The following is a 48,607-nucleotide window of genomic DNA, read 5'->3' as shown; positions in this document are numbered from 1 at the left end:
CGGCCCGCAGCGCGCGGCGCCGCCCGCGCGGCGCGGCCCGCGCCGCGCGCGTCAGGCGGAGCGCCGCACCACCAGCTCGGGCACGAGCAGGGTCTCGTCCCGCGGCTCCCCCTCGACGAGGGCCCGCACGGTGTCGAGCACCCGCTCCCCCATCGCCCGGAAGTCCTGCCGCACGGTGGTGAGCGGCGGCGTGAAGTGCGCGGCCTCGGGGACGTCGTCGAACCCGACGACCGCGATGTCGTCCGGGACCCGGAGCCCTTCCTCCGCGAACGCGTGCAGGACCCCGAGCGCCATCTGGTCGTTCCCGGCGAAGACCGCGTCGACCGTGTGGACGTCGATCGTCCGCGCGGCCGCGAACCCGCTCGCCGGCGTCCAGTCCCCGTCGAGCACGACCGGCTCGAGGCCCGCGTCGCGCATGATCCGCTCGTAGGTGGCCCGACGGACCTCGGACTCCTGCGAGACGCCGGGGCCGGCGATGTGCACGATCCGCCGGTGCCCGTGGTCGAACAGGTGCGTCATCACGAGCGTCGTCCCGGCGGACTGGTCGATCGCGACCGCTGCCACCGAGGGTGCCGTGGGCACGCGGGCGGCATCGCGCTGCACGGCGTTCGCGACCACGACGGGCACCGTGACGGGCACGGTCAGCGACGCGAGGGCGTCGAGCACCCGGTTGTCGGCGGCCACCAGGACGATCGCCGCGACGTCCTGGGCGAGCAGCGTCGTCAGCGCGCCGGACAGGTCGGTCGGGCGCGGGTCGTCGGGCAGGGTCGACAGCAGCACGTGGTACCCGGCGGAGCGGGCGGCGCGTTCGAACCCGATCGCGGTGCTCGACGGCCCGTACAGCGCGTCGCCCGCGGTGATGATGCCGAGCGCACGGCTGCGTCCGCCGGCGAGCGCCCGGGCGGCGGCGCGGGGGCGGTACCCGAGCTCGGCGACGGCGTCGGCGACCTGCGTCCGGTACTGCTCGCGGACCGTCGGATCGCCGTTGATGACCCGTGAGACGGTCTGGTGCGAGACCCCGGCGCGCTCGGCGACGTCGAAGATCGTGGGCGCCTTGCGGGGTCTGCCGCCGGCGCCCCCGAGCGCGGTCGTGGTCGTCACGTCGCCAACCGTACCGCGCGGTACGACCGAGGCGACAAGATCGCGAAACGGTCACGATGAGTTGACACCCCGTCACGGAACCCCCCATTATGTGAGCGCTCACATGAGCGGATCCCGCGGGGCACAGCAGCCCCGGCACCGAGCGCGTCGACGACGACGCGCAGGAACAGAGGTACTTCGATGATGAAGCGCAAGATCGTCGCGGGCGTCGCCGCCCTCGGCATCGCCATCGCCCTGGCCGGCTGTTCGGCCGGCGGCCGCGCGTCCACGGACGGCGGCGGCAGCAGCAGCGACAACAAGGGCGCCCTCGTCGGCGTCGCAATGCCGACCAAGGTGTCGGAGCGCTGGATCAAGGACGGCAACGCCGTCAAGAGCGACCTCGAGAAGGCCGGCTACAAGGTCGACCTCGAGTACGCGGACAACAAGATCCCGCAGCAGGTCCAGCAGGTCAGCAACATGATCACCAAGGGCGCGAAGGTCCTCATCCTCGCGTCCATCGACGGCGGTTCGCTCTCCGACCAGCTCGACGCGGCGAAGAAGGCCGGCATCAAGGTCATCTCCTACGACCGCCTGCTCACCGGCAACAAGAACGTCGACTACTACGTCTCGTTCGACAACGAGAAGGTCGGCGTCGACCAGGCCACCAGCCTGCTCACCGGCCTCGGCGTGCTCGACGCGGACGGCAAGAAGACCGGCAAGAAGGGGCCGTTCAACATCGAGGTGTTCGCCGGTTCGCCCGACGACAACAACGCCACGTTCTTCTTCAACGGCGCGATGAAGACCCTCAAGCCGTACCTCGACGACGGCACGCTGAAGATCGGCTCCGGCCAGGACGGCTTCACCCAGGCCGCCACGCTGCAGTGGGACCCGGCGACCGCCAAGGCCCGCATGCAGAACCTCGTCGCGAAGTCGTACTCCGGCGGGACGACGCTGAACGGCGTGCTCTCCCCGTACGACGGCATGTCGATCGGCATCATCTCCGCGCTCCAGGGCGCGGGCTACGGCACCAGCAGCCGACCGCTCCCGACCATCACCGGTCAGGACGCCGAGGCCGCGAGCGTCAAGTCGATCATCGCGGGCCAGCAGTACTCCACCATCTACAAGGACACCCGCCAGCTGGCCGAGAAGTCCGCGTCGATGGCCGAGGACCTGCTCTCCGGCAAGACCCCGAAGGTCAACGACACCAAGACCTACGACAACAAGGTGAAGGTCGTCCCGACCTTCCTCTTCCAGCCGACGGTCGTCACCAAGGAGAACTACCAGAAGGTGCTCATCGACTCCGGCTACTACACCGAAGCCGACCTGAAGTAGTCGCAACCCCTCTCCGGACTGGAGGCGCGGTGCCGGCCCGCACCGCGCCTCCCGTCCTTCTCCTTCCGCGCGCCGACGCGCGGACGACCCAGAAGGCGGTCCACATGACCGACACCATCCTCGAGATGCGTGACATCACCAAGACGTTCCCCGGCGTCAAGGCCCTGCAGGGGGTCTCGATCGAGGTCGAGCGCGGCCAGGTCCACGCGATCTGCGGCGAGAACGGCGCCGGCAAGTCCACCCTGATGAAGGTGCTCTCCGGGGTCTACCCGCACGGGACGTTCGACGGGCAGATCCTGCTCGACGGTGCGCCCGTGGAGTTCGGCGACATCAACGACTCCGAAGCGTCGGGCGTCGTGATCATCCACCAGGAGCTCGCCCTCAGCCCGTTCCTGTCGATCGCCGAGAACATCTTCCTCGGCAACGAGCGGTCCAAGGGCGGCTTCATCGACTGGAACAAGACGAACCTGGCGGCCGCGGAGCTGCTGCAGCGCGTGGGCCTCAAGGACAACCCGGTCACCAAGATCGTCGACATCGGCGTCGGCAAGCAGCAGCTCGTCGAGATCGCGAAGGCGCTGTCGAAGAAGGTGAAGCTCCTCATCCTCGACGAGCCGACCGCGGCGCTGAACGACGACGACTCCGCGCACCTGCTCGACCTCATCCGGTCGCTGCAGGCCGAGGGCATGACGGCGATCATCATCAGCCACAAGCTCAACGAGATCAAGGCGATCGCGGACAAGGTCACGATCATCCGCGACGGGCAGACCATCGAGACGCTCGACATGCACGCCGACGACGTGTCGGAGGACCGGATCATCCGTGGCATGGTCGGCCGCGACCTGTCGAACCGGTACCCCGAGCACGAGTCGCGGGTCGGTGAGGAGCTCCTCCGCATCGAGGACTGGACCGTCCACCACCCGCTCGACGCCAGTCGCGAGATCATCCACCAGGCCAACCTCACCGTCCGCGCGGGCGAGATCGTCGGCATCGCCGGACTCATGGGCGCCGGGCGCACCGAGCTCGCGATGAGCGTCTTCGGGCAGTCGTACGGCACCGGCATCAGCGGCACCGTGTACAAGCGCGGCACCCCGGTGAAGACGCACACGGTGTCGCAGGCGATCGACAACGGCATCGCCTACGTCACCGAGGACCGGAAGCGCTACGGCCTCAACCTGATCGACGACATCAAGCGGAACATCTCCGGCTCGGCGCTCGGCAAGCTCGCCGAGTGGGGGTTCGTCAACGCGTCGCAGGAGACCACCGTCGCCACGCAGTTCCTCCAGAACCTCAACATCAAGGCGCCGAACGTCGACGTCGTCACGGGCAAGCTCTCCGGCGGGAACCAGCAGAAGGTCGTCCTGTCGAAGTGGATGTACGCCGACCCGGACGTGCTCATCCTCGACGAGCCCACGCGCGGCATCGACGTCGGCGCGAAGTACGAGATCTACACGATCATCAACAGCCTCGCGGACCAGGGGAAGGGGATCATCGTGATCTCCTCCGAACTCCCGGAACTCCTCGGCATCTGCGATCGCATCTACACACTCTCCGAGGGCACGATCACCGCCGACGTGCCCCGCTCCGAGGCCACACCCGAGGTCCTCATGCAGTACATGACCCAGGAACGGGAGACCCCTGTCAATGAACGCGCTTAAGTCCGCCGCCGGCTACCTCACCGGGCAGCTCCGACAGATCGGCCTGTTCATCGCGCTGATCGTCATCGTCATCTTCTTCCAGGTGACGACGAACGGCATCACCCTCGCCCCGATCAACGTCTCGAACCTGATCGTCCAGAACAGCTACATCCTCATCCTCGCCATCGGCATGGTGATGGTCATCATCGCCGGGCACATCGACCTCTCCGTCGGGTCGGTCGTCGCCTTCACGGGTGCGATGGCGGGCGTGATGATCACGCAGTGGGGGCTGCCCTGGCCGGTGGCCGTGGTCCTCTGCCTCGTGATCGGCGCGCTCGTCGGTGCCTGGCAGGGCTTCTGGATCGCCTACTTCGGGATCCCGGCGTTCATCGTGACCCTGGCGGGCATGCTCGCCTTCCGCGGTGCCGCCCAGATCGCCCTGCAGAACCAGCAGATCTCGCCGTTCCCGAACGGCTTCCGGTCGCTCGGTTCCGGCTTCCTGCCGACCTTCGGGACCTCGGGCTACGAGCCGCTCACGATGATCCTCGGCTTCGCCGCCGCGGCCGTCATGGTGGTCGTCGCGTTCCGTGGTCGCGCCACCCGCCGGAAGTACCAGCTCGAGAGCGAGCCCTTCCCGTGGTTCATCGTCAAGCTGGCGTTCGGCGTGGTGCTGGTCATCTACGTGGCCCTGCTGCTCGCGAGCTACAACGGCACGCCGATCGTCCTCGTGATCCTCGGACTGCTCGTCGTCGTGTACTCCGTGGTCATGCGGAGCGCGGTGTTCGGCCGCCACATCTACGCCATCGGCGGCAACGCCCTCGCCGCGCAGCTGTCCGGCGTGAAGACGAAGCGGGTCACGTTCCTGCTCTTCGTCAACATGGGTGTCATCTCGGCCCTGGCCGGCGTGGTGTTCACGGGCCAGCTCAACCTCGCGTCGCCGAGTGCGGGCAACGGGTTCGAGCTCGACGCCATCGCCGCGGTGTTCATCGGTGGCGCGGCCGTGACCGGCGGCATCGGCACCGTGCCGGGAGCGATCGTCGGTGGTCTCATCATCGGCATCCTGAACAACGGCATGTCGATCCTCGGTGTCGGGACGGAGTTCCAGTCGCTCATCAAGGGCCTGGTGCTGCTCGCCGCGGTCGCGTTCGACGTGTTCAACAAGCGCCGGGCGGCGTCCGCGCGCAAGTAGCGGTCGCGCGGCCGGCCCGGCTGGCCGGCCCGGCCGGCCGGCCCGAGACTCGGGCTGAGCGACACTTCTCGTGTTCCCACACGCGAGATCTGTCGCCCAGCCCGAGTCTCGTTGCGGTTCAGCGGGTGACGACGGCCCAGCCGGCAGCCGGGAGGCGCAGGGTCCCGTCCTCGACGTCGCCTCCGCCCGCCTCCACCCGCGTCGCATCGGCCGCGGGCACCTCGACGGGGTCGTCCGCCAGGTTCAGGGCGGTCACCACGGCGGCGTCAGCGGTCGCCGTCCGCAGGACGACCGCCGTGTTCGAGAGGTGCACCACGTCGGTGTGGGCCCGGTGCAGCCACGGGTTGCGACGCCGCAGCGCGATGAGTGCCTCGTGCGCGTGCGTGATCGGCGCCGCCTCGGGCGGGACCTCCGGGAAGGCCGGGCGGACGGCGTCGTCACCGCCCTCGCGGTCCTCCTTCACCCCGGTCCAGCCGTACTCGTCACCTGCGTAGACGACGGGTGTGCCGGCAACCGTGAACAGCACCGCTGCGGCGTGCTCGGCGAACCGCTCCCCCACGGCGCTCGCGATCCGGGTGACGTCGTGGTTGCCGACGAAGGTGGTGGGAACGAACGTCTCCAGCAGGGCGTCGTGCCGCTCGATGGCGTGCCCGAGCTCGAAGCAGTTGCCGTCGGCGATGCCGTGCCAGATGCCCTGCCACAGTTCGTACTGCGTCAGCGAGTCCATGGTCGACTCCCGTGCGATCGTGGCCGCGTCGCCGTGGATCACCTCGCCGCTGAACCACGCCTCCGGGAAGCGCTCCCGGACCCGCGGCAGCACCCGTGCCCAGAACGCCGGCGGCACGGCGTAGGCGGCGTCGAGACGCCAGCCGTCGATCCCACGACGGAGCCAGTGCGTCATCACCTCGACGACCAGGTCCTCGGTGGCGCGGCTGCCGTGGTCGAGCGCGACGAGGATGTCGTGGCCCTCGAAGTTCCCGGTGCGTACGGGGTCCCCGGGCTGCCACCCGACCCAGTCCACCGCGAAGAGGTCGGCCGTCGGCGCGTCCGGCCCGTCGGCGCCGAGTGCACGGAACGCCGGGTGCTCGCGACCGACGTGGTTGAACACCCCGTCGAGCAGGACCCGCACGCCCCGATCGTGCGCAGCGGTCACGAGTCGGTCGAAGTCGTCGTCGTCGCCGAGCCGGGGGTCGATCCGGAAGTGGTCGACGGTGTCGTACCCGTGGGTGGAGCTGGCGAACACCGGCCCGAGCAGCAGGCCGTTCAGGCCGAGGTCGACGACGTGGTCCAGCCACCCGGCGATCCGTCCCAGTCGGTGGTCGACGGAGCGGTCCGGCACGGCGGTCCCGGGGCGCACGTCCGCGCCGACGAAGCCGAGCGGGTACACGTGCCACCACATCGCGTGCTCGACCCAGGCGGGTTCGGGGGCTCGGTCGGGTGCACTGTCGGCGGGGTTCACCGACCCGATGCTGCCAGCGGCGCCTGGGCCGCGTACGGAAGCGGACAGGGAGAGCAGGATGGAGGGGTGGGACGAGCGATCAGGACAGCTGCCGACGCCGACGCGTCGGAGTCGGCGCACGCGGAACGCACCTGCGCCTCGTGCGGGCGCCGGATGCCGTCGTCAGCGGCGCCCGAGGCGAAGTGGTGCTCCGCCGCGTGCCGGAAGCACGGGGTGGACGCCACCGACCGCGCGCTCGAACAACGGATCGACGAGCTCCTCGCCGCTCGGGCCCGGACGTCGAGCATCTGCCCGTCCGAGGTCGCCCGGTCGATCGACCCGGACGACTGGCGCGACCTGATGGAGCCGGCCCGGCGGGCAGCCCGACGCATGATGGCCCGCGGCGAGGTCGAGATCACGCAGCACGGCAGCGTCGTCGACCCCTCGACGGCCAAGGGCCCGATCCGGATCCGGCGGCCGCGGTGAGCTGGCAGCGGTTCTGGGACCGCGGCGGTTGGTGGCGCGCCGTCCTCGTCGTCGTCGTCTACCTCGCCGTCTACGAGGGACTGGGTTGGGTGAACGCGCACACGCTCGCTCGCGGGACGGGCTCGCGCGAGTTGCTCGCGACGCCCGGTCCGGTCGTCATCGGGGTCGCGTTGCCGATCCTGGTGATGGGACTGCTCACCTGGGTGTTCGTCCGCTCGCTCGGCTGGGGCCGCGAGGTCTTCGGGCGGCAACCGGTCCCCGGGCGACGGTGGATGTGGATCGCGGTCGCGCTGCTGATCATCCCGATCGTGGTCCGGGTCGTCGCCACGAACTGGTCGGCGTACTCGGTCGAGGTCGTCCTCGCGGTGCTGTTCCTCGGGCTCTGCGTCGGGTTCACGGAAGAGCTCATCGCCCGTGGGGTCGCCGTCACCCTCCTCCGCCGCGGTCACCACACCGAACGCACGGTCGCGCTGCTGTCCGCGGTGCTCTTCGGCCTGATGCACGCCGTGAACGGGATCGGTGGGGCAGCGCCGCTCGCCGTCGCGCTGACGGTCTTCTACACCTTCGGCGTCGGCATCATGCTCTACCTGTCGATGCGCGTCACGGGCAGCATCGTCCCGGCCATGCTCCTCCACGCCGCCACCGACCCGACGACGATCCTCGCGACCGGCGGCGTCGACGCGACCTCCGCGACGTCGGGCGACGCGGGGCTCATCGGCTTCGCCGGGATCTTCAGCTTCCTCTACCCGGTCCTCGGCCTCGTGGCCCTGTTCTTCGTCACAGGACGCGTCTCCCGGCCCGGGGAACACCAGTAAGGCGACGAGTGTTGGGCACGTCGATGACACTCGACGACACCACTCCGCAGTCCACCGACCACCACGCCCTCGTCGTGGGCGCCAGCGGCATCACCGGCTCGGCGCTCGTCGACCACCTGCTCGCCGACGGGTGGCGGGTCACCGCGCTCTCCCGCCGCCCGATCGCCCGGGACGGCGTGCGGACCGTCGCCGCCGACCTGCGCGACCCGTCCTCGCTCGGCGTCGCACTCGCCGGGGAGCAGCCGACGCACGTCTTCTTCACCGCGTGGCAGCGCCAGGAGACCGAGGCCGAGAACATCCGCGTGAACGGCGCCATGGTCCGTGACCTGCTCGCCGCCCTGTCCCACGCTCCGCTCGAGCACGTCGCGCTCGTGACCGGGCTGAAGCACTACCTCGGCCCGTTCGAGGCGTACGCCGCGGGCGAGATGCCGGACACGCCCTTCCACGAGGAGGAGCCCCGGCTCGACACCCCGAACTTCTACTACGCGCAGGAGGACGAGCTGTTCGCCGCCGCCGAGCGCCAGGGCTTCACCTGGTCCGTGCACCGCTCCCACACCGTGATCGGCCACGCGGTCGGCAACGCGATGAACATGGGGCTGACGATCGCGGTGCAGGCGACGTTGGCCAAGGAGCTCGGCCTCGACTTCGTCTTCCCTGGGAGCGAGGCGCAGTGGAACGGCCTGACGGACATGACCGACGCCGGCCTCCTCGCCGAGCACATGGTCTGGGCGGCGACGTCGCCCGAAGGTGCGGACGAGGCGTTCAACATCGTCGACGGCGACGTGTTCCGCTGGCGCTGGATGTGGCCGCGGCTCGCAGCGGACCTCGGCGTCGATCCCGCCCGCGTCGTCGGCTACACGGACCGGATCAGGCCCCTCGAGGAGCAGATGGTGCCCCACGAACCGGAGTGGGCCGGGATCGCGGAGCGGCACAGCCTGGTCGAGGCGGACATCGCGCGGCTCGCATCGTGGTGGCACACCGACGCCGACCTCGGCCGGGCGATGGAGGTGGTCACCGACATGAGCAAGAGCCGCGAGGCCGGGTTCACCGGGTACCGGCGGACCGAGCGGGCGTTCACCGACCTGTTCGCCCGGTACCGCGCCGACCGCCTCATCCCCTGAGGCGGCCGGCGCAGGTCGGTGGCCGGCTACAGCGCGAGCAGCAGCACCACGAGCGTCGCGACCGCGAGCACCAGCAGGACGACCGCGCCCTGGAGGTCACGGTCGTGCGCACGCAGGTGTGCGATCACGGCACCGGCGAAGTAGACCACGGCACCGATAGCGGCCGCGATGGCGAGCGGCGTCCACCAGAGCCCGACGACCAGGCCGACGGTCGCGGCGACCTCGAGCAGTCCGAGGACGGTCATCTGACCAGGCGTGACGTGCACGGCCTCCATCGAGGCGACGATGCGTGGGTTCCGGATGAGCTTCATCACTCCGGAACCGAGCATGGCGAGGGCGAGGACGAGCGAGAGGACGATGGCGGCGATGTGCACGGGAGGCTCCTGGTGATGACGAAACGGACAACAGTCCCCGTTTCAAACCGGGGACCACTCCCCGTATTCCCGAGCGGCCGAACTACGCTGGCGACATGACCGACGACCCGCGCCCGCTGCGACGCGACGTCGCGCGCAACCGTCAGTCCCTCGTCGACGCGGCCCGGTCCGCGTTCACCGACCACGGCCTCCAGGCTCCACTCGAACCGATCGCGGTCGCAGCCGGACTCGGCAACGCGACGCTGTACCGGCACTTCCCGACCCGCGCCTCCTTGTGGGAGGCGGTGCTCACCGAACCGATGCAGGAGGTGCTCGACCTCGTCGAGCGGTGCCTCGAGTTGTCGGCGACGGACCCGTGGGCGGGATTCGCGACGTTCGTCCGGGAGACCGCGTCGATCGAGGCCAGGCGCACCGGGTTCAGCGAGCTCATGACGACCGACTACCGCGAAGCACCGGGGCTGCTGGCGCTCCGCGTCGCCGTGCAGGACGGGATCGACGGGCTGTTCGCCGCGGGGCAGGCGGCCGGCGTCGTCCGGTCCGACGCGGCACTGGCCGACGTCGCGGTCCTGCAGTTGTCGATCGCCGAGACGATCCGCACCTTCGGCCGGGTGGCGCCGACGGCGTACGGACGGTGGGTGGACCTGGTGCTCGACGGGTTCCGGGCACCCGGGGTGCCGCGGACCCCGCTGTCCGGTCCGCCGCTGCGCGGGGACCAGGTCCGTCGGGCCATGGCCGAGCGGCACCGGCCGTCACGTCAGAAGGCGTAGCGGATCCGGCACGCCGCCGGCACGGCCGTCTCAGCGGAGGGCGTCCACCGTGGCCACGAGTCGTTCGAGAGCCGTCAGCAGTCGGCGCGCCTGTTCTTGCGTGACGCGGGAGGCCGAGTACTGGAAGTGCGTCTTCTCGTCCGTGAGTCGCTTGAAGTGCGCTCCTGGCCGACGGTCGGGCGAGCACGCGCTGTCGAGCAACTGCCGCGCCGCGGCGTGGTCGTCGCCGACGTGGTGGTGCCCGAGCACCGCGCCACAGATCGCGTCCGACGCCGCGATGCCGCCGAGCACGGCGTTCGCCCCCGAAGCCTTCCAGTCGGCGTGGTCCGACGAATCCGCCAGGAGGCGGGCGACCTCGAGGTACGCGAGCGCCTCGTCACGGCGCATGCCCACCGCGCGGCTGTCGACGGCGCGGACGCGTCCGACCATCAGAGCAGGGACCGGACGTCCGGTCCGAAGACGGTCCGCGCTTCGTCCCGCCAGGACCCGACGAGCGGGTCCCCTTCCGCCACGAACCGACGGAGATCGGCACGCGTGACGTCGAAGACCTGGCACTCGTTACCCGTCCACCGGCGGACGAGATCGCCGAGTCGCACGACCACCTCGGTGTCCACACCGTCCGCGAACACCACCAGCAGGTCGACGTCGGAGGACTCGGTCGCCGTCCCCCGCGCCAGCGAGCCGAAGATCGACACCGAGAGCACACCGGCGTCGGCATCCTCGACGAACGCCGCGATGCGTCGCTCGAGCTCGTCCCCAGCTCTGAGGCTCAGCTCGACGGCGGGCCAGAGCAGGTGTTCTCGGTTGACGCGGTAGGACGAGTGCTGGAGCCCCCGCTCGACCTGGACGAGCCCGACCTGCTCCAACTTGTCGAGTGCTCGCTTGATCCCGGTGTGCTGCGCGGCACCGGCGACGCGAGACACCTGGCGCCCGGTCATGCCGGCGTCGGTGCGCGAGAGCACTCGCAGGGCGTTCGCCTGCGTCGGCCCGACCAGTGTGGCGAGCGGTTGCGTGAGCTGCATCGTCTCCTCCTGCGACGAGTGTACACAGAACCGGTACACATGTACCGATCCTGTGCACACCGGGGAGGTCAGAAGGCGTAGCGGATCCGGCACGCCGGCAGGTGCTCGGCGACCAGTTCGCGGAAGCGCTCGACGAGCTGCCCCTTCATGCCCGACCGGTACCGGACGTTGACGGCGCCGTTCTGCGACACCTTCTGCTCCTGCAGGTCCGGACGCCACAGCAGTTCCTCGGCCTTGGGGTGCCACCCGAGGTTGACCTCGTGCAGCGGCTGGTTGTGCGTGAGGAAGATCACCTCGGCCGCGAGCTGCTCCTTCGCCGCCGGCGACAGCACGTCGTCGACCTGCCGGAGGAGCTCGGCCCAGTCGGACTCCCACGTCGGCGTCAGGATGACCGGCGAGAAGTTGAGGTGGACCTCGTACCCGGCGTCGACGAAGTCGTTGACCGCGGCGATCCGCTCGGCGACCGGCGTCGTCCGGATGTCGGTGACCTTGGCGGTCTCGTGCGGCATGAGCGAGAACCGGATGCGGGTGCGCCCCATCGGGTCCCAGTCGAGCAGGTCGCGGTTGACGTACTTCGTCGCGAACGATGCCTTCGCGGTGGGGCTCATCCGGAACAGGTCGCAGAGGTCCCGCACGTTCTCACTGATCATCGCGTCCACCGAGCAGTCGCTGTTCTCGCCGATGTCGTACACCCAGGCGTCCGGGTCGCACTGGTTCGGTTCGGTCTTCGGGCCCTGCTTCGCGATGTTCCGGGCGACGTGCTTGGTGATCTGGTCGATGTTCGCGAACACGGTGACCGGGTTGCTGTAGCCCTTCCGGCGTGGCACGTAGCAGTAGGCACACGCCATCGCGCAGCCGTTCGCGGTGGACGGGGCGATGAAGTCGGCGGAGCGCCCGTTCGGCCGGGTCACGAGCGACTTCTTCACGCCGAGCACGAGCGCCTCGGTCTTGATGCGGACCCAGCGCTGCACGTTGCGTTCGTCGCCGTGGACCTCGGGGATGTTCCAGTGCGACGCGACGGGCACGATCTCTGCGTCGGGCCAGCGCTCGACGATCTCCTGTCCGCGCGGCAGTTCGAGCGCAGCGGCTTCCGCGTAGATGCGGCGGACGTCGAGCATCGGGCGCACGCGGATCTCGGTCATCACCACCTGTCTACCGGACACCACCGACGGTGCAGACTCGACTCATGCCCGCCGAACCCGACGACCACTTCTTCGTCGTCGACGGCCGGCGTTGGCGACGCACCGATCCCGCGCTCCCCGAGGACGTCGCGGCGGCGCTCCGGTCGCACCTCGGCCGTGGCAGGAACGCCGTCAAGCAGGCGAAGCGGGCTGGCGACGACGAGGCCCTGGCCGCCGCGAGACACCGGAACGGCTTGGCGAAGCACGGGCTGGGCGAACGCGGCCCGGAGTGGTGGGAGCGCCCGGAGGCAGACCGGATCGCCGACGCCCGCCGTGCCGTGGCCGAGCTCGACGCGCTGGACGCGACGGACGCGATGGACTGAGCCGTCCCAAGACGCCCGCGATGGAAAGCGAATCCGGGCGTACCCGGGCGGAACTTCCGACCGGGTACGCCCGGAAACGGCAAGTACGTCCGGAAGGGTGCCGCCCGCTAGGGCCGGTACTCCTCCGGCGGCTTCGTCGGGGGGATCGGCGCGGCGCCCGGACCGACGGCCCCGCTGGACCCGAGCCCGTCCGACGCCCTCGCGAGCACCTGCAGGGTCAGGACGACGACCCGCCCCACCGACTTCAGCGCATCCAGCATGGTGTCCCCCTCGACGCCGTGTTCTTCCCATCACGCCTGCGATGGGAAGCGGGATCGGGCGTACCTTGCCGAACGTTCCGACCAGGTACGCCCGATTCCACCAAGTACGCCCGATCCTACCCGGGACCCCGCCCGCCCCGGCAGCCCGGCCCCGGGCTACGCCTCGGTGTGGCCGAGCGCCGGCTCGAGCAGCAGGCACGCCGTCCGGGACGCCGCCGCGTGCAGCTCGAACACGACGAGCTCGTTCCGCCCCGCGCGGAGCACCGGCCCGGGGATCGCGAGCGTCGTCTGCGGCCCGCGCGACCAGTACCGCCCGAGGCAGAACCCGTTCACCCAGGCGACCCCCTTCCGGAACCCGTCGAGCGAGAGGTACCGGTCGTCGGCCACCGCGAGGTCGAACGACCCCGCCGCGAACACCGGGCCGCCCAGGGCCTCACCGGTCGACGGCTCGAGTGCGTCGAGGACCGCGAGCGCTCCGGGGGCGATGGGGTCGAGCTCGAGCGGCGACGCCGACCACCGGGCGACGGGGACGCCGCCGATCGCGACCCCGCCGATCAGCCCCTTCGGCTCGCCGATCCGGGGGCCGTAGTCGACGCGACCCTGGTCCTCGACGAGGAGCTCGAGCGTGCCGACGACGGGCGGGAGTGCGATGGCGCGGTCGTGGTGCTCGCGCTCGAGCACGCCGACGACCACACCGTCGGCGGTGACGATCGCGCGGTCCCGGACCTCCTCGCCGACCGTGAGCACGCCGCCGTTGGGCAGGTCGACCTCGGTCCGGTACAGCACGAAGCCGGAGGCGGCTCCGAGTGCGTCGAAGGTGGGCGGGGCGTCGTGGGTGGACCACTCGGTGAGTGCGGGCAGCAGGGAACGGAGGGACGCGACGCGGTCGAGACGGACGGCGACGTCCGTGGCGGGGTCGACCCGCGCCTCCAGGCCGACACCGACGGAACCGACAGCGCCGACGGCGCCGACACCGAGGCGCCCCGACCCACCCGGCTCCATCGACGCCGGCAGCGGCGGGACGGGCGCGTAGCGCTCGATCACCGCACGGAACGCGTGGAACTTCGCCGTCGGCCGCCCCGCCTCGTCGAGCGGCGCGTCGTAGTCGTACGACGTCGCGATCGGCCGGTACACGCCCTTGTCGTTCGCCCCGTTCGTGAAGCCGAAGTTCGTGCCGCCGTGGAACATGTAGATGTTGACCGAGCCGCCCGCGGCCAACAGGTCGTCCAGGTCCGAAGCCGAATCGGCGGCCGAGGTGGTGTGGTGGTGTTCGCCCCAGCTGTCGAACCAGCCGTCCCAGAACTCCGAGCACATCAGCGGACCGGTGGGCTGCGCCTCGCGCAGTCGTGCCAGCCGTGACGTCGACCGGGACCCGAACGACCCGGTCTTGTGCAGCGACGGCAGCGAGCCGTCCTCGAGCATGGTGCCCATCGGCTGGTCGACGCTCGTGAACGGGACGGTGAGGCCGATCGCGCGGTGCATCGCCTCGAGCTTCTGCAGGTACACGGGGTCGGAGCCGTACGCGCCGTACTCGTTCTCGACCTGCACGAGCACGATCGGTCCGCCCTGGTCGATCTGCCTCGGGACGAGGACGGGCGCGAGGTGCTCCAGGTACCCCTGCACGGCGGCGAGGAACCCGGGCTCGTCCCGCCGGACCCCCACGGTCCCGTCGGCGAAGAGCCAGTACGGCAGACCGCCGTTGGTCCACTCGGCGCAGATGTAGGGGCCGGGGCGGACGATGGCGTGCATGCCCTCGGCCGCGACGAGGTCGAGGAAGCGGCCGAGGTCCAGACCGTCCTCGAGGCTGAACGAAGCAGGCGACGGTGCGTGCGCGTTCCAGGCGACGTACGTCTCGATGGTGTTGAGCCCCATCAGCTTCGCCTTGCGGATCCGGTCCGCCCAGAGGTCGGGGTGCACCCGGAAGTAGTGGATCGCGCCGGACAGGATCCGGTGCGGCTCGCCGTCGAGCAGGAAGTCGGTGTCGCCGATGGCGAAGCGCATGGGATGACCCTCTCAGGAGACGGGGCCGTGCGGAAGGATCCGCACGGCCCCGGTTCTACAGGTGTGTGACTACTTGGACGAGACGGTGAAGCCCTGGTCCTTGCCGTACTTGGCGAGGGCCTTCTGCCAGGCCGCGAGACCGGACTCGAGCGACGTGCCGTTCTCGTACGACTGGCCGACGGTGTCGGCGTAGACGCTGTTCGCGTACACCTGGTACGGCAGGTACGTGAAGTCGTTGTCCGAGGACTTCGACGCGTCGACGAGCACCTTGTTGATCTGCTGGCCGCCGAAGTAGTCCGGCTTCTCGTCGAGGAACGCCGACGAGTCGAGGTCAGCGGTGGTGGACGGGAACCCGCCGGACGCCATGAAGACCTTGGTGGAGGCCTTCGACGAGTTGAGCCACTTGAGGAAGCCCGCGGCGAGTGCCGGGTTCTTCGTCTGCTTCATGACCGCCTCGGCGCTGCCACCGTTGTTCGCGGTCTGCGCGGTGCCGCCGTCGTAGGTCGGCATCGGGGCGACGCGCCAGTCACCGGACGCGTCGGCGACGCTGGCCTCGAGGTTGCCGGGCATCCACGCGCCGGTGATGAGCGTGGCGATCTGGCCGTTGCCGAGCTGCTTGTACCAGTCGTCGCTCCACCCGACGGTCTTCGACAGCAGGCCCTGCTCGACGAGCTGGTCCCAGGTGCTCGTCCACTTCTTCGTGCCCGCGTCGGCGAGGTCGATCGTGACCTTGTCGCCCTTGGTGGTGAACGGGGTGCCACCGGCCTGGGCGATCATGCTCGTGGTGAACCCGGCGTCGCCGGAGTCCGCGGTGATGTACGCGTCCGGGTCGGCGGCGTGCAGCTTCTTCGCCGCGGCGACGTACTCGTCCCAGGTCTTCGGGATCGCGATGTCGTACTTGTCGAACACCTTCTTGTTGTAGAACAGCGCCATGGGGCCGGAGTCCTGCGGGAGGCCGTAGATCTTGTCGCCGTCGGTGACCGACTTCCAGGTGCTCGCGGCGAACTTGTCCTCGAGCGAGCCGAAGCCGTACGACGACAGGTCGAGCAGCGAGTCGGACAGGGCGAACTGCGGGAGCGCGTAGTACTCGACCTGCGCGACGTCCGGGGCACCGGAGCCGGCCTTGATCGTGTTCTGCAGCTTCGTGTACTGGTCGGCACCGGTGCCGGCGTTGACGAGCTTGACCTTCACCTTGGGGTAGGCCTTCTCGAACGCGGCGACCTGGTCCTTCGCGGACGGCGTCCACGACCAGTACGTCAGCGTGCCGCCCTTCTCGAGGGCCTTCGTGATGTCGTCGGACGATCCGCCCGACGACGATCCGCCGGACGCGCAGGCGGCGAGGGCCATCGCTGCGGTGACGCCGATGGCGAGGGCGCTGAGGCCGCGCCGGAGACGCTTGTTCATGGGGTGCCTTTCACTTCTTCGTGTTGGGGGGGGGTAGGGCTGCTGTGCACCGGAGGCGGAGGCGCGTGGCGGGGCCGCCTCGCGCCTCCAGACCGGGTCAGGCCTTGACGGAACCGGCCGCGAGGCCGGACTGCCAGAAGCGCTGGAGGAAGAGGAACGCGACCACGATCGGGATGATCGTGAGGAGCGATCCGGTGACGACGAGGTTGTAGATCGGCTGCGCGCCGGACCCGGTGGCCTGGGCGTTCCACTGGTTGAGGCCGACCGTGAGCGGGTACCACTTCGGGTCGCTCAGCATGATGAGCGGCAGGAAGTAGTTGTTCCAGGTGGCGACGACGGCGAAGAGCAGGACCGTGACGACGCCGGGGGCCAGCAGGCGCAGGGCGATGGTGAAGAAGATCCGGAACTCACCGGCGCCGTCCATGCGAGCGGCCTCGAGGAGTTCCGCGGGGATCGCGTCGACCGCGTACGTCCAGATGAGGTACATGCCGAACGGGCTGATGAGCGAGGGCAGGATGATCGCCCACGGCGTGTTCGTCAGGCCGAACTGCGAGAACAGCAGGAAGGTCGGGACGGCGAGCGCGGTGCCGGGGACGGCGATCGCGCCGAGGACGACCGCGAACACCGCGCGCCGGCCCGGGAAGCGGAACTTCGCCATGCCGTAACCGGCGATCGTCGCGAGCAGGGTCGCGCCACCGGCGCCGACGACGACGTAGAGCAGCGTGTTGCCGAGCCACTGCACGAAGATGCCGTCGTTGTACGTCAGCGTGTCGACGATGTTCTGCCAGAGGTTGAACTTCCCGCCGAACCACAGGCCGAACGTCGACAGCAGGGACGTCTGCGTCTTCGTGCTGTTCACGAGCAGGTAGAACAGCGGCGCGAACGAGTACACGACGAAGACGACCATCACCGCGGTGAGGAGGCCGGAACGCTTCTGCTTGCGCCCGCCCTCCGCGTTCCGCAGGCGGCGGGTGCGGGTCGGCCTGGAGGCGCGGCTCGCCTCCTCGCGCGGGTCGCGCTGCGTCGTGGTCGCCTCGGTGACGGTGGCGGTGCTCATCGGTTCTCCTCGCGGCTGCCGCGGACCTGGACGACGTAGGCGATCACGGCGGTGATGACGCCCATGACGATCGCGACGGTGGCGGAGTAGTTGAACTGCTGACCACTGAAGGACAGCGAGTAGGCGTACATGTTCGGGGTGAAGGCGCTGCCGATGACGTTCGGGGCGAGGGTCTTCAGCAGGTTCGGCTCGTTGAAGAGCTGGAAGCTGCCGATGATGGAGAAGATCGTGGCGATCACCATCGGGCCGCGGAGCGCCGGGAGCTTGATCGAGAACACCGTGCGCAGCGGGCCGGCACCGTCGAGCTCCGCCGCTTCGTACAGCTCGCCGGGGACGGTGCGGAGCGCCGCGTAGAAGATCAGCATGTTGTAGCCGAGGAACTCCCACGTGACCACGTTGCCGATCGACGTCAGGACCCAGCTCGGGCTGAACGGCTGCAGCAGGTCGATGCCGAGCGCGTGGTTCGCGGCGCCGGTGAGGCCGAACTGGTTGCCGTAGATGAAGCCCCAGATGAGTGCCGCGACGACACCGGGGACCGCGTACGGCAGGAACACGGCGATGCGGAAGAAGCTCGTCCCCCACAGTCGGGCACTGTCGAGCGCGAGGGCGGCGACCAGTGCGAGGCCGAGCATGATCGGGACCTGCACGAGGAGGAACAGCGCGACCCGGCCGAGGCCCGACCAGAACTTGGCGTCCTGGAAGAGCTGGACGTAGTTGGCGAACCAGACGAACTGGTTGCCGCCGATGAGCTGGTCGCGGAACAGGCTGAGCCAGAGGGCGTAGCCGATCGGCACGATGAGCATCGCCACGAGGACGACGACGAACGGTCCGACGAAGAGCCACCCCGTCCAGCGGCCGCGGGGCTTCGCGCGGCGCCGCGGTGACGCGGCCGGGGCGGTGGCTCCGGGTGCGCGCGCTTCCAGCGTGCTCATGTGACTCCTTCGTCGTGTGTGTCCGGGTGCATGGTGCGGTGGACGTCTATGTTGACGTCAACATCGAACGCCGCGACGATAGCATGGCAACGTCAACATGCGCTACCGTCCGGTGAGGGGCCTCGCGTTCGACGTCCCTGCACACCGATCGGAGAGCCCCGTGACGACCGACCTGTCCGGTACGCGTCGATCCCCGTCGATGGCCGCCGTGGCCGAGGCGGCCGGGGTCTCGATGCAGACCGTGTCCCGCGTCGCCCGGGGCTTCGACAACGTCTCCCCGGACACCCGCGACCGGGTCCAGCGCGCGATGTCCTCGCTGGGGTACCGACCGAACCGGGCGGCACGAGCCCTGCGGTCCGGCCACTTCCGGACGATCGGCGTGATCATGTTCACGCTCGCGTCCTACGGCAACATGCGCACGCTCGAAGCGATCGCCGACGCCGCCGGTGCCGCCGACTTCACGATCACGCTGCTGCCGATGGCCTCCCGCACCGAGGAAGGCGTCCGCTCGGCGTTCTCGCGACTGCACGAACAGGCCGTCGACGGCGTGGTCATCATCATCGAGTCGCACATCATCGACACCGCCGAGGTCGTCCTGCCCGACGGGGTCCCGATGGTCGTCATCGACTCGACCGGCACCACCCAGCACCCCGCGATCGACACCGACCAGGCCGACGGCGCGCGGCAGGCCACCCAGCACCTGCTCGACCTCGGGCACGAAACCGTCTGGCACGTCGCGGGACCTGCGTCCTCGTACTCCGCCGCCCGTCGACTCGCCGCCTGGAAGGCCACGCTCGAAGCCGCCGGCCGCACCGTCCCGCCGGTCTTCCACGGCGGGTGGAGCGCCGAGTCCGGCTACCGGGCGGGGCGCTCGATCGCGGGTCGGCCGGAGATCACCGCCGTGTTCGCCGCGAACGACCAGACCGCGCTCGGCGTCCTCCGCGCCGCACACGAACTCGGCCGCGCCGTCCCCGAGACCCTGAGCGTCGTCGGGTTCGACGACTCCCCCGAGTCCGACTCGTTCTGGCCGCCGCTCACCACCGTGCACCAGTCCTTCGACGAGGTCGGACGCCGAGCGGTCTCGAACCTGCTCGCCCAGATCGCGGGTGAGCCCGTGCGCTCCACGGCGGACCTGGTGCCGGTGCGGCTGGTCGAACGCGCGAGCACGGCTGCCGCGCCGCCGATCGCCTGAAGAGGCCGGTCAGCCGGGTCCACGTAAGATCCGCTTCGGGTCGGTCAGCTGTCCGGCCCCGGGTCCGCGCCCTTCCCGCGTCCCCGGATGACGACTCGCGCCGAGCGCAGGCCGCCCTCGCCCAGACCACCACGGCACGCGAGGCACCATGAAGAACATCGTCTACGGCCTGACTGCCGTCCTCACCACGGACGAAGCCGCCGACGCGGTCCTCGACTACGCAGCCGCCCTCGCGCACTCCGGTCTCGCCGACACCGTCGCCGTCCCGACAGTCGACGCGTTCGGGAGCACCACGACGACGACGTTCCTGCTCGCCCCCGCGCTCGGTCTGCTCGTCGAGGACGCGGCCGAGGACCCGATGGGCCCGGACACCCGCGCGTTCGTCGAGGAGATCTCCTGGCGCGCGCGGGCGGTCCGCCACGGGCCGCCGAAGGTCTGAGCGCTCCGGTCAGGTCGCGCTCGGGGCCGGGTCGGGGACCTGCGCCGGAGGGATCACGATCGTCCGTTCGGTGACGCCGCGCGCGGCCTCCTGCAGCAGCATCTGGTGCGACCTCGCGTACCGGCGCAGCAGTGCGAACGCCGTGTCCATGTCCACCTGGTGGGTGTGCGCGAGGAAGCCCTTGGCCTGCTCGATCGCGATCCGGCTGTCCAGGGCCTGCTGCAACTGCTCCTGCGCCCGGGCGGCGTGGCCGGCACTCTGCTGCTGCAGGATGATGATGGTCGCGACGTCGGTCAGGGCTCGGGCGGCCGCAGCGTCACGATCGTTGAGGTGGCCGGGGGTGTTCCGGAACAGGTTGAGCGATCCGAGGACGGCAGCTCGAGCCCGGAGCGGGATCGAGTGCACGGACGCGTACCCGGCGGTCCCCGACTCGGTCGCGAAGACCGGCCACCGTCGCCCCATGTCCTCCGGATCGTCCGCGGACACCGTGGTGCCGGTCCGGAACGCCTCGATGCACGGGCCCTCACCCGCCTCGAGCTGGAGGATGCCGAGCAGGTTGCTCCGCTCGCTCGTCGCGACGATGACCTCGAGCTCACTGTCCTGGTTCGCCAACATGATGCCGGCGGCGTCGACGTCGAACAGGTCCGTCGCGTTGTCGACGAGGGTCTGCAGCATCTCGACGACGTCGTAGTCGGCGACCAGACTGCCGGTAACCTCGACGAACGCGTCGATGAGACGGCGTTCGCGGTCTTCCGTCATGTCGGGTTCCTTCCTGCTGCGCCGGGGTCGAGTGGCCGCTCGAAGCCGATGACGCGAGCGATGACGTCCGAGGACACGGACTGGAGGCTCGTACCGGCTGAGAACGCTGCGGCACGGAGGAGCAGGAGCGCGTCCGCCGGACTCGTCCCGGACTGCGCGGCGACCATCCCGGCCGCTTGGTGGACCTCCCGACGGGAGTACTGACCCGGGCTCCAACGCCGCTCGCGCTCGGACTCGGCGCGCTGCAGTCCCTGCGCGAGCACCTGACGTGCGGTCACCTGGACCCCGCTTCGGTCACGGTCGCACCGAGTTCCGGCTGCAGTTCGACGGTCCGGAAACGGAGCGCCTGCCAGATCGGCCCCTCGCCGAGGTCGAGCTGGACCTCGTCGAGCCGGGCGGCGAACGCGTTGCTCGCACTCACGGTCTCCGAACCGAACGGGGCGCCGAGCGTCGAGATCGCGACGCCGTCGACCGGCAGGTGCGCGAACGCCGCTGCGAGAGCTCCCGTGTTGCGATCGCGGTCCCCGTCCGGCACCGGGCGGGCGTCGTCGGTGCGCATCACAGTGACACCGTGGGGAGTACCCCGTCCAGCAGCCGGGTTCCGTAGCTCACGACCGCCCGCCTTCTCACTGCTTCTCACTGCTTCTCACTGCGTCGAGTCCGCGTCGGTCTCGTTCGTCCCGCTCAGCCCAGCGATACCACCACCGCGGATCGTCAGGCCGCCAGCGGGGCTCGTTCCTGCGTTCGGCGGACGGTCCGGGCGGTCGGACACGAGAAACCTTGCGGGTCCGCAGTGACTCACCTAGCGTGGCGAACAGCAGCCCCAGACCCCGGCCGCGGACACGACCCGCCGTCTCCGAGCTGATCAGGGGTGATCGAGTTGACCAGTAGCTTCGCCATCGGCACTTCGCCGCACGGCACTGCCGCGCGCACCACCTACGCGCCGCCGATGAGCGCCGACGAGCTCCCGTCCACGACGGCCGAGTGGCGGCGGCGCACCGGGCTCACCGATCCGGCGGTCCTCGCCGCGAACGTCCGCCTGCGGACCGCCGGACACGGCATCGAGCCGTCGTACGCCGACTTCTTCCGCCTGACATGAGCATCGCGATCGAGCGGTGGCTCCGCGACTGCGGGTCGACCGAGGAGTGGGCTGCGGCAGAGGCGCGCGCGGCCGCCGAGGCGGGCGCGGCCGTCGAGGCGGGCGCGGCCGTCGAGGCGCGCGCGTCCGCCGACATCGAGGCCCGCGCGTCCGCCGCGATCGATGCTCGCGCGTCCGCCGATCTCGAGGCGCGCGCGTCCGTCGCGATCGAGGCGCGCCGGAGCGTCCGGCTCGAGGCCATCGGCACCCGGCCGGACGCGGCAGTCGCCGAGATCGGCGGCCTGTACGCGGGCAAGCACTGGGCGGCGTCCGTCACGGACCAGCCGTTCACGTACCGGTACACGGCCGTGGGCGACGACGCACTGACGCTCCGCCGCTCCCGGATCACCGGCCGCATCCGCGGTGCCGTCCCCCGCACGGACGACTACATCGTGCAGTGGATCACGGAAGGGTCCGGCGTCCCCGACGTGCAGGTCGACCGTGTGCCGCTCACCCTGGGCGTCCCGATGCTCCTCCCGACGGACCGCGAGTTCGTGTTCGACTTCCAGGACCACGACCAGCGCCTGGTGCACCTCTCGCGCGCCCTCGTCCACGACGTGGCGGCGGAGCGGCTCGCCACGGGGCGGGTCACGAACCTGGCGCTCGACCACCTCCGCCCGCTCGACCGGGTCGCCGTCGCGCGGTGGCGGGCGCAGATGACGCTGCTCTCCCGGGAGCTCCACAACGGCGTCGCGTCCCTGCTGTGGCAGACGTTGACCCGCGACGCCGCAGCGGCGTTCCTGGACCTCTACCCACCGGAGGTCCCGGGGCTGCCCGACGTGGTGCTCCTGCCCCGGATGGGACGGTTGCGGGCGGCCGTCGAGTTCGTGCACACCCACGTCGACCGGCCGCTCACCGTGGCCGAGATCGCCGACGCCGCGGGCCTCAGCGTCCGGTCGATCCAGGAGTCGTTCCAGCGGAACCTCGGTCAGACCCCGATGGGGTACGTGCAGCGGCTCCGACTCGACCGCGTCCGGATCGACCTGACGCAGGCGGACCCTGCGTCGACGAGCGTGCGGGCCGTGGCACGCCGATGGGGCTTCTCGCACCTCGGCCGGTTCTCCGGCGCGTACGTGCAGGCGTTCGGCGAGTACCCGCGGCAGACCCTGCACCACTGACGCCGCGCCGTCCGGCGGCCCTGCCGGGCCGCGGCCCCGCCGGACGTCGGAGCCGCCGGACGGCGGCCCCGCGGACGGCGGCCCGCCGGACGGCCCACCGGACGGCGGAGGGCGCCGGGCCGCTCACGCGACCCGACGCCCTCCGTGCTCACTCGACGCTCACCGTGGTGTCCGCCGAGGCGCCTCTTCCCCGATCAGCCGATCGAGACCGCGGTCCACGAGACCGGCGGCAGTTCGATCGTGATGGTGTCCGCGTCGCGACGGACGCTCTCGTTCGTCCGGAGCCCGACGCGCTCGGTGTCGGACAGGTCGTTCACCGCGTGCAGGTCGTCGTCCCAGACACCCTCGGCACGCACCTCGGCGTCGCCGCTGGCGCCCAGGCCGGCGAGGTCGATCGTGACCGTGGTCGACTCGGACTGGTGCCGGTTGACGAGGAACACCGCGACGGAGCCGTCCTCGGCGACCGTGGCGGCCGAGTCCACGACCGGGACCTCGCCGTGCTTGCCGCCGTCGACGGTGTCACCCGAGGACTTCACCTGCAGGGACGTGCCCTGCGCGAGGCGCGACGTCACCGAGAACGGGAAGAACGTCGTCTGGCGCCAGGCCGGCCCGCCGGGCTCGGTCATGATCGGGCCGATCACGTTCACGAGCTGCGCGATCGAGGCCGAGGCGACCCGGTCCGCGTGGCGCAGGAGCGAGATCAGGAGCCCGCCGACGACGACCGCGTCCGCGACCGTGTAGACGTCCTCGAGCAGGCGCGGGGCGACCGGCCAGTCGTGGAGTGTGAACTCCTTCTGCTGTTCGTTCCACTTGCTGATCGACCAGACGTTCCACTCGTCGAACGAGATGTCGATCCGCTTGTCGGACTTCTTCTGCGCCTGCACGTGGTCGGCGGCAGTGGTGACCGTCTTGATGAAGTGGTCCATGTTCACGCCGGAGGCGAGGAACGACGGCAGGTCGTCCCCCTCTTCGTAGTAGGCGTGCGCGGAGATGTAGTCGACGTCGTCGTAGGTGTGCTCCAGGACGGTGCGCTCCCACTCGCCGAACGTCGGCATCGACGCCCCGGAGGAACCGCAGGCGACGAGCTCGAGGTCGGGCTGGATCTGCCGCATGGCCTTGGCCGTCATCGCGGCGAGCTTGCCGTAGTCGTCGGCGTTCTTGTGGCCGAGCTGCCACGGGCCGTCCATCTCGTTGCCGAGGCACCACATCGAGATCCCGAAGGGCTCCTGACGGCCGTTCGACCTGCGGTACTCGGACAGGGCGGTGCCGGCGTCGATGTTGGCGTACTCGAGCAGCTCGATCGCCTCGGCCGTGCCGCGGGTGCCGAGGTTCACGGCGAGCATGAGTTCCGAGCCGACCTGGTCGAGCCAGTGCTGGAACTCGTGCAGGCCGACCTCGTTCGTCTCGGTGGAGTGCCAGGCGAGGTCGAGCCGCTTCGGCCGCTGCTCGACCGGGCCGACGCCGTCCTCCCACTTGTAGCCGGAGACGAAGTTGCCGCCGGGGTAGCGGATGGCCGAGACGTTCAGCTCCTTGACGAGGTCGATGACGTCCTTGCGGAAGCCGTGCTCGTCGGCGGTCTCGTGCGCGGGCTCGTGGATGCCGTCGTAGACGTGGCGTCCGAGGTGTTCGACGAACCCGCCGAAGAGGCGACGGCGCACCGGCCCCACGGTGAACGCGGCGTCCAGGACGAGGTGTGTGCGGGGCATGGATCTCCTTCGATCGTGCTACAGCGGGTGCTTCTGGTCGTGCGGGGAGCGGGACGGACCGTCCGGTGGACGAATCGGGCCGTCACGAAAAGTGAGCGCTCACCTAACGAAAACGCTACCGGTTTCCGTGCCTGGTTGGAAGGGGTGGCGGATGATGGGGTCGAGCGCTAATGTGAGCGCTCACGGAGCATCGACCCGCTGTTCCGTCCCGAAGCAGCGATGCCTCGGCGGGAGCACCGACCCTGCTCCCGTGTTCGGCCCGTCCCGATGGAGTGATGCCATGCCGATCCGCCCAGACACACCCACGACGCGACTGTCGCGCCGCGGCTTCCTCGCCGCCGGAGCAGCGGCCGCCACGGTCCTGCCCCTCGCCGCCTGTTCGAGCCCGCTCGCCGCCGGCCTCGCCGGGAGTGCCCTCAACCCCGAGACCCTCGTCTTCTGGAACCTCTTCGGTGGCGGTGACGGCGAGCGCATGCAGGCGATGGAGGCCGGGTACGCCAAGCAGCACGGTGGTTCGTCGTCGATCCAGGCGACGACCTTCGCGTGGGGCAACCCGTACTACTCGAAGCTGACACTGGCCACCGTCGGGAACAAGCCACCGGACGTCGCGGTCTCGCACCTGACCCGGGCGAAGCCCCTCTGGGACGGCGACCTGCTCGACCCGATCACGTCGGACGACCTCGCCGGGGTCGGCCTGAGCGCCAGTGACTTCAACCAGAAGGCCTGGGCGGCGCAGAAGACCGACGGGAACAACATCGCGATCCCGCTCGACACCCACCCGTTCGTCCTCTTCTACAACGTTGACATCTGCCAGAAGGCGGGCCTGCTCGACGCTGACGGCAAGCTCAAGGACCTGTCCGGCATGGACGCGTTCGAGAGCGCCCTCGCCGCGGTGTCGAAGGTCACCGGAGGCAACGCGTTGAACGTCGCGAACGTCGTCCCGGAGACCGCGACCCCGTGGCGCTTCTTCTGGACGCTCTACAACCAGATCCAGGACGCGACGCCGTTCATCAGCGACGGCGGCTCGAAGCTCACCGTGAACGAGGACGCCTACAACGAGGTCACCAGCCGCACGCAGAAGTGGGTGAAGCAGGGCTGGCTCAACAAGGCCCTCGACTACGCCACCGCCGAGTCGCTGATGTTCACCGGCAAGGTCGGGTTCTTCATGCAGGGCGAGTGGGAGATCAGCACGGCGCAGTCCATCAAGGGGCTGAAGTTCGGCATGGCGCCCATCCCGCAGCTGTACGACAAGCCGGCGACCCAGGCCGACTCGCACACGTTCGTGCTCCCCCGCAAGGACCGGACGCCCGAGCAGCGCAAGCAGGCGATGCTGTTCATCAAGCAGATGCTCGAGCAGAGCATGACCTGGGCGGAAGGCGGCCACGTGCCGGCCTACATCCCCACGTTCGACAGCACCGCCTACAAGAAGCTGACGCCGCAGTCGAACTACGCCGCCGCTGCCGAGACCGCCGTGTTCGACGACGCCGCCTGGTACGGCGGGTCGGGGTCGACCTTCGAGGGCATCGTCGGTGCACAGCTCGCCCTCGTGCAGCAGGGCAGCTCGTCCCCCGCCAGCGCGCTCAGTGCCATCAAGGGCCAGCTGGCGACCTACCTCAAGACTCCGAGCCCGCTGTGACCGGGCGAGCCCATCCCACGATCGACGTGAACACCGCGCGAAAGGCACGATGACGTGACCGCGACACCAGTTCTGACCCGTCCGACGGACGCCACCATGGCGCCGCGACGGCTCCGCTCCGCCTCCGGCTCACTCAGCCGTGGCCAGGGCCGCAGCGGGTGGCTGTTCCTCGCCCCCTTCGGCCTCTTCTACATCGCCTTCCTGCTCGGCCCGACGATCTGGATGATCGTCACGAGCTTCTTCAACACCTCGACGGTCCGCACCGGGCTCGGCAGCTTCGCCGGGTTCGCGAACTACGCCGAGATGCTCACCCGGTCGGACTTCTGGTCGGCGCTGTGGCACACCCTCCAGTTCACGCTGTACACGACCCCGCCCCTGGTCATCCTGGCGTTCGTGTTCGCCGTGCTGACGAACCGGATGAACCGCGGCCAGTGGTTCTTCCGCCTGGCGTTCTTCCTGCCGTTCATCCTGCCGTCGGCGACGATCTCCCTCATCTGGGTGTTCATCTTCACGCCGGCGACCGGTCTGTGGGCGAGCATGCAGTCCGCGCTCGGCATGACACCCGGCTCGGGCATCCTCTCCAGCCCGAACACCGCGATGATCGGCGTCGCCATCGCCACGGTCTGGTGGACCCTCGGGTTCAACTTCGTGCTCTACCTGGCTGGCCTGCAGGAGATCCCCCGCGAGCTGTACGAGGCCGCCGCCGTCGACGGCGCCTCGAGCTGGCAGCAGATCAAGTCGATCACGCTGCCCCTCCTCGGCCGCACGACGACGCTCGTCATCCTGCTGCAGATCATCGCCAGCCTGAAGATCTTCGACCAGGTGTACCTGATGACGAACGGCGGCCCCGGCATCTCGACCCAGGTCTCGCTGCAGCTCATCACCGGCGTCGGCTTCACCGACAACCGGCTCGGCGCCGCATCGGCCGCGTCGGTGCTCCTGTTCATCGTGATCGTCGCGATCGCGGTCATCCGGCAGCTCGTCGAGCGCGCTGCCGCCAAGCGAGAGATCGGTGCCTGACATGACCGCCACCGAGAGCATCACCCGCCCCAAGCTCCGCTCCGGCGTCTCCGCCGCGGCACCCGCCAACGCCGCGAAGATCGGCGTCTCGGGCAAGGGCTTCACGATCGCGTCGGGGATCGTCCTGACGGTCTTCGCGATCATCTGGCTGATCCCGAGCCTGTTCGCCCTGAAGACGTCGCTGTCCGACAACGGCGTCGCGGCCCTCGGCGCGAACGCGATCCTGTCGAACTGGAACCCGACGCTGCACTCCTACGCGTCGCTGTTCCAGTCCGGCGACATCTGGAACTGGTACCTCGCGAGCGCCATCACGAGCGTGGTGACGGCGGTCCTGACCGTCTTCTTCGCGTCGATGGCAGCGTTCGCGCTGTCCCGGCTCGTGTTCCGCGGCCGGAACATCGCGTTCCTGCTCATCATCCTCGGGATCATGATCCCGACCCAGGTGCTGATCATCCCGATCTTCCAGGAACTCAACGCCGTGGGTCTGCTCAACACCTACTGGTCGGTGATCTTCCCGCAGGTGCCCGCCGTGATCGCGGTGTTCATCTTCAAGCAGTTCTTCGACGGCATCCCGAAGGAGCTCGAGGAGGCCGCGCGCATCGACGGCGCCGGCATGTGGAAGATCTACTGGTCGGTCATCCTGCCGCTGTCGCGTCCGGTGATCGCCGCCGTCACGATCCTCACCTTCGTCGGGGTTTGGAACAACCTGCTGCTGCCGCTGTTCGTGCTGTCGAACCCGGACCTCATGACGATCCCGGTCGGGCTCGCCACGGTCCAGGGCAGCTTCGGTCAGCGCTACGCGGACATCCAGGCCGGGGCGATCCTCGCGGCGTTGCCGCTGATCATCCTGTACCTGATCTTCCAGCGGCAGATCGTCGAGGGCGTCACCGGGTCCGGCCTCAAGGGCTGACGCGGCCCCACTTCGGACGGGAGGCGCGGTGCCGGCTGACACCGCGCCTCCCGTCCGTCTGTCCCCACCTTGCAGAATCGGGCGTACCTGGTCGGGGGAAAGCACCGGGTACGCCCGATTCCGCTTCCCATCGCGGGCGCTCTGGGAAAGACCGGGCGTACCGAGCGGAACGAGGGACTCCCCCGCGGCCCTCGCGGCCCCCGCGCCAGCGCCCGCGCCCACCAGGCCGAACCGGGCGTACCTGCCGGAATCGGGCGTACCTGGTCGGAAGAAAGCACCGGGTACGCCCGAATCCGCTTTCCATCGCGGGCGCTCTGGGAAAGAACGGGCGGGCTCAGGCGGGCACGGACTCCCGCGCCTCGTGCTTCCAGAACCCGGAGAACGTGATGCGCGACTTCGGCAGCCCCGCACGGTGCAGGTGGCGCCGGCCCTCCGTGGCGAGCGTCGACTCCCCCACCACGAACGCGTAGCCCCGGTCGTCCGCGGGCACGTGCCGCTGCAGTTCGGCGAGGGCGGCGCGCCCGGGAAAGGCGTGGGCGTCCGTGCGGTCGCGGACGATCCAGGTGACCTGCACACCGGCGGGGGCGTCGAGTTCGCGGACGTCGGCGGCGGTCGGGACCTCCTGGATGATGCGGCCGACGGTGTCCCGCGGCAGGGACGCGGCGATCCCGACCACTCCCGGGAGGCCGGTCTCCTCCGCGGCGATGACGACCTCGCTCGTGTCCTCGGGGCAGTCGAAGATGCACCCCTGGTCGAGCATCGCGAGCTCGTCACCGGGGCGGGCGTCGCAGGCCCAGATCGCCGCACGGCCCTCGGGCGCACCGTCCGGGCCACAGTGCACGACGAAGTCGATGTCCATCTCGGCCGGGTGCGACGTGGTCCCGGGCCGGAAGGCGGCGACGGTGTAGTTCGCGCAGTGCGGTCGGACGTCCTCGGGGATGGCGAGGAACGTCGGCCACCACTTCTTCCCGTCGAGGTCCGGCATGCGGAACGCGTCCTGGTCGGGGCGCTGCACGAAGAGCCGGAACCAGTGGTCGAACCCGAGGTAGCGGAACTCGCCGAGGTCGTCCCCGGTGACCGTGACGCGGTGCATCGACGGCGAGGTCCGGTCGGTCCGGAGGACACGGGCGCGGAAGAGCCGGGGGTTCTCGGGCAGGAGCCGCGGGGTCTTCGCCATGAGGCAAGGCTAACCTAAGATGATCTCCGTGCCAGCCCCCATCCCTGCTCTGGCCTCCGTCGTGGAGGGCCGTGCCACCGACCCGGACGCGGCGCTCGGCGTCCATCGCGCAGCCGTCCGTCGACGGGTCGCCGTGATCGTCGCCCTCGTGGTGGTGCTCGCGCTCGTCGCCGTCGCGAGCATGCTCCTCGGCAGCAACCGGATCGGGGTCGACCGGGTGATCGCCGGCCTCACCCGCACCGGGAGCGGCACCGACGAGGCGATCGTCTGGGGCTCGCGGATCCCGCGCACGCTCATCGGGGCGACGATCGGCGCGGCGCTGGGCATCGCCGGACTCCTCATGCAGGGACACACGCGCAACCCGCTCGCCGACCCCGGGCTGTTCGGGGTCTCCTCCGGCGCCGGCCTCGCCGTCGTCATCGGCGTCTACGTCTTCGGGGTGACGAGCGCCGGCGCCACCGTGTGGTTCGCACTCGTCGGTGCCCTCGTGGCGAGCGTCGTCGTCTTCTCGGTGACGATCGCGGGCAGCGGGACGGCGAGCCCGGTGCCGCTCGCACTCGCGGGGGCAGCGGTCTCCGCCCTGCTCGGCGCGCTGACGTCGTTCGTCGTGCTGACCGACCAGGACTCGCTCGACGCCTACCGACTCTGGGTGGTGGGGTCCCTCGCAGCCCGGCAGCTCGACGTGCTCGGCGCTGTGTGGCCGTTCCTCGTCGCCGGCCTGGTGCTCGCGGTGTGCAACGTCCGTGCGCTCGACGCCCTGGGGCTCGGCACCGACCTGGCGAAGGGCCTCGGCGAGAACGTCGTGGTGGCGCGGCTCGTCGGACTCGGCGGCATCACGCTGCTCGCCGCCGGTGCCACTGCGGCCGCGGGGCCGATCGGCTTCGTCGGGCTCACCGTGCCGCACGTCGCCCGGGCGCTGGTCGGGACCGGACACCGCTGGACCCTGCCGGTGTCGGCGCTCGTCGGGGCGGCGCTGGTGCTGCTCGCGGACGTGGTCGGGCGGCTGATCGGTGGGTTCTCCGAGGTGGAGGTCGGCATCGTCCTCGCCGTGATCGGCGGTCCGGTGTTCGTCGCCGTCGCCCGCCGGCGATCGCTGGTGTCGCTGTGACCGCCCCCGACGCCGCACGCACTTCCGGCCGCCGCGGCATCGTCGTCGGCCCGATCGGGCTCCCCTGGCGCCCCCGCGTCTTCTGGTACACGGTCGCCGCGATCGGCACGGCCGGCCTCCTCCTCGTCCTCGGCGTGGCGATCGGCTCGACGTGGATCCCGCCGGTGACCGTCATCCGGTCCCTGCTCGGCCTCGAGACCGGCCCAGAGGCGTTCATCGTGGAGACCCTGCGCCTCCCCCGAGTCCTCACCGGAGCGCTCGTCGGCCTGACCCTCGGCGTCGCCGGCGCCCTCACGCAGACCTTCACGCGGAACCCCCTCGGCACACCCGACATCATCGGCGTGACGTCCGGCGCGAGCGTCGGTGCCGTGGCTGCGATCGTCCTGGGCGGCGGCACGTACTCGGTGTCGTCGATCGTCCTCGGCGGCGGCATCCCGGTGGCGGCGACGATCGGTGCGCTCGTCGCCGCGGTCGTCGTGTACGGCCTGGGCTGGCGCGGCGGCGTGCAGAGCTACCGGTTGGTCCTCGTGGGCATCGGGGTGAGCGCGACGCTCGACGCGGTCACGAGCTACCTGCTCGTCCGGGCGAAGATCACCGTCGCCACCGCGGCGTCGCAGTGGCTCGTCGGCAGTCTGTCGAGCACGTCGTGGTCGAGCGTCTGGCCGCTGCTGGTCGTCGCCGCGATCGCGGTTCCCCTCGCCCTCGCCACGAGCGCGGCACTCGGGATCGGCCAGCTCGGCGACGAGGTCGCCACGGGCATCGGTCTGGCCGTCCAGCGTCACCGGCTCGTGGTGATCGCCCTCGCGGTCGTCCTCACCGCCGCCGCGGTCGCCGCAGCGGGCCCGGTGGGCTTCGTGGCGTTCGTCGTGCCGCAGATCGGCCTCCGGCTCGCGGGCACGAACCGTCCACCGCTCCTGCTCGCGGGAGCGCTCGGCGCCGTGCTCGTCCTCGCCGCCGACCTCCTCGCCCGTTCGGCCTTCCCGTGGCAGGTGCCGGTCGGCATCGTCACGACCGTGATCGGCGCCCCGTACCTGATCTGGCTCCTCATCCGTCACCGCAAGGAGATGTCCCGATGACCGACCGCACCACGACGCCCGTCCTCGAGGCCCGCGGCCTCTCGGTCGGCTACGACCGGCACCCCGTCCTCACCGACCTGGACCTCCGGATCGAACGCGGCACCGTGACGACGTTCCTCGGCGCGAACGGGTGTGGCAAGTCCACGCTGTTGAAGGCCCTCGGGCGCGTGCTCAAGCCGCAGGCCGGCGAGGTCCACCTCGACGGCGCGCCGATCCGCAAGGAACCGAACCGCCAGGTGGCGAAGAAGCTCGCGATCCTGCCGCAGTCCCCGGTGGCACCGGCCGGCACGAGCGTGCTCGACCTCGTGATGCGGGGCCGGAACCCGCACCAGTCCTGGGCGAAGCCGTGGACCGCGGACGACGCCGCCGTCGCCGAGGAGGCCATCGCCGCGACGGGGCTCACCGAGGTCGCGCACCGGGACGTCGCGAGCCTCTCCGGTGGGCAGCGGCAGCGCGCCTGGATCGCGCTCGTCGTCGCGCAGCAAGCGGAGACGCTCCTGCTCGACGAACCCACCACGTACCTCGACCTGGCACACCAGCTCGAGGTGCTCCGACTCGTCCGGCGGCTCAACCGCGAGCAGGGGTCGACGGTCGTGATGGTGCTGCACGACCTCACCCTCGCCGCCCGCTACTCGGACCGGCTCGTCGTCCTGCACGACGGCGGCATCGCGGCGGACGGCACCCCCGAGGACGTCCTCACGCCGGCGCTCCTCGAGCGGGCGTTCGGGCTGCACGCGCGGGTGGTCCCCGACCCGGTGACGGGCGCACCGATGATCGTCCCCGAGGCCGACGAGCACGACACGTTCCGCGACACCCGTCGTGAGACGGAACTCGCGTCCGCCGGGAACTTAGGTTAGCCTCTCCTAACGTGAAGATCCCCCGCCGCAGCACCCTCCGTGCCGCCCTCGTGACCTCCGTGGCCGTCTCGGCCCTCCTCCTCGCCGGCTGCTCCAGTGCGAACAGCTCCGACGACAGCGCCGGCAGCGGCAGCACCGCCGCGTCCGGCGGCGCGTGGTCGTACGAGGACGCCACCGGCACCACCGTCAAGGTCGACCACACCCCGAAGCGCGTCGTCGTCCTCAACGACCTCGCCATCTCGTTCATCGAGTACGGACTCAAGCCCGTCGGCACCTTCGGGCAGCTGACGATGGCGAAGGACGCCCGCTTCACGGACCTCGACACGGACGGCATCACCCAGCTCGGCGAGGCCTACGGCGACATCGACCTCGAGGAGCTCGCCGCGCTCAAGCCGGACCTCGTCGTGACCTCGGTCTACCCGACCGACGAGAAGGGCACGCTCGACACCACCCAGCCCGGCTACGGCTTCAAGGACATGGCGCAGCAGAAGCAGATCCAGGCGATCGCCCCGGTCGTGCAGGTCAAGTGGGGCGGCAAGGGCGAGGACGTCATCGAGAAGATCACCGACCTCGCCGAGTCGCTGGGCGCGAAGGAGTCCACGGTCGAGAAGGCCGAGAAGCGATTCGACACCGCCGCCGACGAGCTCGAGAAGGTCGCGAAGGACACCGACCTCTCCGTCGTCTCGATGTACGCCGACGGCGACGGCGCGTACGTCACCCGTCCGGCCGACGAGCCGACGCTGCAGATGTACACGTCCTACGGCGTCGACTTCGTCAACCCGAAGCCGAAGGGCTTCTACTGGGGCATCTACTCGTGGGAGAACGCCGGACAGATCTCCGGTGACGTGATCCTGCTGTCGCAGCAGGGCTACCAGGTCGCCGACCTCGAGAAGCAGCCGACCTTCGCCGACAACGCCGCGCTCCAGGCGGGCCAGGTGCACAGCTGGACCTTCCCGGCCCTCGACTACGTCTCGCAGGCCGAGTACATGCAGAAGCTCGCGGGCTGGCTCGAGGACAGCAAGAAGCTGTCCTAGTCCCCACCACCTGACGGACGGGAGGCGCGGTGCCAACTGGCACCGCGCCTCCCGTCCGTCTGTGGCCCCGCTGCACACGCCGGACGCATCCTGGGAGCGCGGCTACCAGGAGAAGCGCGAGCACGCGCCGGGCGGACCGGCCTCCCTAGCGTGTGGCCATGGACCTGCACCTCACCGACCGGGTGGCCGTCGTCACCGGCGCCAGTTCCGGGATCGGCCTCGCCGTCGCCCGAGCCCTCGTCGACGAGGGCGCCCGCGTCGTCACCGGATCCCGGACGATCTCCCCCGAGCTCGCCGACCTGGTCGCCACCGGACGGGTCACCGCCGTCACGGTCGACCTCGCCACCCCAGACGGCGCCGCCGAACTCGTCGCGCGTGCCGAGGAGCTCGGCGGCGTGGACGTCCTCGTGAACAACGTCGGCGCGGTCACACCACGCACCGAGGGGTTCCTCGCCGTCGACGACGACGAGTGGGACCGGACGTTCCGGTTGAGCTTCTTCTCCGCCGTCCGGGCGATCCGGGCGACCGTCCCGGGCATGCGCCGACGCGGTGGCGGCACCGTCGTCACGATCGGCTCCGTGAACGCGTTCCTGCCGGACCCGTTCGTCGTCGACTACTCCGCCGCGAAGGCCGCGGTCTGGAACCTCTCGAAGGCGCTGTCGAAGGAGTTCGGTCCGGACGGCATCCGGTTCAACACGATCAGCCCCGGCCCGGTCTCCACGCCGCTCTGGCTCGGCGAGCACGGGGTCGCCGCGACCGTCGCCGCCACGCGGGGCGTCGACTTCGAGACCGCGAAGCGCGAGGCGATCGCGGCGCAGGGCGGCTTCAGCACCGGCCGGTTCACCGAGCCCGGCGAGGTCGCGGACCTCGTGCTGCTGCTCGCGAGCGACCGCGCCGGCAACGTGACCGGTGCCGACTTCCTCATCGACGGCGGGCTCGTCAAGACCCTCTGACCCCGCGACCCCCTCGACCAACTGACCCACTCACCCACCGGGCGACGCACCCCGCGTCGCCGCCCACCACCGAGCAGGAGCCCGACATGACCGGTACCACCCCCGTCCCCGTCCTCTTCGTCCACGGTCTGTGGATCCACGCGTCCGCCTGGCAACCCTGGGTCGACCACTTCACCGACGCCGGGTACGCCCCGACCGCGCCCGGCTGGCCAGGCGACCTCGAGACCGTCGAGGCGACACGCGCCGACCCCAGCGGCCTCGATGACGTCGGCATCGAGGCGATCTGCCGGCACTACGCCACGATCATCGAGGAGTCCGGCGAGCGACCGGTCGTCGTCGGGCACTCGTTCGGTGGCCTCATCGCGCAGGAGCTGCTCGCCCACGGCTTCGCCCGCGCAGCGGTCGCCATCGACCCGGCACCGATCAAGGGCGTGAAGATCCTGCCGTTCGCCCAGCTCCGGGCCGGCCTGCCGGTGCTCGGGAACCCCGCGAACCGGAAGCGGACCGTGGCGCTCACCGCGAAGCAGTTCCGCTACGCCTTCGGGAACGCGATCCCCGAGGAGGAGTCCGACGCGCTGTTCGCTGCGTGGACGATCCCCGGTCCGGGCCGGCCGCTGTTCGAGGACGCCACCGCGAACTTCGTCAAGGACTCACCCGCGACGATCGAGACGCACGGTGCCGAGCGCGGGCCGCTGCTCCTCGTCTCGGGCACCGAGGACCACACCGTCCCCCGGTCGGTGACCGTCGCGGTGGCCAAGCTGTACGAGGGCGGCCCGTCCGTGACCGAGTACCGCGAGTTCGCCGGCCGCGGCCACTCGCTGACGATCGACTCCGGCTGGCGGGACATCGCCGACGCGACCCTCGCCTGGCTCGAGGACCAGGGGCTTCATGCCGGGGTCGCCCGGACCGATGAGGACGTCAGCAGCGCCAGTGCCGCCTCCGAAGGGCTCCCCCGCTCGGCGTGATACACCACCACCACGGGGTGGTCGGTGCCCGCCGTGCAGAGGCGTTCGAAGCGCAGCTCGAGCGGCCCGACGACCGGGTGCAGGAGACGGTTGACGCCGCTCGAGCGTGCTTCGACGTCCTGCCGCGCCCAGAGCGCCGCGAACCGCGGGCTCCGTTCGGACAGACCGGCGACGAGCTCGGGCAGCCTCGGGTCGAGCGGCGGCACCGCGGCCTGCGCGCGGAGGTACGACACGAGCCGGACGGTCATCTCGTCGTGGTTGACGTAGAGCTCGCGGAGCGCGTCGTCCTCGAACGCGGCCGTCATGAGGTTGACGCCCGGGCGGAACGCCGGCGACAGCGCCTCGGCCGCGGGGTTCGCCACGACGACCTCGAGGACCCGGTCGTGGACGTAGGCCGGGGCGGCGAGCGCCTCGACGAACAGCGTGAGACGCTCGATCTCGTCCGGGGTGCCGGCCGGCGGCCCGCCCCGCTCCGGGCGGTCGTGCACCAGACGGTGCAGGAACGCCTCGGACGACGGACCGAGGTGCAGCGCGCGCACGAGTCCACCGAGGACCTGGTCCGACGGGTGCCGCTCGCGACCCTGTTCGAGTCGGAGGTAGTACTCGGCGCTGATCCCGGCGAGCACGGCGACCTCTTCACGCCGGAGCCCGGCGACGCGGCGCCGGTTGCCGTCCGCGCGCAGTCCCACGTCGGAGGGGCGCACGGCCTCGCGTCGCGCGCGGAGGTAGTCGCCGAGGGCGTTGTCCGCCATGGACGAAGCGTAGCCACCAAACGCAGGTCGGGACAGGGCCCGGTGCCTCACCCCACGCCGAGCGCGGCGTTCACCCCCGCCTGCGCCTGCCGCCACACCGCGGCCCTGGTGCTCGCGTACGTCCCCTCGACGTTGTCGTGGTGCCGGAGGTTCGCCTGCCCGCCGTCGGTGTTCCCCTGCCAGTACGCCGTCACCGCACGGGTCGTCCCCCCGACGAGCCAGATCTGGTCCGCCGCGTCGGTCGTCCCGGTCTTGCCGAACAGCGTCGCGCCGTCCGGAGTCTGGCCGCCGGTCGCCGTCCCACCGCGGAACGCCCCCTGCATCACCGCGAACGCCGTCGCCGCGACCGTCGCGGACACCGCCTGCGTGCACGTCCTCGGCTGGCCGCCCAGTTCCTCGCCGTCCGGCCCCGTGACCTGGTCGATCACGACCGGGGCGCAGTACCGGCCACCGTTCGCGACGCCCGCGTACGCCGCCGCCATCGTGAGCGGCGCGATGCTGGTCGTCCCGAGCACGGACGCCGGGTTCGCCGGGAGCTCGCCGCCGCGCGCCGGGTGCACGCCGAGTCGGGCGGCGACGTCCCGGATGTCGCAGAGGTCGAGCTGTGCGGCCATCGACGCGTAGGCCGCGTTGACCGACTGCGCCGTGGCCTGACGGACCGAGTACGGCCCGGTCTGCCCCGGTGAGTCGTTCTTCGGGTTCCAGGCCCGCTCGATGGTCTGCCCGCACTGCGTCCAGGTGCTCCGTTCGTGCCGGGTGCCGTCCACGACCGCGTCCGGGCTGCGGCCGGACTCGAGCCAGCGCAGCAGCGTGAACAGCTTGTACGTCGACCCGACCTGGAACCCGGTCGAGCCGCCGTTCGCCTCGTCGGTCGCGTAGTTCAACGATGTCGCGGTCGCCGGGGCGTCGGGCGACCGGTCGTAGTCGGTGTTCTGCGCCATCGTCAGGACACGGCCCGTTCCCGCTTCGACGGTGTCGAGCGTGGCGCCGAGGGCGAACCGCGACTCGGTGCTCGGGTCGTACCGGTCGAGCAGCGCCTTCTGCTCCGCGTTGCGGTCGAGGTCGAGCGTCGTCTGGATGCGGTAGCCGCCGGTTCGCCAAGCATCCGCGCGCCGGTCCTCCGTCGGGCCGAGCTGCGGGAGGTCCTGCGCCACCGTGACCGCGTACGCGCAGAAGTACTCGGCGCCGCGGGCGACGGCCTCGCACCCCTGCTGCGGCGGCGTGAGCCGGACGTACCGGGAGGGCTCCGCGGCGAGCGCCTCGGTGAGCTGCGCACGCGTCAGGTGGCCCTGGTCGTGCATGGACCGGAGGATGACGTCGCGCCGCGCGGTGTTGTCGGGGTAGTGGGACGGGGACGACAGATCCCGGCGCTCGGGCCACTGCACGATCGCGATGAGCGACGCCGCCTCGGCCGGGCTCAGGTCCGTGGCGTCCTTGCCGTAGTAGTGCTGCGCGGCGGCCTGCACCCCGTACGTCTGGTCGCCGAAGTACGCGATGTTGAGGTACGCGGCGAGGATCTCGTCCTTCGAGTACTGCTTCGCCAGACCGATCGCGAGCTTCACCTCGGCGAGCTTGCGGTCCGCGGTGCGCTTCGTCGCCTCCTTCGTCGCGGCGTCCCGTTGCTCGGCGGTGGGGAGCTGGCTCGCCTGCTCGAGCTTGATGTTCCGCACGAGCTGCATCGTCAGCGTCGAGCCGCCCGAGCCGCCCTTCCCACCGGAGGCGATGATGCTCACGAGCGATCGGATCAGGCTCGTCGCGTCGACCCCGCCCGTCTCGCGGAAGCGCTTGTCCTCACCGTCCACCGCGGCGTGCTCGAGCGTGTCGCTGATCTGGTCGAGGGTGAGTGACTGCCGGTTCTGCGCCCACACGTTCGCCAGGTGCACGGGCTGACCGCCGCGGTACGCCCAGACCTCGTTGCGCTGCGGCAGCTGGCCGATCTCGATGTACTCCGGGAGCGAGTCGAACACCCCGATCGCGGACGTCGTCCCCACGCCCGCCACCGCCAGCACCGGCGTCACGCCGACCCCCACCAGCAACCCGGCGAGCACACTGCCACCCACGAAGCCGAGCGCGGCTCCCCCTGCACGTCTGAACGTCATGGCCGGAGCGTCCCAGCCGTCCTCGCACGACAGCCGGGACTTTCCCGGAGAAGTCCGCCGTGCGGCCTGGGAAGGAGCCGAGCCGGTACGGATCGTTACCCGACGGCGGACGGGAGGCGCGGTGCGGGCCCACGCCGCGCCTCCCGTCCGCCCGTGGTCGCGTCACCGACCGTCCGCACCGGTCCGCCGTCGGGTCGCGTCAGCGACCGTCCCGCACCAGGCCGTGCTCGTACGCGAAGATGACCGCGTGCACGCGGTCACGCAGACCGAGCTTCGCAAGGACCCGACCGACGTGCGTCTTCACCGTGGACTCGCTCGTGTGCAGCGCCGACGCGATCTCCGGGTTGGAGAGCCCGCGGGCCATGGCGAGCAGCACGTCCCGCTCCCGGGGCGTCAACGCCGCGGCCGCGTCCTGGTCACGCTCGTCCGGATCGGGCAGACGGTTCCCGAACAGCTCGAGCATGCGCTGCGTGACCCGCGGGGAGACGACGGCCTCGCCGGACGCCACGGACCGGATCGCGTCGAGCAGCTGCGCGGAGCTGATGTCCTTGAGCAGGAAGCCGCTCGCTCCCGCGCGCAGCCCGCCGAACGCGTACTCGTCGAGGTCGAACGTGGTGAGGACGAGCACCCGCGTGTCCGGCACCTGCTCGACGATCGCCGCGGTCGCCGTCACACCGTCGACCCGGGGCATCCGCACGTCCATGAGGACGACGTCCGGGCGGTGCGCACGGGCGAGCTGCACCCCCGCGGCGCCGTCCTCGGCCTCCCCCACCACCTCGATGTCCGGCTGGGCCTCGAGGAGCAGCCGGAACCCGGTGCGGATGAGCGCCTGGTCGTCGACGATCACGACCCGGATCACGCGGTCACCGTCCTGATCGGGATCGCGGCACGGACTTCCCAGCCGCCCGCGTCGCGGGGGCCGGCGTGCACGGTGCCGTCGAGGGCGTGGACGCGCTCGCGGATCCCGACGAGCCCGCGGCCGGCGCCGATGGGCTGCACGGGAGCGGTGCGACGACCGTCGTCGGACACCACGACCACCACCTCGTCCGGGTCGGTGGTGATCGACGCGGACACCGTGCGGGCGTCCGGGGCGTAGCGGACGGCGTTCGTGAGGGCCTCCTGGACGATGCGGTAGACGGCGAGCTGGAGGGCGTCGTCGTCGGGCGGGCCGCCGACGATCTCGAGCGCGACCGGGGTGCCGAGCGTGCGGAAGCCGTCGACCAGCAGCGGGACGTCCCGGACGGCGGGCTGCGGGGCCGGGCGGTCCGGTGAGGAATCGGCGGACCCGCTGCTGTCGCCGTCCTGGTCACGGTCGCGGTCGGCTCTGCCGTCGCCGAGGACGCCGAGCATCCGGCGCATGTCGGTCATCGCGCTCCTGCCGACGTCGGCGACGCCGCGCATCGCGCTCGCGGACGGCCCGTCCGGCGGGAGCCCGGCGGCCGCACCCTCGGCCAACCGCACCATGACGGTCACCGAGTGCGACACGATGTCGTGCATCTCCCGGGCGATCCGGGCGCGCTCGGCAACGGCTGCGAGGCGTGCCTGCTGGTCCCGCTCCCGGGCGAGCTGGTGCGCCCGTTCGATGAGCGCCGCGGTGTAGCGACGACGGTCCCCCGACGTCGTGCCGATGAGGACCCCGATGACGAGGAAGGCCGGCATCGCCGGGGCGAAGACCTCGCCGAGCCCACCGGAGCCGGGGGCGACGACGAAGACCCGCACGGCCGTGGCCGCGGCACCGAGGACGGATGCCAGGGCGATGCTCCACCAGCCGGCCGCCCGCGACCACCAGACGCACGCGGCGAAGGCGGCGAAGAGCATCGGCGAGTACCCCGCCTCGGTCCACGCCATCGCGACCACCGACACCAGGCCGGCCGCGACGGTCACCTGCGGCCGGGTCCGTCGGAACGGGATGCCGGAGACCGCGATGGCCACGAGGACCAGCACGACGACCGTGTTCGTCACCGAGGTGTCCGCACGCCACACGCCGGCGATCGCGAACGCGAACTCCGGACCGCCCCAGAACAGGATCAGGAACGCGTCCGCCGCGCGCGGGTGGGCTGCCCAGAGCCGACGGACCGGACCCGGGGGGACGGGCAGCGTGACGTCCCCGGCGCCGTCGTGCACGGCGCCGGGGACGGGTCCGGGTCGGGTCACGCGTCCCGCTTCTGCGCTGCGACGAGCGCCGTCACCGTCGCCACGGCCACCCATGCCGCCAGCACCGCGAATCCGCTCCACCCACCCAAGGCTAGGACCCCGTCGTGCCAGCCGGAGGTGTCCTCCGTGCCGAACTGCATGAGCGGTTGCCCGGCGTTCTGCGGGAGCAGGTTGTTCACCGTGCCGAGCCACTTCGCGTTCGTGAACCCCTGGACGAGCTGCACGACCACGGGCGCCACGAGCAGGAGGCCGAGGACCGTCGCGATGGCCCCCGCGGTCGACCGCAGGAGGATCCCCACCGCGAACGCGAGCAACCCGATGAGCGTCAGGTACACCGAGGCGCCGAGCAGTGGCATCGCGACGCTCGCGTCGAGGGAGGCCTCGACGTGGTTCGCGTTCGCGAGCGGCACGGCGGCGAACGCCGTCGCCCACACGCTGATCGCGCTCGCGACGAACAGGACCGCGGCGAGCACGATGCCCTTCGCGGCGAGCGCCTCCCACCGCCGGGGCACGGCGGCGAAGGTCGAGCGGATCATGCCGGTGCCGTACTCGCCGGTGACGACGAGCGCCCCGATCACCGCGACCACGAGCACCGCGATGGTGGCCCCGGCGGTGCTGTACTGCACGAGGGCGTTCCGGGCGGCGTCCCCGGTGACGGGGTCGCCGCCGTCGTTCGCCAGCGAGGCCAGCAGGACCCCGATGCCGATCGGCAGGACGATGAGGACGGCGAGGCTCCAGATCGTCGAGCGGAGGGATCGGAGCTTGATCCACTCGGAGTGCAGGACGCCGGTGAAGCGCACGCGCGACGCGTCGGCGTCGGCGTGGTGCGGGGTCCGGAGGCGGTCGGTCGTCGTGGGTGTGGTCGTGGCGGTCATCGGGCGACCTCCGAGCGGTACTCGACCTCGTCGTGGGTGAGTTCGAGGTACGCCTGCTCGAGACTGGCGTGGGTGGCGGCGAGGCGGTGCAGGACGATCCCCGACGCCGCTGCGGCCTCGCCGATCTGCTCGGCGCCGAGGCCCCGGACGTGCAGCGTCCCGTCGTCGTCGTACGTGATCGCGACGTCCGGGCCGGCGATCGCTGTCAGGAGGCGATCGGGCTCGGGCGTGCGGACGGACACCGACCGCTCGGTGGACGCCGCGACGAGGTCGGCGAGGTCCGTGTCCGCGAGCACGCGACCGCGGCCCATGACGACGATGCGGTCGGCGGTCAGCGCCATCTCGCTCATGAGGTGGCTGGAGATGAAGACCGCGCGCCCCTCGGCGGCGAGGCTGCGGGCGAGCTGGCGCACCCAGACGACGCCCTCGGGGTCGAGGCCGTTGGCCGGCTCGTCGAGGATGAGCGTCTGCGGGTCGCCGAGGAGCGCGGCCGCGATGCCGAGTCGCTGGCCCATGCCGAGCGAGAAGCCGCCGACGCGCTTCTTCGCGACCGTCTCCAGGCCCGTCATGCCGATCACCTCCTCCACCCGGGTCTTGGGGATGCGGTGGGTCGCCGCGAGGGCGAGGAGGTGGTCGTACGCGCTGCGGCCCTTGTGCACCGCCTTGGCCTCGAGCAGTGCGCCGACCCGTCGGAGCGGGTCGCGGAGCTCGCGGTAGGGGCGACCGTCGACCACGGCGCTGCCGGACGTCGGGCTGTCGAGCCCCATCACGGCACGCATGGTCGTCGACTTGCCGGCACCGTTCGGGCCGAGGAAGCCGGTCACGACGCCGGGACGCACCGTGAACGACACGTCGTCGACGGCCACCTTCTGCCCGTACCGCTTCGTCAGGTTCTGGATCTCGATCATGCGGCAACGCTACGAAGCGGAGGCCCTCCGCCACATCGTCGTCGGCACCGATCTCGCGGCCGCCCACGTGGTACCGCGGTACCACCCGGGGCGGGTCCGGATACCCTCGACGGATGGCGGACCCGGGGTGGCGCGAGGACGTCCTCGGAGCGCCGTTCGAACGCCTCGAACTGCCGCTCGGCGAGGACCACGAAGGGCCCGTCGTCGCGACGCTCGTCCGGCGTCGTCGGTCCCCCGCCGACCTGCTGCTGCACCGTGGTGGCCCGCTGCACGGCGTCGACGTGCTCTACGTCCACGGCTGGTCGGACTACTTCTTCCAGGTCGAGCTGGCCGAACGCATCGAACGGCTCGGTGCCCGGTTCCACGCCCTCGACCTCCGCAAGTACGGTCGGAGCCTGCGGCCGCGCCAGACGCCGGGCAACGTCGACGACCTCGCGACCTACGACGAGGACATCGCCGCGGCGCTCGACGTGATCGCCGCGGAACACCCCGCCGGTGCCGACCGGAAGCTCGTGCCGATGGGCCACTCGACCGGCGGGCTCACGCTGTCGCTCTGGGCCGCGCGGCACCCGGAGCGCGTCCACGGGCTCGTCCTCAACAGCCCGTGGCTCGAGTTCCAGGCCAGCGCGGTCGGACGGGCCCTCGTCGCGCCGGTGATCAAGCTCGGCGCGCGGCGCAACCCGCTCGCGCCGATGCCCGCCGTCGACCCCGGCTTCTACACCCGCACCGTGTCGGCAGCTGGCGAGGGGACGTGGACCTACGACCAGCAGTGGCGGCCGGACCGGGGCTTCCCCCTGCACCCGAACTGGCTCGCCGCCGTGTTCGACGGGCAGGCGACGGTCGAGGCCGGCCTCGGGCTCGAGGTGCCGGTGCTCGTCATGCTCAGCGACAAGAGCATGCTGCAGCCCCGCTGGGACGACGGCATGGCGCGGGCCGACGTCGCGCTCAACGTCGACGTCGTGGCGCACCGCGCGCTGTCGCTCGGGAGCGAGGTCACCGTGCGCCGACTCCACGGCGCGCTCCACGACGTCGTGCTCTCCGTGCCCGAGGTCCGGGAGCACGCGTACGACGCGATCGGCCGGTGGGCCGCAGCACTGCCCCGCTGAGGGCCGTCGGGCCCTGGCGCTACTCTGTGCGGCATGACCGCATCGTTCAACCACACGATCATCGCGGCGAAGGAGCCCGCGGTGTCCGCGGCGTTCTTCGTCGACCTCCTCGAAGCAGCCGAGGCTCCGTCCTGGGGCCCGTTCACCAACCTGCAGCTCCCCGACGGCGTGCTCCTGCAGTTCGCCGCTCCCCCGATCGACTTCCCGCCGCAGCACTACGCGTTCCTCCTCGACGACGAGCACTTCGACCGCGCGTACGCCCGCATCACCGCCGAGGGCCGCGAGCACTGGGCCGACCCGCAGCGGCAGCGCCCGGGCGAGACGAACACCGAGCACGACGGGCGCGGCGTGTACCTGCTCGATCCGTCCGGCCACTACGTCGAGCTCCTGACGAGGCCGTACCTGTGACGACCCCGGTCAGACGGGCCGGCTGAACAGGTTCACGAGGTTCCCGTCCGGGTCGCGGAACAGCGTCGACCGGTTGCCCCACGGCATCGTGGACGGCGGTAGCACCACGTCGTCGAGGCCCTCGCGCAACCGTTCGAACGCCGCGTCGACGTCGTCCACGAGGAACTCGACGATCACGCTCCCGTTCGCCCGCGCGGCCGGAGCGGCGTCGCCGAGCATCGCGACCGTGGCCGGTGTCGCCAGCGCGAGCACTGCCCCGCCGGTGACGATCTCCGCGAACACCGGCGCCGGTCGCCGCGCCGAGGTCCCGGTGACGCGCTCGTAGAACGACACCATCCCGTCCAGGTCCTCGGTGATGATCCGGATCGATGCGAACTCCATGGTGTGCCTTCCCGGGCGACCACCGTGACCGCCCGGGTCGAGCCTTCTCGCCCACCGCGACACCGTCCTGTCGGTGTTCCCCGGATCCGGCCGGGTCGGGTCAGTCGCCGAGGACCGGACGGAGCACCCCGTGCGGGATGTCGAGCTCGTCGCCCCGGACGACCCGCGGCGGCGCGACCTCGTTGGTCTCCTCGACGGCGAGCACGCGGTCGCCGCGGAACGCCCGCACGCCGTCCCGCAACCGGCACCACGCCACCAGGTACCAGTCCTCGCCCTTGCCGATGTACCCGAGCGGCTCGACGGTCCGCTCGGACTCGCTGCCCGTGCGGTCCCGGTACCGCATCCGCACCACCCGACCGCGGGTGAGCGCAGCCGCGAGCGCGGCCGGTGCCGGCACCCGGTCCCCGGCCTCGAGCAGGTGCACCCGCCCGGCGAGCCGTGCCGTCCGTCGGGCGTCGTCCTCGGTGAGCACCGCGGTGACCTTCCGCGCGGCGTTCCGGGCGGCCTCCCGGAAGGGACTGTTCCCGAGGGTCGCGAGCCCGATCGCCACGGCGAGCGCCTCCTCGACGGTGAGCCCGAGCGGCGGAAGCGTGGCGCGCGGGTCGATCGTGTACCCGCCGGTCCGTCCGGGATCGCCCCAGATCGGGACGCCGGCTTCCTGCAGTGATCGGAGGTCACGCTCGACGGTACGGACGCTGACGCCGAAGTGCTCGGCGAGTCGGCGGGCGCTCCGTCGTGCGGGCGCGGCGGCCCGCAGCTCCTCGACGAGCGCGTAGAGGCGGTCCGTCCGGTTCACGACGTGACCCTAGCGCCCTGGACGCACCTGCAGGCGGTCGGGAGGCGCGGCGCCAGCCCGCACCGTCCCCCCAGTCCAAGCGGCGGTCGCGTCTCAGGAACGCGACAGGCGCGTCACCGTCGCGTGCGCCCCGTCCGCGATGAGCCCGTCGAGGGCGTCGCGGTACGCCGCGACGAACCGCTCGTCGTCGACCAGGTCCCCGAACACCTGCCGGTTCGCGATGAACGCGAGCCGGTCGTCCCGCTGCGTCCTCGCGATCGCCGTGAGCGAGTCGGCGAGGCGGTCGACGACGGTGATCGGGTCGCCGGACTCGTCGACCCCCTCGGCGTAGCGGGCCCAGGATGCGACGATGCCGGCGGACAGCGTCACGGGGCGGTCGGCGGCGAGGTTCTCGCGGACGACCGGCAGGAGCCACTTCGGGATCCGGTCGCTCGACTCGGCGCAGAGCCGGGCGAGGGTGTCGCGCACCTCGGGGTTCTGGAAGCGCTCGATGAGCGTCGACTTGTAGTCCTCGAGGTCGATGCCGGGGACCGGGTGGAGCGTCGGCGTGCCCTCCTCGTCCATGTAGCGACGGAGGAACGTGGCGATCGCCGGGTCCTGCGTGGCCTCGTGCGCGTACCGGTAGCCGGAGAGGTACCCGAAGTAGCACAGACCCTGGTGCGAGGCGTTGAGCAGCCGGAGCTTCATGAGCTCGTACGGTTCGACGTCCTCGACGAGCTGCACGTCCGCCTGCTCGTACGGCGGGCGTCCAGCGGGGTGGTCGTCCTCGAGCACCCACTGGAAGAAGGGCTCGGCGACCACGGGCCAGGCGTCCTCGATGCCGAGCTCGTCGCGGACCCAGGCGCGGTCCTCGTCGGCGGTGACCGGGGTGATCCGGTCGACCATCGAGTTCGGGAACGACACGTGCTCGTCCATCCAGTCGGCGAACGCGGGGTCCTGCAGCCGGGCGTAGGCGGTGAACATCTCCCGGGCGACGTGTCCGTTGCCCTGGATGTTGTCGCACGACATCACCGTGAACGGCTGCTCGCCACGGTCGCGGCGGCGGCGCAGGGCCTCGACCACGAGCCCGAACACGGTGTGCGGCGGTCCGTCACCACGCAGGTCGGCCGCGACGCCGGGTTCGTCGGCGACGAACTCGCCCGTGACGTGGTCGAAGTTGTACCCGCCCTCGGTGATGGTGAGGCTGACGATCCTCGTGTCCGGGTGCGCCATCTTCTCGATGACGGCGTCCGGGTCGTCGACGGCGAGGAGGTAGTCGACGATGCTGCCGATGACGCGGGACTCCCGGGTGCCGTCCGGGTGCTTGAGGACGAGCGTGTACAGGCCGCCCTGCTCCGCCATCGTGGTCGCCATCCGGCGGTCCTGCTCGAGCACACCGACGCCGCAGATGCCGTACTCCCGGGCCTCACCGCGGTGCAGGAGCCGGTCGATCACCATCGCCTGGTGGGCCCGGTGGAAGCCGCCGACGCCGAAGTGCACGATGCCGGCTGTCACCCCGGACCGGTCGTAGGTCGGGACGGCGACGCCGCTCGCGGCGATCTCGTCGAGGGTCTCCCGGGACAGGCGGACGGGCATCGGTACTCCTTCGTACGGCGGGCGTCGTGTGTCCCCCAGTCTCGCAGCCGCCCCGCACGGATGGGCCGTGAACCTGAAGATGCACTCCACCAAGATGCACCGAGTGCATCGATGCACCTAGTGTTCTCGTCGTGACCCTGTCGATCGACCGCCGCGCCGCCCTCAAGGCGAAGCACCGTGCGGCGATCCTGCAGGCCGCACGCGATCTCGTCGAAGAGCGCGGCGGTCGCGAGTTCAGCGTCGACGACCTCGCCGCACGGGCGGACATCGCCCGCCGGACCGTCTTCAACCACTTCGCATCGCTGGACGAGGTCCTGCTCGCCGTGTGCGAGCAGGAGCTGTCGGTCATCATCGACCGCTTCCTCGCCGACATGGCGAAGACCCCGGTCGGTGACGGCAGCCGCGCGTCGATGTTCGACGAGCTGGAGTCCGCCGCACGAGGGGCCGACCTGGCGCCGGCGATCGCGAGCATGTACCGGATCCTCGGCCAGCCCGGGAAAGAGGACCCGAAGGCCGCGGTGCTGACCCAGACCGCGTTCTCGCGGGTGACCGAACGGCTCCGCGCCGAGGTCGCTCGGCGCCACCCGGCCGCCGACGCCCTCGACGCCGCCCTCCTCGTCGAGTCGCTCATGAGCGGGATCGTCGTCATCGCCGAACACTGGCTGACGACGACCGGCCCGCGGCTCGACCAGGAAGCCCTCGACGACTGGGACGCCCTGCTCGCCCGCCTCGTGCACAGCGTCCGCAGCGGCTACATGCCCACCGACTGACCACTCCTCCCAGGGGTCCACCGGCGCACCCCGCACCTCCGCAGCACCTGACACGAAAGGAACGGGGCAACCGCATGGCCGGTCTCCTCTACCGTCTCGGACGGTTCTCCGCACGACGCCACTGGCTCGTGATCATCGCCTGGGTGGTGATCCTGGGCATCGCCGGCGTCACCTACACGCTGTTCGCCGGGACGATCTCGTCCTCGATCACGATCCCGAACACCAAGACCAGTCAGGTCCAGGACGAGCTCGCCGACAAGTTCCCGTCGGCGAACGGCGGCTCGGGGACGATCGTCTTCGAGACGAAGAACGGCAAGGCCTTCACGGACACGCAGAAGTCCGACGTGGCCGACTTCCTGGGGAAGATCGAGAAGCTCGACGGCGTCAAGGGCGCCACGAGCGGCTTCGACACCCAGCAGCAGCTCGACGACCAGCGCCAGAAGATCGTCGACGGCCGCAAGCAGATCACCGACGGCCGGGCGAAGATCGAGAGCGGCCAGAAGGAACTCGACGCGCAGAAGGCGCAACTCGACTCCGGCAAGCAGCAGATCGAGAAGGCCCAGCAGCAGCTCGACGCGCAGAAGGCCCAGGCGCAGGCCGCGGGGGCAGCCGCTGCCGCTGCCGCGCAGGCCCAGCTCGCCGCCGCCCAGGCGCAGATCGACGCGCAGCAGCAGCAGATCACCTCGGGTGAAGCGCAGATCACCGCGGCGCAGAAGACCATCGACGAGAACACCGCGAAGCTCGACACCAGCGAGCAGGAGCTCGAGCAGGGCTCGAAGCTGCTCGACCTCTCGAAGGACATCCGCTTCGTCTCGTCGAACGGCAGCGCCGTCATCGGCACCGTGCAGTTCACGAAGTCGACGTTCGAGGTCCCCGCGGACACGAAGACCGCCATCGCGGACGACGCCGACTCGGCCGACATCAGCGGCGTCAACGTCTACGTGTCGAACGACATCGCGCAGGGCGTCCCCTCGATCCTCGGTCCGGGCGAGATCGGCGGCGTCATCATCGCCGCCCTGGTGCTGTTCCTCATGCTCCGCACGGTCATCGGCGCCGCGGTGCCGCTCGTCAGCGCCGTCCTCGGTGTCGGTGTCGCGTCGCTCGCCGCCCTGTCGTTCTCGAGCCTGGTCGAGTTCATCTCGGTCACGCCGGTGCTGGGGGTGATGCTGGGCCTGGCGGTCGGCATCGACTACTCGTTGTTCATCCTCAACCGACACCGGACGCAGCTGAAGCAGGGCATGCAGGTGCACGAGTCGATCGGGCTCGCGAACGGCACCTC

The 48,607-nt window shown here is 70.9% G+C and carries 50 protein-coding genes (1 of these 50 cut by a window edge); 25 read left to right on the top strand and 25 right to left on the bottom strand.

The annotated features are described in order from the left end of the window. Positions 1-51: 51 nt before the first annotated feature. Positions 52-1,101, bottom strand: a complete 1,050-nt coding sequence (locus FS825_RS11745) for a LacI family DNA-binding transcriptional regulator (protein WP_144713150.1) — start codon at positions 1,099-1,101, stop codon at positions 52-54. A 180-nt stretch (positions 1,102-1,281) separates the two neighbouring features. On the opposite strand from FS825_RS11745, the gene chvE reads away from it, so the two are divergent. The 3 genes from chvE to mmsB all read left to right on the top strand — a co-directional run bounded on the left by chvE (position 1,282) and on the right by mmsB (position 5,235). Beyond that, entirely contained in the window at positions 1,282-2,412 is a 1,131-nt protein-coding gene (gene chvE, locus FS825_RS11740) for a multiple monosaccharide ABC transporter substrate-binding protein (protein WP_144713149.1), read from the top strand. Between the two features lie 104 nt (positions 2,413-2,516). Further along, positions 2,517-4,067, top strand: a complete 1,551-nt coding sequence (gene mmsA, locus FS825_RS11735; protein WP_144713147.1) for a multiple monosaccharide ABC transporter ATP-binding protein — start codon at positions 2,517-2,519, stop codon at positions 4,065-4,067. Beyond that, positions 4,054-5,235: a multiple monosaccharide ABC transporter permease gene (mmsB, locus tag FS825_RS11730; RefSeq protein WP_144713145.1), complete on the top strand. Its 1,182-nt coding sequence runs from the start codon at positions 4,054-4,056 to the stop codon at positions 5,233-5,235. Before mmsA ends, mmsB begins: the two co-directional genes overlap by 14 nt. Before the next feature lie 118 nt (positions 5,236-5,353). On the opposite strand, the gene FS825_RS11725 is transcribed toward mmsB, so the two are convergent. Next, positions 5,354-6,634, bottom strand: a complete 1,281-nt coding sequence (locus FS825_RS11725) for an alpha-amylase family glycosyl hydrolase (RefSeq protein WP_144713224.1) — start codon at positions 6,632-6,634, stop codon at positions 5,354-5,356. Between the two features lie 126 nt (positions 6,635-6,760). Here FS825_RS11725 and FS825_RS11720 point away from each other — a divergent pair, with 126 nt between their 5' ends. The 3 genes from FS825_RS11720 to FS825_RS11710 are packed head-to-tail and all read left to right on the top strand — an operon-like array spanning position 6,761 to position 9,095. Next, complete coding sequence (locus FS825_RS11720) at positions 6,761-7,159, top strand: DUF3253 domain-containing protein (protein ID WP_144713143.1); 399 nt, start codon at positions 6,761-6,763, stop codon at positions 7,157-7,159. Next, a complete protein-coding gene (locus FS825_RS11715) occupies positions 7,156-7,974 on the top strand; it encodes a CPBP family intramembrane glutamic endopeptidase (RefSeq protein ID WP_144713141.1) in 819 nt (272 codons plus the stop codon). Before FS825_RS11720 ends, FS825_RS11715 begins: the two co-directional genes overlap by 4 nt. 23 nt (positions 7,975-7,997) lie before the next feature. After that, entirely contained in the window at positions 7,998-9,095 is a 1,098-nt protein-coding gene (locus FS825_RS11710; protein ID WP_144713139.1) for an SDR family oxidoreductase, read from the top strand. A 26-nt stretch (positions 9,096-9,121) separates the two neighbouring features. Here FS825_RS11710 and FS825_RS11705 read toward each other — a convergent pair whose 3' ends face one another. After that, a complete protein-coding gene (locus FS825_RS11705) occupies positions 9,122-9,469 on the bottom strand; it encodes a DoxX family protein (RefSeq protein WP_144713137.1) in 348 nt (115 codons plus the stop codon). A gap of 95 nt (positions 9,470-9,564) precedes the next feature. Here FS825_RS11705 and FS825_RS11700 point away from each other — a divergent pair, with 95 nt between their 5' ends. Beyond that, on the top strand, positions 9,565-10,236 hold the full coding sequence (locus FS825_RS11700; RefSeq protein WP_144713135.1) for a TetR/AcrR family transcriptional regulator: 672 nt from the start codon (positions 9,565-9,567) through the stop codon (positions 10,234-10,236). A 30-nt stretch (positions 10,237-10,266) separates the two neighbouring features. Here the strand turns inward: FS825_RS11700 and FS825_RS11695 are convergent, their stop codons facing one another. The 3 genes from FS825_RS11695 to FS825_RS11685 all read right to left on the bottom strand — a co-directional run bounded on the left by FS825_RS11695 (position 10,267) and on the right by FS825_RS11685 (position 12,400). Then, positions 10,267-10,665, bottom strand: coding sequence for a hypothetical protein (locus FS825_RS11695; protein ID WP_144713134.1), 399 nt, complete (start codon positions 10,663-10,665; stop codon positions 10,267-10,269). Continuing rightward, complete coding sequence (locus tag FS825_RS11690) at positions 10,665-11,258, bottom strand: nucleotidyltransferase domain-containing protein (RefSeq protein WP_144713132.1); 594 nt, start codon at positions 11,256-11,258, stop codon at positions 10,665-10,667. Before FS825_RS11690 ends, FS825_RS11695 begins: the two co-directional genes overlap by 1 nt. A 68-nt stretch (positions 11,259-11,326) precedes the next feature. Continuing rightward, positions 11,327-12,400 carry a spore photoproduct lyase family protein gene (locus tag FS825_RS11685; protein ID WP_144713130.1) on the bottom strand — a complete coding sequence of 358 codons (1,074 nt, stop codon included), beginning with the start codon at positions 12,398-12,400 and terminating at the stop codon, positions 11,327-11,329. A 44-nt stretch (positions 12,401-12,444) separates the two neighbouring features. Between FS825_RS11685 and FS825_RS11680 the strand changes: the two genes are divergently transcribed. Continuing rightward, positions 12,445-12,762, top strand: coding sequence for a biopolymer transporter Tol (locus FS825_RS11680; RefSeq protein ID WP_144713128.1), 318 nt, complete (start codon positions 12,445-12,447; stop codon positions 12,760-12,762). Between the two features lie 107 nt (positions 12,763-12,869). Here FS825_RS11680 and FS825_RS18655 read toward each other — a convergent pair whose 3' ends face one another. The 5 genes from FS825_RS18655 to FS825_RS11660 form a co-directional block, all read right to left on the bottom strand. Next, positions 12,870-13,022 (bottom strand): hypothetical protein, encoded by a 153-nt coding sequence (locus FS825_RS18655; RefSeq protein ID WP_186377204.1) that lies wholly within the window; start codon positions 13,020-13,022, stop codon positions 12,870-12,872. A gap of 156 nt (positions 13,023-13,178) precedes the next feature. Then, the gene (locus tag FS825_RS11675; protein WP_144713126.1) at positions 13,179-15,023 is read right to left on the bottom strand and encodes a glycoside hydrolase family 35 protein; all 1,845 of its coding nucleotides are present in this window, start codon (positions 15,021-15,023) and stop codon (positions 13,179-13,181) included. Between the two features lie 69 nt (positions 15,024-15,092). Beyond that, positions 15,093-16,427, bottom strand: a complete 1,335-nt coding sequence (locus FS825_RS11670; protein WP_144713125.1) for an ABC transporter substrate-binding protein — start codon at positions 16,425-16,427, stop codon at positions 15,093-15,095. Between the two features lie 97 nt (positions 16,428-16,524). Continuing rightward, positions 16,525-17,484, bottom strand: a complete 960-nt coding sequence (locus FS825_RS11665; RefSeq protein WP_222126922.1) for a carbohydrate ABC transporter permease — start codon at positions 17,482-17,484, stop codon at positions 16,525-16,527. Continuing rightward, positions 17,481-18,416 carry a carbohydrate ABC transporter permease gene (locus FS825_RS11660; protein WP_144713123.1) on the bottom strand — a complete coding sequence of 312 codons (936 nt, stop codon included), beginning with the start codon at positions 18,414-18,416 and terminating at the stop codon, positions 17,481-17,483. Before FS825_RS11660 ends, FS825_RS11665 begins: the two co-directional genes overlap by 4 nt. Before the next feature lie 199 nt (positions 18,417-18,615). Between FS825_RS11660 and FS825_RS11655 the strand changes: the two genes are divergently transcribed. Together FS825_RS11655 and FS825_RS11650 are read left to right on the top strand one after the other, a co-directional pair. Further along, positions 18,616-19,608: a LacI family DNA-binding transcriptional regulator gene (locus FS825_RS11655; RefSeq protein WP_144713220.1), complete on the top strand. Its 993-nt coding sequence runs from the start codon at positions 18,616-18,618 to the stop codon at positions 19,606-19,608. 148 nt (positions 19,609-19,756) lie between these two features. Then, entirely contained in the window at positions 19,757-20,047 is a 291-nt protein-coding gene (locus FS825_RS11650) for a hypothetical protein (RefSeq protein ID WP_144713121.1), read from the top strand. 9 nt (positions 20,048-20,056) lie between these two features. Here FS825_RS11650 and FS825_RS11645 read toward each other — a convergent pair whose 3' ends face one another. From FS825_RS11645 to FS825_RS11635, 3 genes are read right to left on the bottom strand one after another with little or no spacing between them, the layout of a single operon-like run. Further along, positions 20,057-20,806, bottom strand: a complete 750-nt coding sequence (locus FS825_RS11645; RefSeq protein WP_144713119.1) for a GAF and ANTAR domain-containing protein — start codon at positions 20,804-20,806, stop codon at positions 20,057-20,059. After that, on the bottom strand, positions 20,803-21,084 hold the full coding sequence (locus FS825_RS11640) for an ANTAR domain-containing protein (protein WP_144713117.1): 282 nt from the start codon (positions 21,082-21,084) through the stop codon (positions 20,803-20,805). Before FS825_RS11640 ends, FS825_RS11645 begins: the two co-directional genes overlap by 4 nt. After that, a complete protein-coding gene (locus FS825_RS11635) occupies positions 21,081-21,365 on the bottom strand; it encodes a hypothetical protein (RefSeq protein WP_144713115.1) in 285 nt (94 codons plus the stop codon). The genes FS825_RS11640 and FS825_RS11635 overlap by 4 nt, the downstream gene beginning before the upstream one ends. Before the next feature lie 390 nt (positions 21,366-21,755). Between FS825_RS11635 and FS825_RS18650 the strand changes: the two genes are divergently transcribed. Further along, entirely contained in the window at positions 21,756-21,905 is a 150-nt protein-coding gene (locus tag FS825_RS18650; RefSeq protein ID WP_186377203.1) for a hypothetical protein, read from the top strand. Further along, complete coding sequence (locus FS825_RS11625; RefSeq protein ID WP_186377202.1) at positions 21,902-23,062, top strand: helix-turn-helix transcriptional regulator; 1,161 nt, start codon at positions 21,902-21,904, stop codon at positions 23,060-23,062. The genes FS825_RS18650 and FS825_RS11625 overlap by 4 nt, the downstream gene beginning before the upstream one ends. Before the next feature lie 194 nt (positions 23,063-23,256). On the opposite strand, the gene arfA is transcribed toward FS825_RS11625, so the two are convergent. Next, the gene (gene arfA / locus FS825_RS11620) at positions 23,257-24,768 is read right to left on the bottom strand and encodes an arabinosylfuranosidase ArfA (RefSeq protein WP_144713109.1); all 1,512 of its coding nucleotides are present in this window, start codon (positions 24,766-24,768) and stop codon (positions 23,257-23,259) included. Positions 24,769-25,048: 280 nt separating this feature from the next. Between arfA and FS825_RS11615 the strand changes: the two genes are divergently transcribed. Genes FS825_RS11615 through FS825_RS11605 form a run of 3 tightly spaced genes read left to right on the top strand, consistent with a single transcriptional unit; the run spans position 25,049 to position 28,334 of the window. Further along, on the top strand, positions 25,049-26,404 hold the full coding sequence (locus tag FS825_RS11615; RefSeq protein WP_144713107.1) for an extracellular solute-binding protein: 1,356 nt from the start codon (positions 25,049-25,051) through the stop codon (positions 26,402-26,404). Positions 26,405-26,458: 54 nt separating this feature from the next. Continuing rightward, positions 26,459-27,424: a carbohydrate ABC transporter permease gene (locus FS825_RS11610; RefSeq protein WP_144713105.1), complete on the top strand. Its 966-nt coding sequence runs from the start codon at positions 26,459-26,461 to the stop codon at positions 27,422-27,424. A gap of 1 nt (position 27,425) precedes the next feature. Then, complete coding sequence (locus FS825_RS11605; RefSeq protein ID WP_144713103.1) at positions 27,426-28,334, top strand: carbohydrate ABC transporter permease; 909 nt, start codon at positions 27,426-27,428, stop codon at positions 28,332-28,334. Between the two features lie 334 nt (positions 28,335-28,668). Here the strand turns inward: FS825_RS11605 and FS825_RS11600 are convergent, their stop codons facing one another. Next, positions 28,669-29,511, bottom strand: a complete 843-nt coding sequence (locus FS825_RS11600) for a siderophore-interacting protein (protein WP_144713101.1) — start codon at positions 29,509-29,511, stop codon at positions 28,669-28,671. A gap of 28 nt (positions 29,512-29,539) precedes the next feature. Here FS825_RS11600 and FS825_RS11595 point away from each other — a divergent pair, with 28 nt between their 5' ends. The 6 genes from FS825_RS11595 (at position 29,540) to FS825_RS11570 (ending at position 35,504) form a co-directional block, all read left to right on the top strand. Next, positions 29,540-30,619: a FecCD family ABC transporter permease gene (locus FS825_RS11595; protein ID WP_260981142.1), complete on the top strand. Its 1,080-nt coding sequence runs from the start codon at positions 29,540-29,542 to the stop codon at positions 30,617-30,619. Continuing rightward, positions 30,616-31,695: a FecCD family ABC transporter permease gene (locus FS825_RS11590; protein ID WP_260981141.1), complete on the top strand. Its 1,080-nt coding sequence runs from the start codon at positions 30,616-30,618 to the stop codon at positions 31,693-31,695. The genes FS825_RS11595 and FS825_RS11590 overlap by 4 nt, the downstream gene beginning before the upstream one ends. After that, positions 31,692-32,552 (top strand): ABC transporter ATP-binding protein, encoded by an 861-nt coding sequence (locus FS825_RS11585; protein WP_144713099.1) that lies wholly within the window; start codon positions 31,692-31,694, stop codon positions 32,550-32,552. Before FS825_RS11590 ends, FS825_RS11585 begins: the two co-directional genes overlap by 4 nt. A gap of 11 nt (positions 32,553-32,563) precedes the next feature. After that, positions 32,564-33,586, top strand: a complete 1,023-nt coding sequence (locus tag FS825_RS11580; RefSeq protein ID WP_144713097.1) for an ABC transporter substrate-binding protein — start codon at positions 32,564-32,566, stop codon at positions 33,584-33,586. Between the two features lie 158 nt (positions 33,587-33,744). Continuing rightward, entirely contained in the window at positions 33,745-34,539 is a 795-nt protein-coding gene (locus tag FS825_RS11575) for an oxidoreductase (RefSeq protein ID WP_144713095.1), read from the top strand. 86 nt (positions 34,540-34,625) lie between these two features. Further along, positions 34,626-35,504, top strand: coding sequence for an alpha/beta hydrolase (locus tag FS825_RS11570; RefSeq protein WP_144713093.1), 879 nt, complete (start codon positions 34,626-34,628; stop codon positions 35,502-35,504). Here the strand turns inward: FS825_RS11570 and FS825_RS11565 are convergent. The 6 genes from FS825_RS11565 to FS825_RS11540 form a co-directional block, all read right to left on the bottom strand. Continuing rightward, entirely contained in the window at positions 35,426-36,256 is an 831-nt protein-coding gene (locus FS825_RS11565) for a helix-turn-helix transcriptional regulator (RefSeq protein WP_144713091.1), read from the bottom strand. The genes FS825_RS11570 and FS825_RS11565 overlap by 79 nt on opposite strands. A 47-nt stretch (positions 36,257-36,303) precedes the next feature. Further along, positions 36,304-38,355: a transglycosylase domain-containing protein gene (locus tag FS825_RS11560; protein WP_260981140.1), complete on the bottom strand. Its 2,052-nt coding sequence runs from the start codon at positions 38,353-38,355 to the stop codon at positions 36,304-36,306. Positions 38,356-38,554: 199 nt separating this feature from the next. Beyond that, a complete protein-coding gene (locus tag FS825_RS11555) occupies positions 38,555-39,214 on the bottom strand; it encodes a response regulator (protein WP_144713089.1) in 660 nt (219 codons plus the stop codon). Further along, positions 39,211-40,509 (bottom strand): sensor histidine kinase, encoded by a 1,299-nt coding sequence (locus FS825_RS11550; protein ID WP_144713087.1) that lies wholly within the window; start codon positions 40,507-40,509, stop codon positions 39,211-39,213. Before FS825_RS11550 ends, FS825_RS11555 begins: the two co-directional genes overlap by 4 nt. Further along, positions 40,506-41,384: an ABC transporter permease gene (locus FS825_RS11545; protein ID WP_144713085.1), complete on the bottom strand. Its 879-nt coding sequence runs from the start codon at positions 41,382-41,384 to the stop codon at positions 40,506-40,508. Before FS825_RS11545 ends, FS825_RS11550 begins: the two co-directional genes overlap by 4 nt. Further along, complete coding sequence (locus FS825_RS11540) at positions 41,381-42,292, bottom strand: ABC transporter ATP-binding protein (RefSeq protein ID WP_144713083.1); 912 nt, start codon at positions 42,290-42,292, stop codon at positions 41,381-41,383. Before FS825_RS11540 ends, FS825_RS11545 begins: the two co-directional genes overlap by 4 nt. Before the next feature lie 113 nt (positions 42,293-42,405). Between FS825_RS11540 and FS825_RS11535 the strand changes: the two genes are divergently transcribed. Then, positions 42,406-43,398, top strand: coding sequence for an alpha/beta hydrolase (locus FS825_RS11535; protein ID WP_144713081.1), 993 nt, complete (start codon positions 42,406-42,408; stop codon positions 43,396-43,398). Positions 43,399-43,431: 33 nt separating this feature from the next. Further along, entirely contained in the window at positions 43,432-43,806 is a 375-nt protein-coding gene (locus tag FS825_RS11530) for a VOC family protein (protein WP_097180062.1), read from the top strand. 9 nt (positions 43,807-43,815) lie between these two features. On the opposite strand, the gene FS825_RS11525 is transcribed toward FS825_RS11530, so the two are convergent. The 3 genes from FS825_RS11525 to FS825_RS11515 all read right to left on the bottom strand — a co-directional run bounded on the left by FS825_RS11525 (position 43,816) and on the right by FS825_RS11515 (position 46,558). Then, complete coding sequence (locus tag FS825_RS11525) at positions 43,816-44,187, bottom strand: VOC family protein (RefSeq protein ID WP_144713079.1); 372 nt, start codon at positions 44,185-44,187, stop codon at positions 43,816-43,818. Between the two features lie 100 nt (positions 44,188-44,287). Next, a complete protein-coding gene (locus tag FS825_RS11520) occupies positions 44,288-44,983 on the bottom strand; it encodes a helix-turn-helix transcriptional regulator (protein ID WP_144713077.1) in 696 nt (231 codons plus the stop codon). A gap of 93 nt (positions 44,984-45,076) precedes the next feature. After that, positions 45,077-46,558, bottom strand: a complete 1,482-nt coding sequence (locus FS825_RS11515) for a mannitol dehydrogenase family protein (RefSeq protein ID WP_144713075.1) — start codon at positions 46,556-46,558, stop codon at positions 45,077-45,079. 131 nt (positions 46,559-46,689) lie between these two features. Here FS825_RS11515 and FS825_RS11510 point away from each other — a divergent pair, with 131 nt between their 5' ends. Together FS825_RS11510 and FS825_RS11505 are read left to right on the top strand one after the other, a co-directional pair. Continuing rightward, positions 46,690-47,328, top strand: a complete 639-nt coding sequence (locus FS825_RS11510; RefSeq protein WP_186377201.1) for a TetR/AcrR family transcriptional regulator — start codon at positions 46,690-46,692, stop codon at positions 47,326-47,328. Between the two features lie 74 nt (positions 47,329-47,402). Next, positions 47,403-48,607 carry the start of an MMPL family transporter gene (locus FS825_RS11505; RefSeq protein ID WP_144713071.1) on the top strand. The gene runs 1,435 nt beyond the window's last position, so only the first 1,205 of its 2,640 coding nucleotides appear in the window; the start codon lies at positions 47,403-47,405; its stop codon lies off the right edge, out of view.

Source organism: Curtobacterium pusillum (genome assembly GCF_007680845.1).
Lineage (GTDB): Bacteria > Actinomycetota > Actinomycetes > Actinomycetales > Microbacteriaceae > Curtobacterium > Curtobacterium pusillum_B.
Note: the sequence above shows the minus strand (reverse complement) of the source record. Positions and strands in the feature narration are given on the sequence as shown.

Bases quoted from the DNA above. Each gene is read 5' to 3' on its own strand.
- FS825_RS11605 (WP_144713103.1), top strand. From the start codon at position 27,426: ATGACCGCCACCGAGAGCATCACCCGCCCCAAGCTCCGCTCCGGCGTC.
- FS825_RS11625 (WP_186377202.1), top strand. From the start codon at position 21,902: ATGAGCATCGCGATCGAGCGGTGGCTCCGCGACTGCGGGTCGACCGAG.
- FS825_RS11515 (WP_144713075.1), bottom strand. From the start codon at position 46,558: ATGCCCGTCCGCCTGTCCCGGGAGACCCTCGACGAGATCGCCGCGAGC.
- chvE (WP_144713149.1), top strand. From the start codon at position 1,282: ATGATGAAGCGCAAGATCGTCGCGGGCGTCGCCGCCCTCGGCATCGCC.
- FS825_RS18655 (WP_186377204.1), bottom strand. From the start codon at position 13,022: ATGCTGGATGCGCTGAAGTCGGTGGGGCGGGTCGTCGTCCTGACCCTG.
- FS825_RS11560 (WP_260981140.1), bottom strand. From the start codon at position 38,355: ATGACGTTCAGACGTGCAGGGGGAGCCGCGCTCGGCTTCGTGGGTGGC.
- FS825_RS11530 (WP_097180062.1), top strand. From the start codon at position 43,432: ATGACCGCATCGTTCAACCACACGATCATCGCGGCGAAGGAGCCCGCG.
- FS825_RS11635 (WP_144713115.1), bottom strand. From the start codon at position 21,365: ATGCGCACCGACGACGCCCGCCCGGTGCCGGACGGGGACCGCGATCGC.
- FS825_RS11570 (WP_144713093.1), top strand. From the start codon at position 34,626: ATGACCGGTACCACCCCCGTCCCCGTCCTCTTCGTCCACGGTCTGTGG.
- FS825_RS18650 (WP_186377203.1), top strand. From the start codon at position 21,756: ATGAGCGCCGACGAGCTCCCGTCCACGACGGCCGAGTGGCGGCGGCGC.
- FS825_RS11615 (WP_144713107.1), top strand. From the start codon at position 25,049: ATGCCGATCCGCCCAGACACACCCACGACGCGACTGTCGCGCCGCGGC.
- FS825_RS11670 (WP_144713125.1), bottom strand. From the start codon at position 16,427: ATGAACAAGCGTCTCCGGCGCGGCCTCAGCGCCCTCGCCATCGGCGTC.
- FS825_RS11525 (WP_144713079.1), bottom strand. From the start codon at position 44,187: ATGGAGTTCGCATCGATCCGGATCATCACCGAGGACCTGGACGGGATG.
- FS825_RS11655 (WP_144713220.1), top strand. From the start codon at position 18,616: ATGGCCGCCGTGGCCGAGGCGGCCGGGGTCTCGATGCAGACCGTGTCC.
- FS825_RS11690 (WP_144713132.1), bottom strand. From the start codon at position 11,258: ATGCAGCTCACGCAACCGCTCGCCACACTGGTCGGGCCGACGCAGGCG.
- FS825_RS11675 (WP_144713126.1), bottom strand. From the start codon at position 15,023: ATGCGCTTCGCCATCGGCGACACCGACTTCCTGCTCGACGGCGAGCCG.
- FS825_RS11585 (WP_144713099.1), top strand. From the start codon at position 31,692: ATGACCGACCGCACCACGACGCCCGTCCTCGAGGCCCGCGGCCTCTCG.
- FS825_RS11700 (WP_144713135.1), top strand. From the start codon at position 9,565: ATGACCGACGACCCGCGCCCGCTGCGACGCGACGTCGCGCGCAACCGT.
- FS825_RS11575 (WP_144713095.1), top strand. From the start codon at position 33,745: ATGGACCTGCACCTCACCGACCGGGTGGCCGTCGTCACCGGCGCCAGT.
- FS825_RS11535 (WP_144713081.1), top strand. From the start codon at position 42,406: ATGGCGGACCCGGGGTGGCGCGAGGACGTCCTCGGAGCGCCGTTCGAA.
- mmsA (WP_144713147.1), top strand. From the start codon at position 2,517: ATGACCGACACCATCCTCGAGATGCGTGACATCACCAAGACGTTCCCC.
- arfA (WP_144713109.1), bottom strand. From the start codon at position 24,768: ATGCCCCGCACACACCTCGTCCTGGACGCCGCGTTCACCGTGGGGCCG.
- FS825_RS11600 (WP_144713101.1), bottom strand. From the start codon at position 29,511: ATGGCGAAGACCCCGCGGCTCCTGCCCGAGAACCCCCGGCTCTTCCGC.
- FS825_RS11565 (WP_144713091.1), bottom strand. From the start codon at position 36,256: ATGGCGGACAACGCCCTCGGCGACTACCTCCGCGCGCGACGCGAGGCC.
- FS825_RS11650 (WP_144713121.1), top strand. From the start codon at position 19,757: ATGAAGAACATCGTCTACGGCCTGACTGCCGTCCTCACCACGGACGAA.
- FS825_RS11645 (WP_144713119.1), bottom strand. From the start codon at position 20,806: ATGACGGAAGACCGCGAACGCCGTCTCATCGACGCGTTCGTCGAGGTT.
- FS825_RS11695 (WP_144713134.1), bottom strand. From the start codon at position 10,665: ATGGTCGGACGCGTCCGCGCCGTCGACAGCCGCGCGGTGGGCATGCGC.
- FS825_RS11685 (WP_144713130.1), bottom strand. From the start codon at position 12,400: ATGACCGAGATCCGCGTGCGCCCGATGCTCGACGTCCGCCGCATCTAC.
- FS825_RS11660 (WP_144713123.1), bottom strand. From the start codon at position 18,416: ATGAGCACGCTGGAAGCGCGCGCACCCGGAGCCACCGCCCCGGCCGCG.
- FS825_RS11725 (WP_144713224.1), bottom strand. From the start codon at position 6,634: ATGTGGTGGCACGTGTACCCGCTCGGCTTCGTCGGCGCGGACGTGCGC.
- FS825_RS11710 (WP_144713139.1), top strand. From the start codon at position 7,998: ATGACACTCGACGACACCACTCCGCAGTCCACCGACCACCACGCCCTC.
- FS825_RS11680 (WP_144713128.1), top strand. From the start codon at position 12,445: ATGCCCGCCGAACCCGACGACCACTTCTTCGTCGTCGACGGCCGGCGT.
- FS825_RS11665 (WP_222126922.1), bottom strand. From the start codon at position 17,484: ATGAGCACCGCCACCGTCACCGAGGCGACCACGACGCAGCGCGACCCG.
- FS825_RS11540 (WP_144713083.1), bottom strand. From the start codon at position 42,292: ATGATCGAGATCCAGAACCTGACGAAGCGGTACGGGCAGAAGGTGGCC.
- FS825_RS11545 (WP_144713085.1), bottom strand. From the start codon at position 41,384: ATGACCGCCACGACCACACCCACGACGACCGACCGCCTCCGGACCCCG.
- mmsB (WP_144713145.1), top strand. From the start codon at position 4,054: ATGAACGCGCTTAAGTCCGCCGCCGGCTACCTCACCGGGCAGCTCCGA.